At 60.4% G+C, this 57,671-nt stretch carries 55 protein-coding genes (2 of these 55 cut by a window edge); 25 read left to right on the top strand and 30 right to left on the bottom strand.

The features are described from left to right. The 5 genes in view from HKN06_02595 to HKN06_02575 are tightly spaced (at most 10 nt apart) and all read left to right on the top strand, a layout consistent with a single transcriptional unit that may run on beyond the window. On the top strand, positions 1–580 hold the 3' portion of the coding sequence (locus tag HKN06_02595) for a response regulator transcription factor (protein NNF60201.1). 158 nt of this gene lie to the left of the window's left edge; 580 of the gene's 738 nt are visible here — the last part of the coding sequence; the start codon falls outside the window, past its left edge; the stop codon is at positions 578–580. Beyond that, positions 580–1,485 (top strand): hydroxymethylbilane synthase, encoded by a 906-nt coding sequence (gene hemC, locus HKN06_02590; GenBank protein NNF60200.1) that lies wholly within the window; start codon positions 580–582, stop codon positions 1,483–1,485. The genes HKN06_02595 and hemC overlap by 1 nt, the downstream gene beginning before the upstream one ends. After that, positions 1,478–3,586, top strand: a complete 2,109-nt coding sequence (locus tag HKN06_02585) for a hypothetical protein (GenBank protein NNF60199.1) — start codon at positions 1,478–1,480, stop codon at positions 3,584–3,586. The genes hemC and HKN06_02585 overlap by 8 nt, the downstream gene beginning before the upstream one ends. Continuing rightward, positions 3,583–4,833, top strand: a complete 1,251-nt coding sequence (locus HKN06_02580) for a tetratricopeptide repeat protein (protein NNF60198.1) — start codon at positions 3,583–3,585, stop codon at positions 4,831–4,833. Before HKN06_02585 ends, HKN06_02580 begins: the two co-directional genes overlap by 4 nt. A 10-nt stretch (positions 4,834–4,843) precedes the next feature. Then, complete coding sequence (locus HKN06_02575) at positions 4,844–5,704, top strand: NAD-dependent epimerase/dehydratase family protein (protein ID NNF60197.1); 861 nt, start codon at positions 4,844–4,846, stop codon at positions 5,702–5,704. A gap of 202 nt (positions 5,705–5,906) precedes the next feature. Here HKN06_02575 and HKN06_02570 read toward each other — a convergent pair whose 3' ends face one another. Continuing rightward, positions 5,907–7,397: a hypothetical protein gene (locus HKN06_02570; GenBank protein ID NNF60196.1), complete on the bottom strand. Its 1,491-nt coding sequence runs from the start codon at positions 7,395–7,397 to the stop codon at positions 5,907–5,909. A 199-nt stretch (positions 7,398–7,596) separates the two neighbouring features. On the opposite strand from HKN06_02570, the gene HKN06_02565 reads away from it, so the two are divergent. The 3 genes from HKN06_02565 to HKN06_02555 are packed head-to-tail and all read left to right on the top strand — an operon-like array spanning position 7,597 to position 9,679. Further along, complete coding sequence (locus tag HKN06_02565) at positions 7,597–8,352, top strand: methyltransferase domain-containing protein (protein NNF60195.1); 756 nt, start codon at positions 7,597–7,599, stop codon at positions 8,350–8,352. After that, a complete protein-coding gene (locus tag HKN06_02560; protein ID NNF60194.1) occupies positions 8,349–8,696 on the top strand; it encodes an EamA family transporter in 348 nt (115 codons plus the stop codon). The genes HKN06_02565 and HKN06_02560 overlap by 4 nt, the downstream gene beginning before the upstream one ends. Next, entirely contained in the window at positions 8,696–9,679 is a 984-nt protein-coding gene (locus HKN06_02555; GenBank protein NNF60193.1) for a glycosyltransferase family 2 protein, read from the top strand. The genes HKN06_02560 and HKN06_02555 overlap by 1 nt, the downstream gene beginning before the upstream one ends. Before the next feature lie 79 nt (positions 9,680–9,758). Here the strand turns inward: HKN06_02555 and HKN06_02550 are convergent, their stop codons facing one another. Together HKN06_02550 and ubiD are read right to left on the bottom strand one after the other, a co-directional pair. After that, complete coding sequence (locus tag HKN06_02550) at positions 9,759–10,415, bottom strand: ParA family protein (GenBank protein NNF60192.1); 657 nt, start codon at positions 10,413–10,415, stop codon at positions 9,759–9,761. Between the two features lie 94 nt (positions 10,416–10,509). Next, the gene (ubiD, locus tag HKN06_02545) at positions 10,510–11,976 is read right to left on the bottom strand and encodes a 4-hydroxy-3-polyprenylbenzoate decarboxylase (protein NNF60191.1); all 1,467 of its coding nucleotides are present in this window, start codon (positions 11,974–11,976) and stop codon (positions 10,510–10,512) included. Between the two features lie 56 nt (positions 11,977–12,032). Between ubiD and dapF the strand changes: the two genes are divergently transcribed. The 3 genes from dapF to xerC are packed head-to-tail and all read left to right on the top strand — an operon-like array spanning position 12,033 to position 14,475. Next, positions 12,033–12,854, top strand: coding sequence for a diaminopimelate epimerase (dapF, locus tag HKN06_02540; GenBank protein ID NNF60190.1), 822 nt, complete (start codon positions 12,033–12,035; stop codon positions 12,852–12,854). Continuing rightward, positions 12,851–13,564, top strand: coding sequence for a DUF484 family protein (locus HKN06_02535; protein ID NNF60189.1), 714 nt, complete (start codon positions 12,851–12,853; stop codon positions 13,562–13,564). Before dapF ends, HKN06_02535 begins: the two co-directional genes overlap by 4 nt. Then, positions 13,564–14,475 carry a tyrosine recombinase XerC gene (gene xerC / locus HKN06_02530; GenBank protein NNF60188.1) on the top strand — a complete coding sequence of 304 codons (912 nt, stop codon included), beginning with the start codon at positions 13,564–13,566 and terminating at the stop codon, positions 14,473–14,475. Before HKN06_02535 ends, xerC begins: the two co-directional genes overlap by 1 nt. 58 nt (positions 14,476–14,533) lie before the next feature. Here xerC and HKN06_02525 read toward each other — a convergent pair whose 3' ends face one another. Both HKN06_02525 and HKN06_02520 read right to left on the bottom strand, forming a co-directional pair. After that, complete coding sequence (locus HKN06_02525) at positions 14,534–15,697, bottom strand: hypothetical protein (protein NNF60187.1); 1,164 nt, start codon at positions 15,695–15,697, stop codon at positions 14,534–14,536. Between the two features lie 33 nt (positions 15,698–15,730). Beyond that, on the bottom strand, positions 15,731–16,276 hold the full coding sequence (locus HKN06_02520) for a hypothetical protein (GenBank protein ID NNF60186.1): 546 nt from the start codon (positions 16,274–16,276) through the stop codon (positions 15,731–15,733). A 216-nt stretch (positions 16,277–16,492) separates the two neighbouring features. Between HKN06_02520 and HKN06_02515 the strand changes: the two genes are divergently transcribed. The 7 genes from HKN06_02515 (at position 16,493) to ubiB (ending at position 22,174) form a co-directional block, all read left to right on the top strand. Further along, positions 16,493–16,762 carry a hypothetical protein gene (locus HKN06_02515; GenBank protein NNF60185.1) on the top strand — a complete coding sequence of 90 codons (270 nt, stop codon included), beginning with the start codon at positions 16,493–16,495 and terminating at the stop codon, positions 16,760–16,762. Positions 16,763–16,946: 184 nt separating this feature from the next. Further along, a complete protein-coding gene (hslV, locus tag HKN06_02510; protein ID NNF60184.1) occupies positions 16,947–17,486 on the top strand; it encodes an ATP-dependent protease subunit HslV in 540 nt (179 codons plus the stop codon). Between the two features lie 3 nt (positions 17,487–17,489). Then, a complete protein-coding gene (gene hslU, locus HKN06_02505; GenBank protein ID NNF60183.1) occupies positions 17,490–18,824 on the top strand; it encodes an ATP-dependent protease ATPase subunit HslU in 1,335 nt (444 codons plus the stop codon). Then, positions 18,824–19,189 (top strand): DUF971 domain-containing protein, encoded by a 366-nt coding sequence (locus tag HKN06_02500; protein NNF60182.1) that lies wholly within the window; start codon positions 18,824–18,826, stop codon positions 19,187–19,189. Before hslU ends, HKN06_02500 begins: the two co-directional genes overlap by 1 nt. Next, positions 19,186–19,929: a bifunctional demethylmenaquinone methyltransferase/2-methoxy-6-polyprenyl-1,4-benzoquinol methylase UbiE gene (gene ubiE, locus HKN06_02495; GenBank protein NNF60181.1), complete on the top strand. Its 744-nt coding sequence runs from the start codon at positions 19,186–19,188 to the stop codon at positions 19,927–19,929. Before HKN06_02500 ends, ubiE begins: the two co-directional genes overlap by 4 nt. Further along, positions 19,926–20,522, top strand: a complete 597-nt coding sequence (locus HKN06_02490) for a hypothetical protein (GenBank protein NNF60180.1) — start codon at positions 19,926–19,928, stop codon at positions 20,520–20,522. Before ubiE ends, HKN06_02490 begins: the two co-directional genes overlap by 4 nt. Beyond that, entirely contained in the window at positions 20,522–22,174 is a 1,653-nt protein-coding gene (ubiB, locus tag HKN06_02485; protein NNF60179.1) for a ubiquinone biosynthesis regulatory protein kinase UbiB, read from the top strand. Before HKN06_02490 ends, ubiB begins: the two co-directional genes overlap by 1 nt. A 234-nt stretch (positions 22,175–22,408) precedes the next feature. Here the strand turns inward: ubiB and HKN06_02480 are convergent, their stop codons facing one another. Continuing rightward, the gene (locus HKN06_02480; GenBank protein NNF60178.1) at positions 22,409–22,858 is read right to left on the bottom strand and encodes a DUF1203 domain-containing protein; all 450 of its coding nucleotides are present in this window, start codon (positions 22,856–22,858) and stop codon (positions 22,409–22,411) included. A 122-nt stretch (positions 22,859–22,980) separates the two neighbouring features. Here HKN06_02480 and HKN06_02475 point away from each other — a divergent pair, with 122 nt between their 5' ends. Next, positions 22,981–23,916: a M23 family metallopeptidase gene (locus tag HKN06_02475; GenBank protein NNF60177.1), complete on the top strand. Its 936-nt coding sequence runs from the start codon at positions 22,981–22,983 to the stop codon at positions 23,914–23,916. Between the two features lie 26 nt (positions 23,917–23,942). On the opposite strand, the gene HKN06_02470 is transcribed toward HKN06_02475, so the two are convergent. The 10 genes from HKN06_02470 to HKN06_02425 all read right to left on the bottom strand — a co-directional run bounded on the left by HKN06_02470 (position 23,943) and on the right by HKN06_02425 (position 33,352). Then, positions 23,943–24,809: a universal stress protein gene (locus HKN06_02470; protein ID NNF60176.1), complete on the bottom strand. Its 867-nt coding sequence runs from the start codon at positions 24,807–24,809 to the stop codon at positions 23,943–23,945. Positions 24,810–24,863: 54 nt separating this feature from the next. Continuing rightward, the gene (locus tag HKN06_02465; protein ID NNF60175.1) at positions 24,864–26,165 is read right to left on the bottom strand and encodes a homogentisate 1,2-dioxygenase; all 1,302 of its coding nucleotides are present in this window, start codon (positions 26,163–26,165) and stop codon (positions 24,864–24,866) included. A 70-nt stretch (positions 26,166–26,235) separates the two neighbouring features. Further along, a complete protein-coding gene (locus HKN06_02460) occupies positions 26,236–26,904 on the bottom strand; it encodes a glutathione S-transferase family protein (protein ID NNF60174.1) in 669 nt (222 codons plus the stop codon). Beyond that, a complete protein-coding gene (locus tag HKN06_02455; protein NNF60173.1) occupies positions 26,897–27,682 on the bottom strand; it encodes a tryptophan synthase subunit alpha in 786 nt (261 codons plus the stop codon). Before HKN06_02455 ends, HKN06_02460 begins: the two co-directional genes overlap by 8 nt. Beyond that, complete coding sequence (trpB, locus tag HKN06_02450; GenBank protein NNF60172.1) at positions 27,679–28,905, bottom strand: tryptophan synthase subunit beta; 1,227 nt, start codon at positions 28,903–28,905, stop codon at positions 27,679–27,681. The genes HKN06_02455 and trpB overlap by 4 nt, the downstream gene beginning before the upstream one ends. A gap of 2 nt (positions 28,906–28,907) precedes the next feature. Then, positions 28,908–29,474 (bottom strand): phosphoribosylanthranilate isomerase, encoded by a 567-nt coding sequence (locus HKN06_02445; GenBank protein NNF60171.1) that lies wholly within the window; start codon positions 29,472–29,474, stop codon positions 28,908–28,910. Between the two features lie 26 nt (positions 29,475–29,500). Then, positions 29,501–30,322, bottom strand: a complete 822-nt coding sequence (locus HKN06_02440) for an indole-3-glycerol-phosphate synthase TrpC (protein ID NNF60170.1) — start codon at positions 30,320–30,322, stop codon at positions 29,501–29,503. Continuing rightward, a complete protein-coding gene (gene trpD / locus HKN06_02435; GenBank protein NNF60169.1) occupies positions 30,319–31,392 on the bottom strand; it encodes an anthranilate phosphoribosyltransferase in 1,074 nt (357 codons plus the stop codon). The genes HKN06_02440 and trpD overlap by 4 nt, the downstream gene beginning before the upstream one ends. Beyond that, complete coding sequence (locus tag HKN06_02430) at positions 31,392–31,964, bottom strand: aminodeoxychorismate/anthranilate synthase component II (protein NNF60168.1); 573 nt, start codon at positions 31,962–31,964, stop codon at positions 31,392–31,394. The genes trpD and HKN06_02430 overlap by 1 nt, the downstream gene beginning before the upstream one ends. Then, complete coding sequence (locus tag HKN06_02425) at positions 31,964–33,352, bottom strand: anthranilate synthase component I family protein (protein NNF60167.1); 1,389 nt, start codon at positions 33,350–33,352, stop codon at positions 31,964–31,966. Before HKN06_02425 ends, HKN06_02430 begins: the two co-directional genes overlap by 1 nt. 381 nt (positions 33,353–33,733) lie before the next feature. Here HKN06_02425 and HKN06_02420 point away from each other — a divergent pair, with 381 nt between their 5' ends. Further along, positions 33,734–35,809, top strand: a complete 2,076-nt coding sequence (locus HKN06_02420) for a hypothetical protein (GenBank protein ID NNF60166.1) — start codon at positions 33,734–33,736, stop codon at positions 35,807–35,809. Here the strand turns inward: HKN06_02420 and HKN06_02415 are convergent. Then, positions 35,803–37,641 (bottom strand): SLC13 family permease, encoded by a 1,839-nt coding sequence (locus tag HKN06_02415; protein ID NNF60165.1) that lies wholly within the window; start codon positions 37,639–37,641, stop codon positions 35,803–35,805. The two genes, HKN06_02420 and HKN06_02415, sit on opposite strands and share 7 nt — an antisense overlap. Before the next feature lie 176 nt (positions 37,642–37,817). Then, positions 37,818–38,399, bottom strand: coding sequence for a hypothetical protein (locus HKN06_02410; protein NNF60164.1), 582 nt, complete (start codon positions 38,397–38,399; stop codon positions 37,818–37,820). 293 nt (positions 38,400–38,692) lie between these two features. Here HKN06_02410 and HKN06_02405 point away from each other — a divergent pair, with 293 nt between their 5' ends. Continuing rightward, positions 38,693–39,307: a hypothetical protein gene (locus tag HKN06_02405; protein ID NNF60163.1), complete on the top strand. Its 615-nt coding sequence runs from the start codon at positions 38,693–38,695 to the stop codon at positions 39,305–39,307. Here HKN06_02405 and HKN06_02400 read toward each other — a convergent pair. Together HKN06_02400 and HKN06_02395 are read right to left on the bottom strand one after the other, a co-directional pair. Beyond that, positions 39,290–40,309, bottom strand: coding sequence for a threo-3-hydroxy-L-aspartate ammonia-lyase (locus HKN06_02400; protein NNF60162.1), 1,020 nt, complete (start codon positions 40,307–40,309; stop codon positions 39,290–39,292). The two genes, HKN06_02405 and HKN06_02400, sit on opposite strands and share 18 nt — an antisense overlap. Beyond that, positions 40,260–40,637, bottom strand: a complete 378-nt coding sequence (locus HKN06_02395; GenBank protein NNF60161.1) for a VOC family protein — start codon at positions 40,635–40,637, stop codon at positions 40,260–40,262. Before HKN06_02395 ends, HKN06_02400 begins: the two co-directional genes overlap by 50 nt. A 126-nt stretch (positions 40,638–40,763) precedes the next feature. Here HKN06_02395 and HKN06_02390 point away from each other — a divergent pair, with 126 nt between their 5' ends. Beyond that, on the top strand, positions 40,764–41,144 hold the full coding sequence (locus HKN06_02390) for a hypothetical protein (protein ID NNF60160.1): 381 nt from the start codon (positions 40,764–40,766) through the stop codon (positions 41,142–41,144). A gap of 362 nt (positions 41,145–41,506) precedes the next feature. Further along, on the top strand, positions 41,507–42,844 hold the full coding sequence (locus HKN06_02385; protein NNF60159.1) for a hypothetical protein: 1,338 nt from the start codon (positions 41,507–41,509) through the stop codon (positions 42,842–42,844). Between the two features lie 30 nt (positions 42,845–42,874). Here HKN06_02385 and HKN06_02380 read toward each other — a convergent pair whose 3' ends face one another. The 3 genes from HKN06_02380 to HKN06_02370 are packed head-to-tail and all read right to left on the bottom strand — an operon-like array spanning position 42,875 to position 47,575. Continuing rightward, the gene (locus HKN06_02380) at positions 42,875–43,348 is read right to left on the bottom strand and encodes a hypothetical protein (protein ID NNF60158.1); all 474 of its coding nucleotides are present in this window, start codon (positions 43,346–43,348) and stop codon (positions 42,875–42,877) included. 14 nt (positions 43,349–43,362) lie between these two features. Then, complete coding sequence (locus HKN06_02375) at positions 43,363–45,600, bottom strand: CHAT domain-containing protein (GenBank protein ID NNF60157.1); 2,238 nt, start codon at positions 45,598–45,600, stop codon at positions 43,363–43,365. Between the two features lie 4 nt (positions 45,601–45,604). Continuing rightward, complete coding sequence (locus tag HKN06_02370; GenBank protein NNF60156.1) at positions 45,605–47,575, bottom strand: DUF4384 domain-containing protein; 1,971 nt, start codon at positions 47,573–47,575, stop codon at positions 45,605–45,607. Positions 47,576–48,074: 499 nt separating this feature from the next. Between HKN06_02370 and HKN06_02365 the strand changes: the two genes are divergently transcribed. Beyond that, entirely contained in the window at positions 48,075–50,045 is a 1,971-nt protein-coding gene (locus HKN06_02365; GenBank protein ID NNF60155.1) for a tetratricopeptide repeat protein, read from the top strand. On the opposite strand, the gene HKN06_02360 is transcribed toward HKN06_02365, so the two are convergent. Both HKN06_02360 and HKN06_02355 read right to left on the bottom strand, forming a co-directional pair. After that, positions 50,042–50,683: a lysoplasmalogenase gene (locus HKN06_02360; protein ID NNF60154.1), complete on the bottom strand. Its 642-nt coding sequence runs from the start codon at positions 50,681–50,683 to the stop codon at positions 50,042–50,044. The two genes, HKN06_02365 and HKN06_02360, sit on opposite strands and share 4 nt — an antisense overlap. A gap of 12 nt (positions 50,684–50,695) precedes the next feature. After that, a complete protein-coding gene (locus tag HKN06_02355) occupies positions 50,696–52,330 on the bottom strand; it encodes a Zn-dependent hydrolase (protein NNF60153.1) in 1,635 nt (544 codons plus the stop codon). A gap of 537 nt (positions 52,331–52,867) precedes the next feature. Between HKN06_02355 and HKN06_02350 the strand changes: the two genes are divergently transcribed. Next, the gene (locus HKN06_02350; GenBank protein NNF60152.1) at positions 52,868–53,644 is read left to right on the top strand and encodes a class I SAM-dependent methyltransferase; all 777 of its coding nucleotides are present in this window, start codon (positions 52,868–52,870) and stop codon (positions 53,642–53,644) included. A gap of 153 nt (positions 53,645–53,797) precedes the next feature. On the opposite strand, the gene HKN06_02345 is transcribed toward HKN06_02350, so the two are convergent. From HKN06_02345 to HKN06_02325, 5 genes are all read right to left on the bottom strand, one after another. Further along, the gene (locus HKN06_02345; protein ID NNF60151.1) at positions 53,798–54,370 is read right to left on the bottom strand and encodes an MFS transporter; all 573 of its coding nucleotides are present in this window, start codon (positions 54,368–54,370) and stop codon (positions 53,798–53,800) included. After that, positions 54,370–55,026: a hypothetical protein gene (locus tag HKN06_02340; GenBank protein ID NNF60150.1), complete on the bottom strand. Its 657-nt coding sequence runs from the start codon at positions 55,024–55,026 to the stop codon at positions 54,370–54,372. Before HKN06_02340 ends, HKN06_02345 begins: the two co-directional genes overlap by 1 nt. A gap of 76 nt (positions 55,027–55,102) precedes the next feature. After that, positions 55,103–55,891: a divergent polysaccharide deacetylase family protein gene (locus tag HKN06_02335; GenBank protein NNF60149.1), complete on the bottom strand. Its 789-nt coding sequence runs from the start codon at positions 55,889–55,891 to the stop codon at positions 55,103–55,105. Further along, positions 55,888–57,123, bottom strand: coding sequence for a S41 family peptidase (locus tag HKN06_02330; protein ID NNF60148.1), 1,236 nt, complete (start codon positions 57,121–57,123; stop codon positions 55,888–55,890). The genes HKN06_02335 and HKN06_02330 overlap by 4 nt, the downstream gene beginning before the upstream one ends. A 108-nt stretch (positions 57,124–57,231) precedes the next feature. Then, positions 57,232–57,671: the end of a hypothetical protein gene (locus HKN06_02325; protein NNF60147.1), read on the bottom strand. The gene runs 1,594 nt beyond the window's last position; only the last 440 of its 2,034 coding nucleotides appear in the window; its start codon lies off the right edge, out of view; its stop codon occupies positions 57,232–57,234.

Here is a 57,671-nt window from a genome sequence, read left to right as displayed (position 1 = left end):
CATCCGCATGCCCGGAATCGACGGCGTCGAAACCGCCCGCCATCTGGCAACCCTGGAAAAACCGCCAGCGGTGATTTTCACGACGGCATACGATGAATACGCAATAGACGCGTTTGATGCACAGGCTGTGGGATACCTGATGAAGCCGGTTCGACTTGAGCGGCTGGCCCGCGCCATGCGTCACGCTTCCCGGCTGACACGCGCACAGCTGTCCGCCCTTTCAGGTGAGGACGAGGACACGGCAGAGCGCCGCACCCACATTTGCGCGCGTACCGCCGGCCGGCTGGAGCTCATACCGGTTGCGGATATCTATTATTTCCAGGCCGACCAGAAGTACACTACAGTTCGCCATCAGGATGGCGAAGTGCTGATCGACGAATCACTGAAAAACCTCGAATATGAATTTGCCCCTGACTTTGTTCGCATTCACCGCGGCACGCTCGTTGCGGTCGCACATCTGCAGTCGATCGAGCGCGACGCGGATGGCAAGCAGTTTGTGGTGTTCCGTGACAGCGACGACCGGCTCGCGGTCAGCCGCCGGCATGCGGCGGCGCTGAAGCGCAGACTCAGGGGCAGCTGATGAATATTCGCATTGCTACTCGCCGCAGTCGCCTGGCACTGTGGCAGGCAGAGCATGTTGCCGAACAACTGCGCGCAAGCAACAACCAGCTGCAGATCGAGCTTGTGCCCCTGAGCACCCGTGGCGACGAAATACTGGATCGCTCCCTGGCGAAAATCGGCGGCAAAGGTCTGTTTATCAAAGAGCTGGAGCAGGCAATGCTCGACGACACGGCCGACATAGCGGTGCACTCGATGAAAGACGTGCCGGCAGAACTACCCGATGGCCTGGTAATCGGTGCGGTTATCGAGCGCCATGATCCGCGCGATGCGCTTGTTGGCAGCACGCTGGCCGGGTTGCCCGAACATGCCGTTGTCGGCACATCGAGCCTGCGGCGCATGGCACAGCTGGCCCACAACCGGCCCGACCTGACTATCCGGCCGCTGCGCGGCAACGTCGAAACACGTCTCGGCAAGCTCGATGACGGTAAATTTGACGCGATCGTCCTGGCGGCAGCCGGGCTGGAGCGGCTGGGGCTGGCCGAACGCATTGCCGAAGTTCTCGACCCGGCCACATGTCTGCCCGCCATCGGCCAGGGCGCAATCGGCGTAGAATGTCGGGCAGACGATAGCGCTATCAGGGAAACGTTGCGTGCAATCGAACACGAAGCAACGCGGCAGACAGTAGATGCAGAACGCGCGATGAACAAGTTCCTCGGTGGCAGTTGTGTCTCACCGATTGCCGGGCATGCAGTTATCGAAGCAGGCGAGATCACCCTGCGCGGCGTAGTTGCGAATCCGGATGGCACCGACCTGGTTGCCGCAATCGCTGCCGGCAGCGTTGCCGATGACGTCGGCCGGGAAGCGGCCAATCTGCTGTTGCGTCATGGCGCCCGCCAGATCCTCGACGAGGTGGCGGATGTCTGAGCAGCTGGCGGGGGTAAAAGTGCTGGTGACGCGTCCCAGTCACCAGGCCAACAGGCTGGTCGGCCTGATCGAGTCACACGGCGGCACTGCGCTGCGCTTTCCCACGCTGGAAATCGAAGCGCACGAGGATCATGACGCTGTTGCCGCCGCGATCGGCGACATTGCCGACTACGATATCGCGATATTCATCAGCTTCAATGCCGTGAACCACGGCGCTCAGTACCTGCCGGTTGAAGGCAGGCGGCCGTTGCTCGCTGCAATAGGCCCTTCCACGGCACGCGCCCTGAAGGATTCCGGGTTTACAACCGACATAAAAGCAACGCGTGGTTTTACCAGCGAGGCGCTGTTGCGCGAACCGCAGCTGCAGGATGTCGCCGGCAAGAAGATTATTATTTTTCGCGGCAGCGGCGGTCGTGCGCTGCTCGGTCGCGAGCTGGAGCAGCGTGGCGCAACCGTAACCTATGCCGAGGTCTACCGTCGCGACCGCCCCGAAGTTCTCGATCCGGCAATCGAGTCCGCGCTGGCCGACGGCAGCATCGATATCGTTACTGCTACCAGCGCCGAAACACTTGTTAACCTCTACGAGCTGGCCGGGGAACCAACTGTTACAGGTTTGCTCGACACACAGCTGGTGACCACGAGTGAACGTGTGGTAAAAAAAGCGGCTGCTTTGGGCTTTAATAATGAAGCCCTGCTCGCCACCGGACCTGATGATCAGGCACTCGTCGACGCCATCATGGAATGGCGCGCGACGAACGAAGCGCCCGCACCAGGGGCAGGAGCCACGATGACCGAACCGCTTAAACAAGACTCTGCAGAATCGACCGGGGCCGACGGTGATGCCGTTGTCGAACTCGTCGAGGAAGTGGAAGAAGAAACAGTCACCGTCGATGCGGCACCCGACACCGTTGTGGCGGCCGCGCCGACGGCCAGACGCGGCGGCGGAACGCTGGGACTGCTTGCCATGCTGCTGTCGCTGGCAGCGCTGGCGGCTGCGGGCTACGTGTGGTGGGAACAGCAGCAAAACCTGAATGCCAGCGCACAGAGCCAGTCGGAGACAACCGGCGTTCTGACGTCCACCCAGCAGAATATCGCTTCACTGGATGGCAGGATCGATGAGGGACTGAACCGCGTGTCGGGCCTGGACGCCGCCCGCAATCGGATTGAATCAAACATGGATGAGCTGCGCCGCAGCATCGAGATGCTCAGTTCACGAGTACAGGCGGCGGAACAATCTATAGACGACGTACGTGGGGTGTCGGCAACGGCGCGAACAAACTGGGTTCGTGCAGAAGCGGAGTATTTCATGCAGGTCGCGAACAGCCGGCTGCAGCTGGCACGCGATCCGGACGCAGCCCTGGCGGCAATGCTGGCCGCCGATGACCGGCTCAAGGCGCTGGGCGACCCGACGCTTTATCGCGTGCGCCAGGAGATAGCCGGCGAAATTGCCGCTCTGAAGGCGGTACCACGACCCGATGTCGAGGGTATTGCCCTCACGCTGAACGGGCTGGCAGCGCGCGTTGAAGAGCTGCCGCTGAACAACGCCGCCCCCGGAAGCTACGAATCGACAGCGCCGGCCGCGGCAGAAGAGCAAAAACCACTGGACCGGGCCATTTCCACGCTGAGCGGCGTCTTTACCAGCATGGTAAGTGTGAAGCGCACCGATGAAGCCGCCACGCCACTGCTGTCACGCGACGAAGAGTTTTTCCTGAAACGCAACCTGGAACTGCAGCTGCAGTCAGCACGCCTTGCCCTGCTCGACGGCGATACTGCCATCTACACCGAAAGCCTGCGTACCGCGCGCAACTGGCTGCAGACGCATTTCAAGGAAGACTCGTCGGCAGTACTGGGCGCGATTGATACCCTGGCCGAACTGGAAGCGCAGGAGATTGCGCCTGCCATGCCTGATGTTTCCGGCTCACTGCGGCTGCTGCGCGTTGCAGTGCCGGCAGCTGAAACCAGCACCGTGCCTCCGGGACAGGATGCGCCCGCTGAGTCCGGCGCTGTTTTGCCCGCAGACGGCGCCCCTGCCGAAGCCGCGCAGACGGAACCCGCCGATGCTGCGCCGCCAGCCGCTGAGCAAACCGGGGAAACCGCTTGAAACGTGGCCTCCTGATCATGATCGCGCTGGTCGCCTCGACCTTCCTGGCGCATTTCTTCATGAAAGACACCGGCTATGCGCTGGTGCATTTCCGTGGTTATGCCATCGAGACGTCGTTGCTGGGCCTGTTGTTGTTCGGAATACTCGCGTACGTTGCCGTGCGCCTGGTGACGCGCTCGCTGACTTCCGTTTCCGATCTCGGTCGCGCAGCAGGCCGTTACCAGAAAAAGCGTTCACGCAGCAAACTGACTCGCGGCCTGATTGAACTGGCAGAAGGCAATTACGCCCGCAGCGAACGGATGCTGGCGGAAAGCGCGCACAAGAGCGACACACCGGTTCTGAATTACCTCCACGCTGCGCGTGCTGCGCAGGAGCAGGGTGCCACCGACCGGCGCGATAACTGGCTGATGATGGCCTACGAGAACGATGTCGATTCGAGTCGCGCCGTGTTGCTGACACAGGCCGAGCTGCAAAGTCGCGATGGCGATTACGAGCGGGCGCTGGCCACGCTGCGCAAACTGGAAGAGCAATCACCCGGTCATCCGCAGGGTCTTGCGCTGCTGGCGCGGATATACGAGAGGCTCGGCGACTGGGACAACCTGCAGGAACTGCTGCCGCAGCTGCGCAAGCGCAAGGCGCTGCCGGTGGATGACATCGACCAGCTTGCGCAACGCACATGGGCAACGCTGCTGACCCATGACGGCGAAACCGGCGATGTTACCGGCCTGCAGCGCCAGTGGCAGAAGGTGCCGAAAAAACTCAAGAGCGATCCAATCGTACTGCGTGACTATGTCGAGGCGCTGCACCGCGCCGGCGAACATGCGCTGGTGGAACAGACAATACGCAAGGCGCTGAAGAAAAATTGGGACCCAGCCCTGCTGAATATTTATAGCGAGCTGGAAAATGTCGATACCGCCAGGTCACTCGCCTTTGTACAGGGGTTGCTGAAAAGCCGTGGCGATGAACCGCAGCTGCTACTGGCGGCGGGACAGCTGGCGCTGCGCGCCGGACAGGCAGGCGAAGCACGCACCTATCTTGAGAAAAGCATCCGGCTCGACCCTTCACCGGATGCCTACCAGACGCTGGGCGCGGTACTCGCCGAGACCGGGGATGCCGAAGATTCAGCCAGCGCCTTTCGCAAGGGGCTGGCCCTGGCGACCGGCCGTGTCGAGTCCACCCTTCCAGCCCTCCGCAACAAAGATGAGCCGCAACCGGAACAGGACTCCAGCGCTGCCAGCCCGGGCTAGCAAGGGCTGAATGTCGCGCCGGTTCATCATTGCGGGTTGCGGCTACACCGGGCGCCGCCTGGCCGACAGGCTCTCGCCGCAAAACCATGTTCTTTGCCTCACCCGTTCCTCGCGACGGCGTGACCAGCTGGCTCAACACGGCCTCAACACGATAGCCACCGACCTTGGCGCGCCAGCCGACATCGACACCAGTGGTGCGGTTGTGGTTTACCTTGCACCACCACCACCCGATGGCGACAGGGATACAACGCTTGAAGGCTTCCTGCGGTCGATCGATGTCCCTGCCCGGTTTGTTTATGCCAGCACTTCCGGTGTTTACGGTGACTGTGGCGGTGCCATCGTCAATGAGTCGCAGCCGGTCGCGCCGGCAACGGCTCGTGCGGCACGCCGCGTTGCGGCGGAGCAGGCGCTGCTGGAGTGGGGCCTGCAGGCCGGTGTCGAAACCGTCGTGCTGCGGGTGGCCGGTATCTATGGTCCAGGCAGACTGCCGCTCGAGCGCATCCGGCGGCGCGACCCGGTGCTGCGGGCAGAAGATGCCGGACCGGGAAACCGGATCCATGTGAGTGACCTGGCAGCAGCCTGCGAACGTGCCGCGCTCATCGAAGCGCCACCAACGCCCGTGAATATCTGCGATGGCAATCACATGAGCAGCACCGAATTCACCAATCTTGTCGCCACGATCAGCGGTGCGCCCAAACCACCGGCAATTGACCGCGACCAGGCGCAGAAAATCTTCAGCCCGATGCGCTGGTCGTTCCTTGCTGAATCGCGCCGCCTCGACAATACCCGCATGCGCGAACATCTCGGAGTGGAGTTGCGCTACGCCGACCCGGCAGACGGCATTCGCCAGGCGCTGCAGTTCGATTACTAAGTCGTCGAACCGGCCCGGCCGGTTCCACTTCTTTTACCCTGCCTGTCCGCCACCAGCCGCGACGCAAATCAGAATATCGCCACGTCTCAAACGGTTCGCGGCTAAAGCCGCTCCTACAGAGGTTACACCCGGGTAGTCGCGGCTGGAAGCCGCTCCCACAGGTCGCAGGTGGTCGCGGCTGGTCGCTCCATCGCGTAGATAGTCAGTTCGGGTCGTCGCCGCGATACAACCACCATGGGCCCTGCTGCGCCACGAGATCGATACCGGCACCATGCTCGCCAAACAGCCGGTATCCTTCATCCTCGTCAGCCAGAAAAATAAAGTAGTCGTAGGCTGCACCGTTTATCTGCTCGAAGCTGCGCGAGTAGGGTAGTGAGACAAACCGCTCATCGACCGGTACCTGCCGACCCGGGCGATAACGCACCAGCTGCGGATAGAAGTAAGCGAAGTTGAAATCAACGATGCCGCCACGCAACGGCTGGTACCAGGTAGCATGGTGCAATAACACCGGGTACTGAAAATTTTCTACGTATCGCTTGCGCACTACAGACAGTACGCGCTTGCCTTCGGGTATTTGCTGAACGATAGCGGTGAAGTCGTGCGACTGGCTTTGCAGCCCTCTGAAGCGCCATGCATTGAAAATGCTGATCGAAACGATGACAGAAACCACTGTGATGGCTGCCAGTCTGTATGACGCGCGTGGCGTCGATTGCTCCGCTGGAGCATTCCAGGCAAGCAGCCACAATGGCAGCAGGAAAATGCTGAAGCGGTGGTAGAGAAAAGCCGTGCCGAAGGCCAGGGCCGGAAACCTGAAATAGATTATCGCGGCACAGGCAAACGGCAAATAGCGGGAGTAGTCTGTCGTCAGGCGGCAGCCCAGCAAGGCTGGCGCAACAAACATCAGAAAGCCAATGAGGTTGACCGGCCAGGACTGGAACAAGTCGATGCCGGTCGCGTGTCCGAATAACAGCTGTAATTGCTCACCGGTGCCCGAATACCTGACTGCGGTGTCGCGCACAACATGCTCGCCGCCATAGGTGACAAAGCCCCACACCAGGATCAGCGGAGCAGCAGCTGCCAGTGGCGCCAGTTGCCGCCACCAGGTGCGTGGCTGATCGAACCGTGCCGCTATGACGTAGGCAGCGCTCGCCAGCGTCATGATTCCAAGCACCAGCAGATGGGAAAAAAACAGCGCTACCGACACCGCCGCAAGCGAGAGGCCACGCCCGAATGTGGGGCTGCGCTCGTAGCGAATTGTCAGCAACAACAGGAACAGACCCAGCGGCACGGCACAAAGAAAGGACAGCAAGCCGAAGTAGAAGGCAAAACCCAGCGCCCCGGGTATGGCTAACCAGCGCAGACGCCGTTCACCGCCGGTTTCTGCCAACAAGGCGTCGGTCAGCACCGGCACGGCTGCAACAGAGATCGTGACCACCAGCTTTGCCGCCATGGTGTAGGACAGCACGCTGCTGAAGGCGAAATACAGCACATAGCCAAGGAGGTACGGGGTAAACCAGTTCGTTTCGAACTCACGCCGGTACAGGTCGTTACCGGCCAGCAACTCCCGCCAGGCCGCTACCTGGGCGGCATGTTGCGGCAGATCCACCATTGGCAGGTAAGTAACCAGCCAAAGCGGCAAAATGCTGAGCACCACTGCAGCATAGAAAAGTCGTGTGTCTGCCAGCACCTTCACCGGCCGGACAATTCCTCGGCGCCGGAAGCCGGATTGAACAAGTCCATTATCAGTTTCCGTATGGTTCTGTCTCGCGTTCGCATTACACACCGAATGTTCCAGGAAAACCAACCGGGTATCTTCCTGTCACGGATTTAAGCTGCTACATTGTCGCTCGGCGGAATACGGCACACGGTATTGGCATAAAAGAACCGGCGCGATGACGAACTACGACAAGCAGTTCTTCGACTACGTCAATTCCGGTGCAATCTCTTCAGCGCGCGTGCTACTGCCAAAATTGCAGCATGAACTGGGCATTCACAGCGTACTCGACGTCGGCTGCGGCCTGGGCGCCTGGTTGTCAATCTGGCGCGAGCTTGGCGTGCAGGATATCGCTGGTCTCGATGGTGAGTATGTCGATCGGGCACAGCTGTTAATTGAAGCATCGCGATTTCAGCCGCACGATCTCAGCAAAGCCTTCGACCTCAGTCGGCGTTTTGATCTCGTTCAATCGCTGGAGGTCGCCGAACATCTGCCGGCCGCCAATGCCGCCGACTTTGTTGCCTCACTGGTGCGCCATGGTTCACTTGTGCTGTTCTCAGCCGCGCCACCCGGCCAGGGAGGCGATCAGCACATCAACGAGCAGCCCTACGATTACTGGAAAGCGCTGTTCGAGGTGCATGGTTTCCGGGCGCTTGACTGCGTGCGCCCGCTTGTTGCAGACAACACCGCTGTAGAGCCCTGGTATCGTTACAACACCGTTTTGTATGCTGCCGGGGACCAGCTGGATAGTCTGCCAACGCATTGGCGCGACTGTCTGCTTGGCAACGATGAAAGTCTCGACGATATCTCGCCGCTCGGTTACCGCATTCGTAAACAACTTGTCCGGATCCTGCCGGTACCGGTGGCAACGGGTGTTGCCAGGCTCAAGGAGCGCGCCGTAGTCCGGGCACGACGCCGGGGTACTGAATCGTGAGTAAAGCCACTGTCATGCTCTTGCTGCTTGCCTCGCTGTCAGCGGCGGCCGGCCAGGTGTTGTTCAAGCTCGGCGCACATGAACAAGAGCGGCTTGCAGACTTCCTGAACTTCCCCATAGCGTTTGGCCTGGTTCTTTATGCCGTCGGCGCAGTACTGTGGATCTTCGTGCTTTCGAGCGAACGTCTTACCGACGTTTACGCCTTCACGGCGCTGACCTTCGTATTTGTTTATGCTGCCGGCATGCTGTTGCTTGGTGAAACACTGGCCTGGTCGACGGTGCTTGGCGTGTTCCTTGTACTCGCTGGCTTGTATCTTGTTGTTACCCGACCGGGGGCTGCCTGATGCTGTCGCTGGCAATTGTCGTGCCGTGCTTCAATGAGGAGGCAGTCCTGCCATCGACCATGGAGCAGCTGCTGGCAGTACTGGAACAGATTCAAAGCGACGACAACGAGATTTCAGGCAAGCTTTACTTCGTCGATGATGGCAGTCGTGACCGCACCTGGGAGCTTGTCAGCACTGCCGCAGCACGCGACAAGCGTATCTGCGGTGTGCGTCTTTCGCGCAATCATGGACATCAGCGGGCACTGCTTGCCGGTTTGCTGAGCGTTGATGCCGATATCGTGATCAGTATCGATGCCGACCTGCAGGACGACCTTGATGTGATTGGTCGCATGGTCGCTGCATACCGTGAGGGAAATGACGTCGTCTATGGCGTGCGCTCCGAACGCGATTCCGACTCCTTTGCCAAGCGTGTCAGTGCGGTGGCGTACTATCGTTTGCTGAAACTAATGGGAATCGAGGTCGTTCATAACCATGCCGATTTCCGCCTGCTGAGTCGCCGTGCGCTCAATACATTGCGTGAGTATCGCGAGGTCAACCTGTTTCTGCGCGGCGTAATACCGACAATTGGTTTTCCGTCAACGCAAATTCAATACCGGCGTAAAACCCGCGATGCCGGCAGGTCCAAATATACGATGCGGCGGATGTTGTCGTTGGCGGTACACGGCGTAACCTCTTTCTCGGCTTTACCGTTGCGCATGATTGCGTTGCTCGGCATCGTTGTGAGTTTCGGCACCCTGTTGCTTTCGGGCTGGGTGTTATGGACCCGGCTGACCAACGATGCTGCCGTGCCGGGCTGGGCTTCATCGGTGTTGCCAATTTATCTGCTTGGCGGCATCCAGCTGCTCGGGATCGGGGTCGTGGGTGAGTATGTCGGCAAGATTTATCTTGAAACGAAGCGTCGCCCCCGGTTCATTATCCAGGCCACCGTTGGCGAGGGTATCCGCTACGACCGGCGTCACGCCGACCGGTATAGCCACTCCTGAGAATCGGCTTTAAAGCGAAGCGGCAGCAACGCAAGAAAAGCCCGGCAGCAAACGGTTCCGGTCCGCCTGCATACTCCGGCTAGTAGTAGCTGGTATTCCGGGGCCGGCTGCGGCGACTTTCCAGCCACTCGATCAGCGGCTCCCAGGTTTCGACGTCAGGCCAGGCAAGATATTCCGGCAACTCGAAGATACCCAACCCGCGGGTGTAGGCACGAATGTAGTTCTGTGCCTCGCGTAACACCGCGACATAGGGAACACGCTGGCTCTCGAGAAACTCGTCGAGCTCCTCGAAGATCATGGTGTTTTCCTTTACCCGGTTAGCAACGAGGGCAATCCTGACCTGGTGTCGCTCTACCTTGCCGACCTGCTTTATTTCGTCGACAAAGCGCGACACTGCATGCATGTCGATAGGCGAGGGCATAACCGGTATCACGATCGTGCCGGCATGCCGCACCAGGTTTGTCAGTTCCGGGCCATGCGAGCGGGCAGGTGCGTCCATGACCACGATATCGGCGTTACGCGGAACGCGCCGTAAACCATCCCGGTAACCATCGAGACCGGCGATGTGGGGGCGGTCTTCCGGCCGCAGCTCAAGCCAGTCAAGACTGCTGCCCTGAGGGTCGTAATCGGCAAGCGCGACTTTCTTGCCGCCATCGGCGAAATACGCCGCGATATTCGTTGCGATCGTGCTCTTGCCGCACCCCCCTTTGGGGTTCATTACCATGATGTGGCGCATGCGCTACCCCTTTCTTCTTTGCCACCGCCGCCGGTTACCGGAAAGATTATCTACATCAGGTCTGCTTGCTGTCTTGCTGCGGCGCAACAAGCACTCAGTCAAGACCGAGCTGGTCCCACAGGGTGTCGATGCGTGTTTTGACTTCATTGCTCATGACAATCGGACGACCCCACTCGCGCGCGGTCTCGCCCGGCCACTTATTTGTAGCGTCAAAGCCGATTTTCGAACCCAGGCCAGGGCGCGGCGATGCGAAATCGAGATAATCTATCGGCGTGTTGTCGATGATGACGGCGTCACGACGGGGGTCAACACGGGTGGTAAGTGCCCAGACAACATCGTGCCAGTTGCGCACATCGACGTCGTCATCGGTGACGATGACAAACTTTGTATACATGAACTGGCGCAGAAAAGACCACACACCCATCATGACGCGCGCGGCATGGCCGGCATATTCCTTGCGGATGCTGACCACGGCCAGACGATAAGAGCAGCCCTCCGGTGGCAGGTAAAAATCAACTATTTCCGGATACTGCTTGCGCAGCAGGGGCACAAACACCTCGTTGAGTGCGGCACCGAGTACCGCGGGCTCGTCGGGCGGCCGGCCGGTATAGGTGCTGTGATAGATCGGCTTTTTACGTGAAGTAATGCGCTCTACGGTAAACACCGGAAACGATTCGGTCTCATTGTAATAGCCGGTGTGATCGCCGAACGGGCCTTCCTCGGCCATTTCATCGGGATAAATGAAACCCTCGAGCACGATTTCGGCGCTGGCCGGTACGGGCAGCTCGTTGCCAATCGAATTGACCACTTCGGTGCGCGCACCTCGCAGCAGGCCGGCGAAGGCATATTCAGACAAGCGGTCCGGCACTGGCGTGACCGCGGCCAGGATTGTCGCCGGGTCGGCGCCAAGCGCCACGGACACCGGGAACGGTTCGCCGGGCCGGGCCTGTTGGAAGTCGCGAAAATCCAGCGCCCCGCCACGGTGTGACAGCCAGCGCATGATCACCTTGTTACGGCCGATTACCTGCTGCCGGTAAATACCCAGGTTGAGCCGCTTGCGGCGCGGCCCACGGGTGACGGTCAGTCCCCAGGTAATCAGCGGGGCTGCATCGCCAGGCCAGCAGGTCTGCACCGGCAGCATCGCAAGGTCAACATCACCGCCCTCGATGACCTGCTGCTGACAGGCGGCGTCGCGTCGCGTACGCGGCGCCATATCCAGCACCTTGCGATAGATCGGCAGCTGCTTCCACGCATCTTTTACGCCACCGGGCGGGTCGGGCTCTTTTAAAAAGGCCAGCAATTCGCCGACTTCGCGTAACTCGGCTACCGTCTCGCGCCCCATGCCCAGCGCGACCCGCTCCGGCGTGCCAAACAGGTTGGCCAGCACCGGTATCTGCGTACCACGCGGGTTTTCGAACAGCAGGGCCGGGCCACCGCGACGCAGCACCCGGTCGCTGATTTCGGTCATCTCCAGGTACGGGTCGATTTCGGTACCGATGCGGCGCAGCTGCCCGCGCGCCTCCAGCTGGTCAATGAAGTCTCTGAGGTCGCGGTATTTCATGGTTGCTGCAGCCTGCCCGGGGCGATTCACCATACGATTCAGTTATCCTAAGTGCAATGATTCTCCGGTTCACCAAGATGCACGGCGCGGGCAACGATTTCATTGTGATCGATGCCGGCGAACAGGACGATACTTTTGATATCGATAGCCTCGGCGCTGACGGTCGCAGCCGGCTGGCAGACCGCTATACCGGTATCGGTTGCGACCAGCTGCTGGTACTCAGTGCGCCGCGTGATGAATCTGCCGATGCCTTGCTGCGAATTTTTAACGCCGACGGCAGGGAAGCCGTCCAGTGCGGCAACGGGCTGCGCTGCGTGGCGCTGTTCCTGTCGCAAAAGCACCCGGGCAAGTCGCGCTGGCGGCTGGACGGCGCCGCCGGAATAGTCGGCGCGATCGTGGAATCCGACGGCAGCGTTACCGTCGACATGGGCCGACCCGTTCACGGCAGCGACCCGGTTGCTTGCACTGAGCCCCTGCCGCTCACAGTGGGCGGCCAGACGCTTGAACCGAGTCTGATATCCATGGGCAACCCGCACGCCGTAATTTTTGTCGACGCCGTCGCCGATGCCCCGGTGGCAACGCTCGGACCGGCATTGCAGGCGTTTTTTACCGACGGCGTAAATGTGGAGTTCGCGCAGGTGACGGGTAACAACCAGCTCCGATTGCGTGTCTGGGAGCGTGGCGTCGGTGAAACACAGGCCTGTGGTACCGGTGCCTGCGCTGCAGCGGTGGCCGGTATGCAGCACGGCCTGCAGCCCGGCTGGGTGAGCATTGACCTGCCAGGGGGTCAACTAATGGTAAAGTGTGCGGGGCCGGGGGAATCAGTCTGGTTGCGCGGTCCGGCACAGCGGGTTTTTGAAGGGCAGATCGAGCTATGAGTACCGAGCGAAAACGCAAGACCGATGTCCAGTTCCAGCAGGCAGACGAAGACCAGGTCGGCCGCTTCCTGCGATCGCACCCTGACTTTTTCGAGCGCCACCCCGGTTTGCTCGCGCACCTGCGGCTGCCGCACGAGCCGGGCGACAATACCGTCTCGCTGATCGAGCGCCAGGTTGCCATCCTGCGTGAACGTAATCGCAAGCTGGACCAGAAGCTGCGCGAGCTGGTCGGGCTGGCACGCGCGAACGATGTTCTGGCTAAAAAAATTCACCAGCTGGCGTTGCGCATGATCGGCACGGGAAACCGGGTCGAAATGCTGGAGATGATCCGCTCGGTGCTGCACTCCGAACTGGGCTGCGATCGCTCGGTGCTGGTCTTGTTTGCCGACGAACCTGCCGACGATCTGTTTGACGCTGAGTTTGTGCGCCGGCTCACCCGCAAGGAATCGGGCCTCGAACTGTTCCAGACATTTCTCAATGCGGGCCGGCCGCGATGCGGCCAGGTTGCCGGCGTAAAGCGCGACTTCCTGTTTGGCAAGGAAGGTAACGACATCGAATCGGCTGCGCTGATACCGCTGGGCAAGGAAGCAGCAACAGGCTTTCTGGCCATTGGCAGCCGTGAAGCTTCGCGCTTCCACCCGGGCATGAGTACCGACTTCCTGTCGCGTCTCGGCGAACTGGTCGAACAGGGGCTCACCAGCGTCGACTGATGGACGCCGCACAGGACCGCTGGCTCGAGCAGTTCACCGGTCACCTCACAAACGAACGCAGGCTGTCGGCTCACACTGTCAGCAACTACCGGCGCGATATCCTGGCGCTGGCGCGTTATTGCGAACGCGAGGGAGTCAGCGCATGGGCCGATGTCGACGCCCTGCACGTGCGTCGCTTTGCAGCCGCCGAGCACCGCAACGGGTTGTCACCGCGCAGTATCCAGCGGCGCCTTTCGGCAATCCGCACCTTTTACGACTATCTGCTGCGTGAAGGCGAGATTCGCAACAACCCGGCCACCGATGTCTCGGCGCCGCAGGCAAAAAAACGGCTGCCAAAAACGATGGACGCCGACAGCATGGCCGCGCTGCTCGATTTTGGTGGCGACGAGCCTCTGGCGGTGCGCGACCGCGCCATCATGGAAATGCTGTACTCCTGTGGATTGCGGCTGGCCGAGCTGATTGGTCTCGATCTGGCCGCTGTTGACCTGGACGATCGCACCGTGCGGGTCACCGGCAAGGGCGACAAGACCCGGGTGTTGCCGGTTGGCCGTACCGCGCTCGAGGCGCTACGTGCCTGGCTGCTGTTGCGTGTGCAGCTTGCCAGGGACGAGGAGACGGCCGTTTTTGTCAGTAAACGGGGCACGCGCATGAGCCCGCGCTCGGTGCAAAGCCGCGTGGCCTACTGGGCGAAACGCCAGGGCGTCGACGTCAATGTCTACCCACACCTGTTCCGGCATTCATTCGCAACGCACGTGCTCGAATCCAGCGGTGACCTGCGCGGGGTACAGGAACTGCTGGGTCACGCCAATATCAGCACCACCCAGGTTTACACCCATCTAGACTTCCAGCACCTGGCCAACACCTACGACAAGGCCCATCCCCGGGCGCGTCGCAAGAAGAGATCACGCTGACAAAAAGCGGCCGTGGCAAAGTTGCCACGGCCAGCATCGCATCCCTGCGTACGGTATGTCAGCAGCCACGCACCGGGAATCCATATCCCTGGTACAGCCCGGTCCATCCGCGGACGGACTGGATCACTTTGATCTCCAGTTGCCCGGGACCGGATAAACGGCCACCAAGCGCCATTCCGTGGCGCGATCCGCTGCGGCCAACAGCCTGGAAGGCGGTGGGATCGGTGGCGATTGTTGTGCCCGCAGCTATGCTCTCGTTGGCCCACACGAACGCGAGGCCGGAGGAGCTTGTGAGGGTGTTGTCTTCATTGAATTGCCAGCAGTCTTCCAGCATATCCGTGCCGACTTGTTCAGACTGCAGGATCACCCGATACGCCTGACCGGCGATCCGTGGCCGGTCGCCCTTACGCGGCTCAGGGAGCACGCCGCACGGGTTATAGTCACAAAACGAGGGGATCATTGTCAGGTCTGATATCTGACTGACCTGGTACCAGTCGGCGATGCGCGGCTGCGGTGGCAGCCCACAGTCAAAACCAAAACAGTCGCCCGGCAGATAGACTTCGGCACCGCTGTCGCCTGTTACCGTATTGCCTGCCGCAATTTTTGGTTGCGGCGGCGGGCCACAATCAAATCCAAAGCAGTCGCCCGGCAGATAGACTTCCGCACCGCTGTCGCCTGTTACCGTATTGCCTGCCGCAATTTTTGGTTGCGGCGGCGGGCCACAATCAAATCCAAAGCAGTCGCCTGGCAGGAATACGTTGATTCCGGCTGCGCCAGGCTTCGCGGTGTCCAGTCTTACAGCGGCCCGGACCGGTCGCGATCCATACGCGCTGCCACCAGCTACCTCAGCTGCATCGTCGACACTGCATTTATCGCTGGCGGTGCCGCTGAAATAGAAACGCAGACCGTAACCGTTGACTGCGTTGCCGGATATTACGCCGTCATCCTGCAACGCCAGGTGAAGCGCAAGCCGAACTGTCGTATCGGTACGATCACTGCCCACCGTGGTTGCCATGAGTTCTTCAGATCCGCTCATCCATGACAGCTCCACAGGATCACGCTCCAGATAAAGACGCCCGCCTTTGGCCAGGGTAATGCAGTCATCGAACGCGGGGATCCCGTCCGAGCTGACTACAACATGGTATGTCCCGGCATCCGCTACTGGCAGGCAGATGAGCATTCCGATCAGTGCTGGTGTGCTGAAGCTGTATTTCGTATTCATTCTGACTTCTCCCTGGCTGTTGCTGGACTAACCTCATGACAGGGGCATCAGCTGCTGCGGAGTCACAATGGCCGGCGCGCTGAATTGCCACTGCATCAGCAGCAGGAAACCGGTAACGAATGCCAGTGTCACAATGACCGCGATATCGAGCCGGGCACGTCGCGTACGCACCCTATGCGGGGCGCCGCTCACGGCAGACCCGCTGACCGTCAGGTCGTAAACCCACGCCAGCATGAGATAGGTGGGGAATCCCAGGATTGCGACAACAAGGAATGACTGCAGGAGCCATTCGGGCGCACCAAAGCCATCACTCAGCAGGTCGATCACCTGGGCGCTCAGCCAGGCTGCAACCACGTACGAGCCTGCCGCGCGAAATACCCGTCGCCGCTTGAGTTCTGCGAGGAGAACCTGAACTGTCGCTGTCAGGCCACCTTTCCCGCCGTTCTCATCATTAACAGCGCAATTCGCGCTTTTGCTGCCGGCAATAACCGCATCAAGCTTGACAACGTTTGATCGTCGGCCGGTGCTTCTGGTTGGTGCCGTGAAAGTCTTCCCGTTCATGGTCAGAGGATGGTTCACGGCCACGCCGCCAGCCATTAGTCAGGCGGCCAGATAAAAGCCTAGGCCGAAGGTTTAGCTGGTTGCGACGTCTTGCCGGCTGGCCGGAAAAATGTTGACTGGATTCAACGCGAAAGCAGCGTCACAAAAAGATTAGCCCGTAACTTAAGCCGACAGCCTGCGTGCCGGAATGCCCAGCGTGGCTGCCCGGTAGACCGCCTCGGTTATTGGCTGTCCATGCTGGCGTACTCGCCTACCGGTAATCCCTGGTTCGAGTGGATGCCGGGGCAGGAGAATGGCGGTGGAAATTCATCGTTGACCCAAAACCTTGGCACGGGACAGATCAGCGTCATCCAGGACAACCGCGCCTTCGTGCTCAGCGGCACCGTAATCCCGCTCCCCGCAACAGTCTGGTTGCTGACGTCAGCGCTTGCCAGTATCGGTCTGCTTCGGCGCAGCGAAAAAGGGCGGGGCAGCCCCGCCCTGGGCAGACCAATCAACAACTAAGACTGGCGTTCGATGCCAGAGATACCCAACTTGCAGCCGGCCTGATCGGCCCCCCTTCGCCGAAATGGCCGGTAGTCCCGGCCGGATAGCGGCGAAATCCACGGGGTTGCCGGCCAAACACGGCGTGACAGCATGCCGCTGTGGCGTAGAATGGTCGGCCCGGTTTACACAGGGTTTGGGCCCGATGAAGCAGTTCGAAGGTACAACAATAATTTCGGTGCGCCGCGATGGCGTGGTCGCGGTGGGTGGCGATGGCCAGGTCACGATGGGCGAGACCGTAGTGAAGGGCAACGCGCGCAAGGTGCGCCGGCTGTATAACGACAAGGTACTGGCTGGTTTTGCCGGTGGTACGGCCGATGCATTCACGCTGTTTGAGCGCTTTGAGGGAAAGCTGGAGCAGTACGGTAACCTGACCCGGGCGGCGATCGAGCTGGCCAAGGACTGGCGTACCGACCGCATGCTGCGGCGGCTCGAGGCTTTATTGTGTGTGGCCGATACCGAGCACTCCTTTATTATTTCTGGCAACGGCGATGTCATCGAGCCGGAAGACGACCTGATGGCGGTGGGCTCCGGCGGCGCCTACGCCCGCGCGGCAGCCCGCGCCCTGCTTGAAAACACCGAACTTGATGCCAGATCCATAGTGGAACGGGCGCTGGGTATCGCGGCAGATATCTGTGTCTATACCAACCATAGCCTCGTAATCGAAACGCTGAGCAAGAATTAAGCAATGACCGAAATGACACCCAGGGAAATTGTCCAGGAGCTGGACAAGCACATCATCGGCCAGGATGACGCCAAGCGTGCGGTTGCCATCGCGCTGCGCAATCGCTGGCGCCGCGTGCAGATCAGCGAACCGCTGCGCAGCGAGATCACGCCAAAAAACATACTGATGATTGGCCCGACCGGCGTTGGTAAAACGGAAATTTCGCGCCGCCTGGCGCGGCTCGCGAAAGCACCGTTCATCAAGGTGGAGGCAACCAAGTTTACCGAAGTGGGCTACGTCGGACGTGAGGTGGACTCGATCGTTCGCGACCTGGCTGACATCTCGGTGAAAATGTCACGCGAGCTCGAAATGGACAAGGTGCGCCATCGCGCCGAAGACTCGGCCGAGGATCGCGTGCTCGACGCACTGTTGCCGCAGCCCAAAGCCGCGGGTCTTACCAATGATGCGCCGGCCGACAGCGGCGAGACTCGCCAGAAGTTTCGCAAGATGCTGCGCGAGGGCAAGCTCGATGACCGCGAAATCGAGATCCAGGTTCAGGCTGTTCCGGTCGGCGTGGAGATCATGGCGCCGCCTGGCATGGAAGAAATGACCAGCCAGCTGCAGAACATGTTCCAGAATATCGGTGGCGGGCGCAGTCATTCGCGCAAGCTGCGTGTCAGGGACGCGCTCAAACTGCTGGTCGATGAAGAAGCCGGCAAGATGGTCAATGACGAAGACATCAAGTTGCGCGCAATCGAAGCGGTAGAACAGCACGGCATTGTATTTCTGGACGAACTCGACAAGGTCACCCGGCGTGGCGATGCCGGCGGTAGCGCAGACGTATCGCGCGAGGGCGTGCAGCGTGACCTGCTGCCGCTGGTCGAAGGCTGCGCCGTGCAAACCAAGTACGGCATGGTGCACACGGATCACATTTTGTTTATCGCTTCCGGTGCTTTTCACCTGACCAAGCCCTCGGACCTGATACCGGAGCTGCAGGGTCGTTTTCCCATCCGTGTCGAACTTGATGCGCTGACCACTGAAGATTTCGTGCGCATCCTGACCGAACCGGACGCCTCGCTTACCGAGCAATACACCTCGCTGCTGCAAACCGAGGGTTTCACGCTCGAGTTTGCCGACAGTGGTGTGCGCCGTATTGCCGAGGTCGCGTTTCATGTTAATGAACGTACCGAAAACATCGGCGCCCGGCGCCTGCACACCGTGCTGGAGCGACTGCTGGAGAGCATCTCGTTCGAAGCTGCCGATCGCGATGGCCACCAGGTCACAATTGACAGTGACTATGTGAATGAGCACCTGGGCCAGCTGGTGCAAAACGAAGACCTGACCCGCTACATACTGTAATGCGCCACCGACCAAGTGAAATCAGGCTGCGCCGCAAGGCACGAATACTGGAAGTTTCCTTCGTCAATGGCGAGCGTTACCAGCTGCCCTTCGAATACCTGCGGGTATATTCGCCCTCGGCTGAAGTAAAAGGGCACGGACCGGGACAGGAAGTGCTGCAGGTTGGCAAGGAAGATGTACAAATCGACGAGGTCGAGCCGGTTGGTAATTACGCGGTGCGCCTGGTGTTCGACGATGGCCACAACACCGGGTTGTACTCGTGGGATGTGCTGTACGACCTTGGTGCAAAGCAGAATCACAAGTGGCAGGACTACCTGGACCGGCTGCAGCAGGCTGGCGTACAGCGGGCCAACAAAACCGAATGAACGATAAAGTCGATTTCGGTTTCGAGAAAGTCAATCCGGATGAGAAGACCCGGCGGGTCGGCGGCGTGTTCGATTCGGTCGCCAGCCGCTATGACGTGATGAACGACGTGATGTCCTTGGGTATCCACCGGCTTTGGAAACGCTTCTTTGTGGAGCAGTCGGGCGTGCGCGCCGGGCAGTCCGTGCTCGACCTGGCCGGCGGTACTGGCGACATCGCGCGGCTGATGATGCCGCGTGTCGGTGACAGCGGTCGTGTGGTTATCGCCGATATCAACAACTCGATGCTCATCGAAGGGCGCAAGCGCCTGCTTGACAGCGGCGTAGCGGGAAACGTCAGCTACCTGCAGGTCAATGCCGAGCACCTGCCGTTTCGCGACGGTGAGTTTCACTGCATCACCATTGCGTTCGGGCTGCGCAATGTCACCGACAAGCAACGCGCGCTGGAAGAAATGTACCGCGTCCTGGGTATCGGCGGCCGCGTGATGATCCTCGAGTTTTCACATCCTGCGGTTCCGGTTTTGAAATCAGTCTATGATGCTTATTCATTCCGTGTGCTGCCGGCCATGGGCCGGTTGGTTGCCGGGGACGCCGAAAGCTACCGGTACCTCGCCGAATCGATACGTATGCACCCTGACCAGGAGTCTTTGCTGGCCATGCTGGAACAAGCCGGCTTCGAGCGCTGCAGCTATCACAATCTCACCGGCGGTATCGTCGCCGTGCACAGCGGTTATCGCCTGTGAGCGGTAACGACCCGCTGCTCGAGCCGCTGCGTGTACTGCTAAACCGGCAGCTGCATCGCTCGACACCGGCGCGTGAAGCAGCGCGATCGCTTGAGGGACGCACGCTGGCGTTGAGTCTGCGCAACACCGCACTGACCCTGTTCCTGACTATCCGTGAAGGCGAGTTCGAATTGCATCGCAATTACGCTGCCGATCCCGACGTATTTCTGGAGACCACGCCGCTCGGGCTGGTTGAAATGACGCGCGGCGGTGCCGGCAGCGGTCGCATGGCAATGACCGGCGACCCGGTGATCGCGCAACATTTCCAGCAGCTGCTGCAACACGCACGACCTGACTGGGAAGAAGAACTGTCGACAATCATTGGCGACGTCGCAGCGCACCAGGTTGGCAGCTTCGTGCGTAACATCATGGCATTTGGCGAGCGGGCGACCGATTCAATGGGCCGCAACACGGCGGAGTTTATCCAGGAGGAGCGTCGGGAAGTGCCGGCGCCGGGCGAGCTCGATGACTTCAGCCAGCAGGTCGCGGCGGTAGCCGAGAAAGTCGACAAACTGGCAAGGCGGATTGACGAGCTGACCAGGCGCACGCCGTGATCGTACGGCCACGACACCTGCTGCGGCTTCTCGGCATCTACCGCGTGCTGGTCAAGCACGATCTCGAGGAAATTGCGCTGGCCACCCACATGCTCGGCCCGTTGCGTTACCTCGGTTACCTGTCACCCAGCACATGGAGCTGGGCAAAGAGAACTTCGCGACCGCTCGGTGAGCGCATCCGGATGGCGCTGGAAGACCTGGGTCCCATCTTCGTCAAATTTGGCCAGGCTTTGTCAACGCGGCCGGACATTCTGCCGTCCGATATCGCACATGAACTGGCCCGGCTGCAGGACCGGGTGCCGCCCTTTGACGGCAGCGAAGCACGCCGCATCGTCGAAGCCGCCTATGGCGACTCCACCAGCAAGGTGTTTTCTCATTTCGACGAGCAACCGCTGGCGTCGGCGTCGATAGCGCAGGTGCACTCGGCAACCTTGCACGACGGTCGCGATGTCGTAGTGAAGGTGCTGCGGCCGCAGGTGCACAAGACCATCGAGCGGGACCTGGAAGTACTGCATGTCATTGCTCGCCTGGCGGAGAAATACTGGAGCGCCAGCCGCCGTTTACGCCCGGCCGAGGTTGTCGATGAGTACGACAAGACAATAAACGACGAGCTGGACCTGCTGCGTGAAGCTGCAAATGCGGCGCAGCTAAGACGCAACTTTCCGGATGGCAAGGTGCTGTACGTACCGGAGGTCCACTGGGACTATTGCCGCAAAGATGTAATGGTGATGGAGCGGATCAGCGGTGTTCCGGTCAGTGATATCGAGCAGCTGCGTGCCAACAACGTCGACTTTTCACTGCTGGCAGAACGTGGCGTCGAGATTTTTTTCACCCAGGTGTTCGTACATAACTTTTTCCATGCCGATATGCACCCCGGCAATATTTTTGTCGACGTTTCCAATCCCGCCGATCCACGCTACATCTCTGTTGATTTCGGAATTGTCGGAACGCTGACGCCGCGCGACCAGCACTACCTTGCCGGCAACCTGCTGGCGTTTTTCAAGCGTGACTACCACCGTGTCGCCGCCCTGCACATCGAGTCGGGCTGGGTGCCGGAAACGACACGCGTTGACGAGTTTGAAGCGGCCATTCGCACCGTCAGCGAACCTATATTCAACAAGCCGCTGGCGGAGATTTCTTTCGGTCACTTCCTGGTGCGGCTGTTCCAGGTAGCACGACGCTTCGACATGCCGGTGCAGCCACAGCTGGTGCTGCTGCAAAAGACGCTGCTGAATATCGAAGGCCTCGGCCGCCAGCTGTATCCCGAACTCGATCTGTGGGAGACCGCGAAGCCGTTCCTGGAAAACTGGATGGCCGGCCAGGCCAGTGGCCGGGAAGTTTTCAACCGGCTGCGGGAACACTGGCCGGAACTCGGCGAATCGCTGCAGCAGGTACCGGTATGGGCGGTAAATACCCTGCAACAGGCAGCGGAAGGACGGCTGAAGGTGCAGGTGGAGACACCAGGACTGGATGACATCCGCCGTGAAATCGGTGAAGCAGGCCGGCAACGCAATCTGCATATCGCCGGCGGTTCTTTGGTCGGCGGCGGCGCGCTGCTGCTTGGACTGGCCGTCGGTCCGGCCTGGTTCGGCTGGCTGACGCTGCTGACCGGCCCGGCACTGTGGCTCTATGCTTTTATGACCCGACCCTGACCGGAAATCATCCTGCACCAGCTTGCAAAGATCGGTACCCGGGTGCTCACAATTATTTGTTGATCCCACGGCTGGCGCCGAAAGCGGCAGGTGGTCAGATCGTGATCATCTTCGGTGCGATGTAGACGCACCTGACGGACGGCGAAGGTATCTGGTGGAACGTTGCTGGTCTTGTCAGCCTCGGCCTGTCGGCTGGTATGACCGGACACGCCGTGCGGCTGACTGAGGCGCCGGTCAGGCCCTTTTTACAGCACAATTAAAACAGCCCGGACCGGCATTGTGGACATGCAGGTAGTCGACGGCCGAATCTGCGAACATCTCCTGTATCGCTGAGCGTAATTCTGAGCCGTGGGTTACCGTTGCGGCAATCATCATTGCATTCGCGTCGTAGCCGCGTAGCGAAAGCTGCCGGTGTTCCAGCATCCGCGGTATTTCGTTTTTGTCGGTTACACGTGTCAACGCTTGCTCGCGTACAAAGATCGGTCCGGTTGCACGGTAAGGTGAATCGACATCATGGTGCAGGTAGCTCAGCGCCAGCACCCGTTCACCCACCCGGGCGTCCTGTAGCGACACGCGACAGGGATAACCGGGATCGGCATCAACGTCAAGCCAGGTAGCGGCGGCGCTGGCAAATTCTGCTTCAAACAGTTCGCGTGGCAACGCAAGGATCTGAAAATCTGTCATCGGTAATCTCCTCGTGCTTGCACGATAGTAGCCGGCACCATGTCGGTCCACCCGGATTTGATCATGACGACGCCATTTTGCGACTCGCACACTGGCATCAGCGGCGCTGACGGCGTATAGCTGTGATGGTGATTTTCCGCCTGACATTGCTGCTTCTTGCGCTGGCGCTCACGGCGAGTGCCGCGGCGCAATCGGTGTATCGATACCGCGGCGATGACGGTCGCTGGCATTACAGTGACAAACCGCCGCCAGACGGCCGCCAGGCACAGGTGAGCGTCATAGAGCGCATCAATCTCGACCCGCAGGTCGTAATAAGCCGCGAAACGAACAAACGTGGCGCAACAATATTCGCCGAGAACGAGTTTCACGGCCCGGTGGAATTTGAGATCAAGCTGATCGATACACGCAATGTCGGCGGCGGCCTCAGCGGCGTCCCGCAACGAGTGGTGTTGCCGCCGGCACAAAAGACGCCTGTGCTGGATGTGGTCGCTGCGCGACTCGGCGACCCGCTGGCTTTCCGCTACGAGTACAAGTACATGCTTGGCGAGCCCGACGTCAAACACAAGTCCGGGTATCTTTATGGCGTGCCGTACGCCGTGGGGCAGCGCTTCCTGGTCAGCCAGGCCTACCCCACCGCAATTACCCATACCGAACCGTACAGCCGCTACGCGATAGACTTTGCCATGCCGGAGGGCACCGCGGTGCATGCGGCACGCGCGGGTACGGTTGTTGCTATCGCTTTTCGTTCTTTCAGCGGCGGCGCTGAAGCTGCAAACGCGCCGAAGGCAAACATGGTTCGCATTGTGCACGACGACGGAACCATGGCTACTTATGCGCACCTGGCGCTGGACTCGGTACGGGTGCGTCCCGGTGACCAGGTCGAGCGTGGCGAGTTTATTGCCAGTTCCGGCAACACGGGCTTCAGCACCGGCCCACACCTGCACTTTGCGGTCGACCGCAATGTCGGCTTCAGTCTTGAATCGATCCCGGTGATTTTCCGTGGCGCCCGTGGCACGCCGGTGCGTGCCGAATCCGGAACCTGGCTGCAGTCATACTGAGCAGGCCGGCAGACCCGACCCTTCTGTCAGCCATACTGCATAAAGACCGGCATATTGCTGTGAAACAGCATGTGTTCGGTCATGCCGCCGAATACAACTTCGCGCAGCCGGTTGCGTGAATAGGCGCCCATGACAACAAGATCCGAGCCGCTCTCCTTGTAGGTCTCCCGTAGCTCATCTTTAACATCATGACCGCGGGTCGACACGCGCCTGGATTTTACGCCCCACATTTTCAGGTAGTTGACCAGCGCGGACGACTTTGGCCCGACGCTGTTCTCCGGGCCACAGCTGCAGATGGTTACTGACTCGGCCCTGACCAGCAGCGGCAGCGCTGCAGTGACAGCCCGTGCTGCTTCTATGCTCTGGTTCCAGGCAATCAGCACGTTGCTGCCAACGCTCCTGACCCCTTTTTGCGGCAGGATCATAACCGGCTTGCCGGAATGCAGAACCGCCGACAATACAAATTCAACCGCCTGCCCCGATGACTTGCGTTTTGGTCTGGACAGAATCGAGAAATCTGTCACCGGCCCGGCGATCCGAAACAAACGGTCGAGCGAACCGACCATTTCATACCACATGGCACAACGTGACTTGCCCAGTACCGGGCGTTCGACCAGCTGGAAGTCACGGGATTTCGCGATACCGGTGAACAGGCGGCGTGCCGCTGTCGAACGCAGGTCAACCTGTTTGCCCGACAGCTTCTTGCTCTCGCCGTTGTCGCGGCCGAACTGCAGCAGAAAGTGCCGTTCCCTGCTCCTGCGCGATTCTTCCCGCTGCGGCCGCAGGTGACAGCCGGTCACGCTAGCCGACAATTCGTCAGCAATCTTGAAGGCCTGCTTCAGCGCCGCCTGGCATTCCGGCCGGTCGGCCACTGGTACAAGTATCGATCGCATTGCGCATTCTCCTTGTCGCGGTACATGCCGCGCAGCGGCAGGTTCGATTATAAGTCAGCGGCGTCGGCCAGGCTCGAAGCGGCTGCGCAGACCGGACCATGCATCTGCATAGTCGCGCTGCAACTGCCGCGAACCGAGTGCCGCACGACTCGGCCTTATCAGGTAACGTGACTCGAACATGAAGGCCATGGTGTTGTCCAGATGCTGTGGCTTCAGTTTCAAATCACTGGCGCTTGCAAATGCATCAGCATCGGGGCCATGCGGCACCATGCAGTTGTGCAGACTACAGCCGCCGGGCACAAAACCGCCTCCCGTCTTGGCGTCGTATTCGCCGGTAATAAGCCCCATGAATTCAGACATGATATTTCGGTGATACCACGGCGGCCGGAAAGTGTCTGTCATCACCAGCCAGCGCGGTGCGAAAGCGACGAAATCAATATTGGCCGTGCCCGGTGTGTCGGACTGCGACGTGAGTACAGTAAAAATTGACGGGTCGGGATGGTCGTAAGAAATCGAGCCGATCACGTTGAAGCGCCTGAGGTCATAACGGTACGGCGCCAGGTTGCCGTGCCAGCCCACCACATCCAGCGGCGAAGCATCCAGCGTGCTGCTGTACAGGGCGCCATTCAGCTTGCAGACGAGTTCACAACTGCCGGCGCTGTCCTCGTAGGCCGCAACCGGGTATTCAAAATCGCGTGCATTGGCCAGGCCATCGGAGCCGATCGGGCCGCGCTCCGGCAGCTCGAGCAGGGCGCCATAGTTCTCACAAACATAACCGCGCGCCTCCGGCCCGGTGAGCTCGACGCGAAATTTCACGCCGCGCGGTACGACCACGATAGATTCCGGGCCAACTTCCAGCACGCCAAACTCTGTATGCAGAAGCAGGCCACCGAGCTGCGGCACGATCAGCAGCTCGCCATCACAGCTGTAGAAATAGCGCTGCCGCATCGACGCATTGGCGCAATAAATGTGAATGCCCGCGCCCTGCTGCGCCAGCGCGTCGCCGAAAGCGGCCATGGTCACCAGGCCGTCGATGAAATCGGTCTTGCCGTCCGGCACGGGCAGCGGTTCCCAGCGCAGCGGATCGGGCGGTGTCGGCAGCGTGTCCAGCGGTGCTGTCTGCAACAACTCATGCTGCAACGGCTTGAAGCCCTGGTGCACTACAGAAGGGCGAATGCGATAAAGCCAGGCGCGCGCGTTAGCAGCCTTTGGCGCAGTGAAAGCGGTAGCGCTGAACTTTTCAGCGTACAGCCCCAGTGGCGCGCGCTGTGGCGAGTTGCGGCCCTGCGGCAGCGCGCCGGACTCTGCTTCAGTCGCATGATGGTTGCCGAAACCGGTCAGATAATCGTGTGTCATCGCTGCATGTCCCGCGCTGGTCTGTAACCCTCGCGCATGATTATCACCCAAAACAAGACCGAGCAGGGTGTTACAGCCCGACCTCCTCGGCTGCAATGGTTTCGGTCTCGGCCGCGGCCATGTCGGCCCATTCCTGCATCAGCGGGTCAGCGGCCACGGTCGCAACATAGGTGCTGGCAAAACCGACCAGCCCTATGGCGTAAGTAATAAAACGCGATGCAACGGGGATGTAGAAGCAATCGGCAATCGTGAGCTCGCCAAAGAGCCAGGGCCCGCGCCGGGCCTGTGGACCGGCTGCGTCGCGACACTGCTCCCAGAGGTCGCTGATGCGCTGGATGTCGGCCACCACAGACTCGTCCAGTTCGACGTGACGGCCGCGCGCGCGCACGTTCATCGGTAAAGTCTGGCGCAGCCATGCAAAACCGGAGTGCATCTCGGCGCAGGCCGAGCGCGCCAGGGTGCGCAGCCGCTGCGCCTCCGGCCAGAGCCGGGCATGCGGATAACGCTCGGCCAGATATTCGCAGATGGCCAGGGTGTCCCATACCACCAGCCCTTCGTGCCGCAGCACCGGTACCTGCCGGGTCGGTGACAACTCGCCGATTTTTTCTGCGAACTCAGGTGTATCCAGCGGCAGGCGTATCAGCTCCGGTTGCAGGCCGGCAGCACGGCAGGCCAGCCAGGCGCGTAGCGACCAGGAAGAATAATTGGCATTGCCGATGACCAGTGTTGCGTCAGTCATGTTGTTTGCCGCCCAGCGACTGTAAGAATGCCCGCGCGTCGCCGCCTTGTTCCAGCACTTCTACCAGGGCTGAGCCGACGATGACGCCTTCCGCATGCAGACCGATCTGCTCAACCTGCGAGGCCTCGCGGATGCCGAAACCGGCGCAAACCGGAATAGGCGACACGCTGCGCACGCGATCGAGATAGTCGAGTATGGCTGACTCATTCACCGGCTTGTTGCCACCGGTAACACCGGTCACGGTAACCGCATAGACAAACCCGGCGCTGGCTTCACACAGCATTTTCATCCGGTCCGCTGTTGTCACTGGTGACACCAGCTGTACCAGCGCCAGCCCGCGCGGCTCCAGTGCCGCACGCAACGGCGCGCTTTCTTCCCACGGCAGGTCGGGCACGATAAAACCCGCCACGCCTGCAGCAATGCATCTTTCAGCCAGCTGTTCGTAGCCCATTGCCAGCAACGGGTTTAAATAACTCATCAATATCACCGGCGCCGCGCGGTCTGCTGCGCTTTGCTGCAGCGTAGTGAGTATCCAGTCCAGGCTGACGCCGGCTTTCAGCGCGGCCTCCGAGGATCGCTGGATGGTGACGCCATCGGCCAGCGGGTCAGTAAACGGCACGCCTACTTCAACTACATCACCGCATCCGGAAAGCACCTGCAGGTGCTGCGCAAACTCCTGCCGGTCCGGGTAGCCGGCAGTGATGAACGGTACCAGCGCGGGGCGACCGTCAGCGTTCGCCGCCTCGATCGCCGCAGTAATCGCCGCGGCGCCGGTCAAACCGAGTGCTCCAGCAGCGTACCCAGGTCCTTGTCGCCGCGACCCGAGACACCAACCAGGATCTTTGCGCCGGGATTGGCGCGGGCAAATTCGCGCGCGCCGGCAAACGCATGAGCGGTTTCCAGCGCCACCAGGATGCCTTCCAGCGCACAGACTTCGTTGAGTGCATCGAGCGCGGTCGCGTCATCTGCCACGGTGTAGCTAGCCCGGCCGGTTGCGGCGAGCAGCGCATGCTCCGGCCCGACACCAGGATAGTCGAGCCCGGCTGAAATCGAGTGTGTTTCCTGTATCTGGCCATCGGCATCGTGCAACAGCAGCGAGTAAGTGCCGTGCAATACACCGGGGCTGCCGTGTACCACGGTGGCGGAATGCTCGCCGAGGCCGCTACCGTGACCGCCCGCTTCGACTCCCAGCAGCTGCACCGACGCAGCATCGACAAACGGATGAAACAAACCGATAGCATTGGAACCGCCACCGACACAGGCAACCGCCACGTCGGGCAGGGTGCCTGCCTGGTCGATCATCTGCTGGCGTGCTTCGCGGCCGATCACCGACTGCAGTTCACGTACCAGGTAGGGATAGGGGTGGCCGCCGACGGCTGACCCGAGCAGATAATAGGTGTCTGACGGTGACGAGACCCACTCACGCATCGACTCATCGATGGCCGCACGCAAAGTGCGATCGCCACTGGTCACGGCAACGACGCGTGCGCCCAGCCGCTTCATGCGATCGACATTGGGCGCCTGCCGCGCCATGTCGATTTCCCCCATGTAAACCTCACACGGCAGGCCGACACGCGCGCATGCCGCGGCGGATGCCACGCCGTGCTGGCCGGCGCCGGTTTCGGCCACGATGCGTTTGACGCCGAGACGTCGCGCCAGCAGTGCCTGGCCAATGGCGTTATTGATCTTGTGGGCGCCGGTATGCGCCAGGTCCTCACGCTTCAGCCACACTTCGGCGCCCCATTCGCGACTCAGTCGCGGCGCATGCGACAAGGGCGTGGGCCGACCCACCCAGTGCCGCAGTTCCATTTGCAGCTCGGCGCGAAACTCTGCGTCATGCAGCCAGCGATTGACGCCGTCTTCCAGCCGGGAAAACGCATCGACAAGCGTCTCCGGCACATAGCGGCCGCCAAACGGGCCATAGCGGCCGTTACGGTCCGGCAACTCCCCCGCAACCAGCGCGGCGAGCAGTTGTTCCGCATTATCTATCGTTGCATTCACTGCTAAGCGATCTCCCGTTCGGCCTGGCGTACCGCGGCAACAAACTCCCTGATCAGCGTTGCGCACTTTCTACCCGGCGCGGTTTCGACACCACTGCTGACATCGACTGCCCACGGCCGTACGGTCCGGATAGCCGCAGCGACATTGGCCGCATTGAGTCCGCCTGCCAGAATCATGCGCCCGCGTTGCGCCAGTTGTGCCGCGCGTGACCAGTCGACGGTCGTTCCCCGGCCACTTTGCGCTCCCTCGTAGACAAACCAGGGTGGCAGATCCGCGGTATCTTCGCCCTCGCGAATCACCGGGATGCTGCGTACGCCGGGTGGCAGGATGACATTTTCCAGGTCGCGCCGGTCACTTTGCCACCATGCCGGTGCAAGTTGTGCCAGCACATCGCTGAAACCGGCCGGCGGATGGCGTGTCACAGCGACTGCCGCAACCCACGGTGGCAGTCGCTGCATGAGCCCGGCAGCGAGTGCCGTGTCTACCTGGCGTGGCGACTCAGCAAACACAAAGCCGATCGCATCGACACCTTCCGCGACCGCCGTATCGACAATTTCGGCCGAGGTCACACCACAGATTTTTATCCGCACCCGGCTCATCCGGCAATCGACCTGCGACCCGCAATGAGCAGGTCCTGCAGGAACTTCGCTGGCTGCCGCTGCTTCATCAGCGCGGTGCCCACCAGCGCCATGGCATACCCGGCTTGCGCGACTTCGCGTACCTGCTCATTGCTGGCCATGCCGCTTTCGGCAACACGCACACAGCCGGGCGGAAATTTGCCGGCCAGCTGTGGCAGACGCTCGAATTCCACCTCCAGTGTAGCGAGATTGCGCGCGTTGAGACCGACCAGTAATTGCGGGTGTCCCTGCACGAAATTCCGTGCCCGCCGCAGGTCGCTGCCATCAAACGCTTCCAGCAACACAAACATCTTTGCCCGCGCCGCGGCTTCGATCATGCTGTTGATCTGGAAATCGTCGAGCAGGCGCAGTATCAACAGAACGCCGCCGGCGCCGGCCGCAGCCGCCTCCCACACCTGGTAGACGTCGACAATGAAATCCTTGCGCATCGCCGGCACACCCAGCGGATGCAGCCCGTGAGCGATCTTTTCCAGGTGGGCAAGGTCGCCGCCAAAACGCTGCGGCTCCGTCAGAACTGACACCGCAACAGCACCGGCACGCGCATAGGCGCGGGCACGGTCGACCAGCGCATCAACACTTTCAGCGGAAAGCTCGCCGTGCGCCGGCGAGCTGCGTTTGACCTCGCCAATGATGTCAAAACCCTTTGCACTGGGCGTCAGCGCCGGTGCTGCCTGTCGCTGTAACGCCGCCTGGACGACAGTTTTCAGCGGGCGCTGTGCCATTGCATGACGCGCCCGCTGCAGGGAAGAGGCGCGCATGGTTTCGAGAAAATCACTCACAGGCTATCGCCAAAACCTTTCAGTTTTTTCAGCAGCGTCGCCGCGCGACCTGTGTTTATCGACTCACGCACATGCGCCAGCGACGCGCGACGCCCGCTGGCTGCGCCACTGACCTCGAGCAACAACGCGGCGCCAAGTGTCAGCGCGTCGTAGTGCGGCCCCAGCTCGCCATGAAAAACTGCGGTCATCTTTTCGGCGTTATGGGCGGCATCACCGCCTGCGAGCTGCTCGGGCGCGCAGCGTTCGATCTTGTAATCATGCGGGTCGCGGCGTTCCTGGTGTACGCGACCCGGGCGCACGTCGTAAAGCTGAAACGGGCCGACCGGTGTCGCCTCGTCCCAGCCCGGTTCGCCGTGCACCACGAACACACGCTGTATCTCCATGCCCGCCAGCGTGTCCGCCATCAGTCGGGCTGCTTCCGGGCTGTAAGCACCAATTACACCAAACGGTGGCCTGGCCGGATTCGACAATGGCCCCAGCAGGTTGAACACGGTGCGCACTGCCATCGCGCCGCGCACAGGTGCGATGCTTTTCATCGCCGGGTGATAGAACGGAGCAAACAGGAAAGTAAAGCTGGTGGCATCAAGACAGCGCACGGCATCCTGTTCGTTGAGCGGCAGTGGCAAACCGAGCGCTTCGAGCACATCGGCACTGCCGCTCTTGCTCGATACTGCCCGGTTACCATGCTTTATCACCCGCACGCCGGCAGCGGCGGCCAGCAGCGCCGCACCGGTCGAAATATTGAAGCTGCCGGAACCGTCGCCACCCGTGCCGACACAATCGACTGCGGGCGCGCCTGGTGGTATCTGCGGATCGACTGCCAGTTCGCGCATGGTGTTGGCAAACCCGCGAATCTCTGCGGCCGTTTCGCCTTTCTGCCGCAACGCCACCAGCACGCCTCCGGCCAGCGCCGGGTGCAGCGTGGGCTCTGTCAGCGCATGCATCAGCTCGGCCGCACGCGACTGTTCAAGATCAACGCCATCGAGCAGATCGGCAAGAGCCTGTTTTGCGACGCGATGAGCTTCGTCGCTGCGGGCGGTGCTGGCATCCAGGCGCTGGGTATCGGTCATCACGTAATCTCCATTTTCAGGAAATTTTCCAGAAGCCTGTCGCCCTGCGGCGTCAACACACTCTCCGGATGAAACTGCACACCCTCGATGCACAGTTCACGATGACGCACGGCCATGACCTCTTCATCGTCGGTGCGCGCGCTGACCTCGAGTACGCCAGGCAGTTCGACTGCGGCCAGCGAATGATAGCGACCGGCTTCCAGCGGCTGGTCGAGGCCCGCGAATACGCCCTTGCCGTCGTGGTGCACCGCCGAACTCTTGCCGTGCATTATGGTGCTGGCCGAATCCACCCGCCCGCCAAAAACCTCGACGATCGACTGGTGCCCCAGACACACGCCAAGCACCGGCACCTTGCCGGCGCAACGCTCGATCGCTGCCATCGATATGCCGGCATCGGCCGGTCGGCCCGGACCGGGTGAGATCACCAGGTGGGTCAGCCCGGTTGCCAGAACATCATTGACCCCGATCGCGTCATTGCGCTGCACTTCAACCCTGGCGCCCAGCACTGCAAATGCCTGTACCAGGTTGTAGGTGAACGAATCGTAGTTATCGATGAGCAGCAGCTTCGCCATCACAGGCCCTCGCCGGCGATCTTCAGTGCGCGTTGCAGTATGGCGCTTTTGGCCAGCACTTCCTCGTACTCTTTCTGCGGAATGCTGTCGGCGACAATACCGGCACCGGCCTGGAAACTGTAGTTGCCCTGGTCAAAGACCAGCGTACGGATGGCTATTGCCTGGTCCATGCTGCCGCCGTGGGCAAAATAGCCGACAGTGCCACCATAAAGACCGCGCCGTTGCGGTTCATTTTCGTCGATCAGCTCCATTGCCCGGACCTTTGGCGCACCGACCAGGGTGCCGGCGGGAAATGCGGCGGCGAACAGATCGAAGGCATCGCAATCAGCGTCGAGCTGCCCGCTCACGCCGCTGACGATGTGCATTACGTGGCTGTAGCGCTCGATATTGCGGTAAGGACTGACCTTTACCGTCCCCGGCCGGGCTACCCGGCCAAGATCGTTGCGCGCCAGGTCAACAAGCATGACGTGTTCGGCGCCTTCTTTCGGATCTGCCAACAGGTCAGCCTCGTTTTGTCGGTCCTGCTCATTGTCGTTGCCGCGTGGCCGGGTGCCGGCAATGGGCCGCAACGAAGCACGACCGCTCTCATCGAGCCGAACCAGTGCCTCGGGCGATGAGCCGGCTACCGCGGCGTCGCCGAAGCGGAAGAAATACATATAAGGAGACGGGTTCAGCAGGCGCAGGGCGCGATAGGCATCAAACGGATCGATGTCGGTCTGACCGGAGAAACACACGGACAACACTATCTGGTACACATCGCCGGCACCGATGTAATCCTGTGCTTTGCGCACCAGCGAGTTGAACTGTTCGCCGCTGAGGCTGGCCACCGCCGATTCGACGCTGGCAGGCCCGACCGCGGGCGGCAGCGGGCCACGCAGCGCCTCGATAACTTCTGTGCGCAAGGCTTTACGTTCCGCTTCGCTGCCGTCATGCAACAGCGCCACGCGACGGGTGAGGTGATCGAAAACCAGCAGCGATGAGGTTGCCGTGTAAGCAGCATCCGGGACACGTGGCAATGGTGTTGCCCTCTGCGGTAGTCGCTCAAAGTAGCGCACCAGGTCATAAGCCGCCACGCCAACCAGGCCGCCGTGGAACGGCAGGCCGTCTATGTGCGGCCCCGGGCGCGGCGCCTGTTCCAGCGCCTGCCGCAACGCATCGAGCACGCCCGCACGTCCCGGTTCCAGCGCCTGTGCCGCGCCGTTGATTTGCAGCTCGCCATTGCGCAAGCGCAGGTTTAGCGCATCGCCAAAGCCGATGAATGAGTAGCGCGCCAGGCTGACCCCGCCCTCCACGCTTTCCAGAAGAAAATGCGGCTGAAACGGCTCCAGCTTGCGAAACGCCGAAACCGGCGTGTCGAGGTCAGCGGCGATGTCGAATGGTGGCTGCATAGAATCTGCCGGTACGATAAAAAAAGCCCATCCCCGGTTGGCGGGGATGGGCTGTCAACGTTTTGCGAAGTACGTGTTGACCCGTCAGACAGGTACAGCCATCCCAGGTTGCTGGCGCCAGCGCCAGCTGGTGGCAAGGGATAACTTTCGCGACACAAACTTCACGCCCCGATTGTTAACCGCACGGCCGGCGCGGGTCAACCGGATTGATTTGACAGAACTCGCTCCACTGGTGGAAAAACAACCCGGGCAGCCAAAAAAGCAGGGTTTGTCGTCCCTGTCTGCAGCCACGACCAGCGCACGGCAGCCGCAGCGCTAATTTGCGAAAATGGGCTATAGACAGCGGACCCCGCGCACCCCGCCGGGGTGTATGAGGATGAAATGACCCGATCAATACTGACGAGCCTGGCGCTGGTGCTGCTGCTCGCGGGCTGCGGTTCCGGCAACTCCTCAGGTGACAGTCCGGCCGATCTGCCCAATGATTCGCCCAATGATCCGCCACCCACCGGCGGTGAGCCGGTACCAAACAGCAAGCGGGTCGACCGGCGGGCAGTGGTGCCGCAGTTTTTTGCGGACTGCGACGCTTACATCGCATACCTCACTGATGCTTTTTTTACCTCGGTCACCCAGGACCAGCCGTGCCCGTTCGGCTGGTGCCCGATCGACGTCGTGGCGTTTGAAACACCGGCCCCGGCCGCCGATGCCAGCGCATCCCCCGGTGATGTATCGCAGACCAACACCCAGGAACCCGGCGTCGATGAAGGTGACCTGGTCGAGGCTGATTCGTTTGGCAACGTGTATGTGCTGAACGCCGGACGGCTGGTGGTGGTCGACGGGTTCCCGCCGGAGCAGGCCAACATCATCGCCGAGCTGCAGCTGGACGGGCCGGGGTACCCGCAGGAGATGCTGCTGGATGAAACTGCGGAGCGGCTGGTAATCGTCGGCCAGGACTACCTGGGCCTGCCCGAACCGGGCAAGCCGGTAAGCAACGTCTGGATTGTCGATATAAGCGACCCGGCGGCGCCGGTAATCGCCGGCACGCTGCAGTTTGATGGCTACCCGCTGGCGTCACGCCGCAACGGCAGCCGGGTACACCTGTTTACCCACACCGCACTGTTCCTGCCCGGTGTGTTCTACGCAGATAATGGCTGGGAGTTGATCCGGCAATGGCATGCCGCGCAGGAGGCCGACGACGAAGACGAACTCACCGCAGCAACCGCGGCGCTGCGGCAGCGGATTTCCGCGTCAATTGCGGCACAAAGCGCTGCGTACCTGCCGCACGCCACCGGTTTGGACGGCAATGCCGCCCCGCTCGATTGCGCTGACCTTGCCGCACCGGAAATCGATATCGAACCGGCCTTTTCGATGATATCCAGTTTCGATAGCGACGGCGGCAACGTGAACAGTGCTGCGCTGGTAAATAATGTCAGCACGGTTTATGCCAGTGAAGGCGATGCCTACCTGGCGCAGAGCAGCCGCGGCTGGTGGTGGGACCCGCTGCAGGCCGACGAAACGGCCGTTTACAAATATTCCATCGGTGTAGGCGCACCGCAGTTTCGCGCGGCTGGCGTCGTTGCCGGCCAGGCCTATAACAATCTTCACTTCAGCGAACACGACGGCTTCCTGCGCGTGGCCACGAACGAAACGGTTTTTGATGACGCGACGGAAGACTTCGCGCTGACCAACCACCTGTTCGTGTTGCGTGATGACGACGCGGGTAACCTCGTCGTGGCCGGTGCGGTAGAGAACTTCGAAGCCGATGAGGACATATTTGCCGTGCGTTTCCTCGGCGAGCGCGGCTATGTCGTCACCTTCCGGCAGATCGACCCGCTGTTTAGCTTCGACCTGGCGGACCCGCTGAACCCGCGTCTGGCCGGTGAGCTGGAGTTGCCGGGTTTTTCCACCTACATGCAGCCAGTCGGAGAATCTCACCTCCTTACAATTGGCCGCGATGCGGACGCCGACGGCAACGTGGGGCCGCTGGCGCTGCGGATTTTCGACGTGGCTGACCTGGCGGCGCCGCGGCTCGCTCATACCTGGATACTGGAACAGAGCGACCTGCCGTGGGCGGGCTGGAGCCCGGCGGCCTATGACTATCGGGCTTTCAACTTCTATGCGCCACGCGGGTTGCTGTCGCTGCCCTACTCATTCTATGAGTTTGACTGGCAGAGCAGCTTTAACGGCTTTGTCTATTTCGCTATCGATGTCGTCGGTGGCATTAGCGAAATCGGCCGCATCAATCACAACGACCTGGTCAGCCAGGCGTATTGCCCGGATGCGCCGGAAAATTGCGACTACCCCGGCCTGTGGTTTTCTGCCAATCCGCTGCGCTCGATCATCATGACCGACGGCACGGACAGCTACATCCACACTGTTTCAGATGCCGGCCTGAAAGTGACGCCGGCCGATGACCCGGCAAGCGTGCTGCGAAGTATTGTTCTTGCGCCGGGTTATTGAGCGGGCGTCAGCTCGTACAGGAACGGCATGAGCAGTGAGAAGGCCAGCCACATGATAATTGTCAGCGGGATGCCGACGCGCAGGAAATCGGAGAATTTGTAGCCGCCGGCGCTGAAAACCAGCAGGTTTGTCTGGTAACCCATCGGCGTGGCAAAGCTCATGTTGGCACCAAACAGAACTGCCAGCACGAAAGCCTCGGGCGAGGCACCGATCTCTGTTGCCACGCTTACAGCAATGGGCGTGCCGATCACCGCAGCCGCGTTGTTTGACACCACGTTTGTCAGCACCGCGACCAGCAGCATCAAGCCACTGAGCACAACCGGCACCGGCAGCCCCCACGTCATCGCCACGAACAGGTGGGCGACAAATTCCGCGCCGCCGGTGCGCATTAGCGCTATGCCCAGCCCGAGACTGGCAACAATGATCAATATGACCGGCGTACTCAGCGCGCCGGCCGCGTTGCGCCAGTCGATGCAGCGCGTCAGGATCATCAGCGCCACGCCGGTTAACGCGCTGACCGAAATGGGCAGCAACCCGGTTGCGGCCGATATCACGACAAACGCAATTATTCCCAGCGCGGTATTGGCACGTTTCGTGTGCGGCAGGTTGGTGGTGCCGTCGAGCACCAGCATCTGGCCGCCGCGCTTGAGGCCGTTAATATGGTCCGGCGAGCCCTGCACCAGCAGCACGTCGCCGGCACGCAGCCGGATTTCGTCAATACCGCGACCGGTGTCGACAACATGAGTGCGCGCCCGGTGAATGGCCAGCGGCACCAGCCGGAAACGGGTAGTGAAACGGGTTGATTTAAGCGTCCGGTGATGCAGCAGCGAGCCACGCGTCACAACCACCTCGGCGAGTTGCTGGTCCTGCTCGGTTGGCAGGTGTTCCGGATCGATGCTCAGCTTCTCGCCGCTGGGCTGGTGCAGCGTCGCCCCCAGCAGCTGCTCGAATTCCTTCAGCATCTCCGGGGTATCGTTGATATAGAGCCGGTCGCCTGGCTGAATCGTTACCGACGGCAGCTTGGCAACAAACAGACCCTCGCCACGCTGGATGCGCGACACCGCCATGCGGTTTTCAGTGCGGCCTAGCACTTCAGAGAGCGTTTTACCGTTGGCGAAGCTGTCTTCATTGATGTACAGCACGGCGTTAAAAATACGCGGCGAGGTATCGCCCATGGGCGCGCGACGCTCCGGCAGCAGGCGCGGCGCTATCAGCCACAGGAACAGGATGCCCACAGAACCGGCCAGCAGCACCGGCAGCGTAAAGTAGAACATTCCCATCCGCGGCAGCCCGAGGTCTGCTGCAATACCGACTACGAGCAGATTGGTCGAGGTGCCGATGGTGGTGGCCATGCCGCCGACCAGCGTGGCCAGGCCCATCGGCATGAGTATTTCCGACGGGGCCGTGGCATTGCGAATCGCGACGCTGACCAGTATTGGCAGCAGCATCACGACAATCGGGGTGTTGTTGAGAAAGGCGCTGAGCGCTGCGGCGACGACCAGTGTGGCCAGGAAGGAAAAAACCGGCCGGGTTTTCCAGCCCTTTGACATGAACAGCGCCACCGGTCGCAGTGCGCCGGTTGTTTCCAGCCCGCGACCCACGACCATCAGCGCCGCAATCGTTACCAGTGCCTCGTGACCAAAGCCGGCAAAAAAATCGGTGACCGCGACGGGAACGCCGTTGCGCTCGTACGGAAAGATCTGGAATACGAGCACCAGCACTACCAGCACGAACAGGCAGGAGCTTTCCAGTGGTATGCGGTCCCGGGTAAACAGGAACAGCGCACCCACGGTGAGGAGCAACGCAAAGATTGCGTGCGCGTCAGGTGTGATTGCTTGCAAAGCTGTATTGCGACTTGCGCGGCATCCCCGTGGGCCGGATAGAATCCTGCCGGCCCTGCCGCTAACAGCGCCTCGTTACCCTCTGAAGGGCCTGTTTATCACGGCAGCCGCCGTGGCAGCAAGGACGCCGTGCTGATAGCGAAGCCCGGTTTTTTAAGTCTTTGGTGCTACGCCGTTTTCTGCCGGCCGGATTTCTTCGACGTCCGGCTGCTGCAGCCCGGGCACAGGCTCTGCCTGAGAGACAGCGAGTCGTGAATATAGATGTTCTGGCACAACTCACAGCGGGTGAACTGCAGCTCGTCGCCCCGCGCCAGCGCTTCGATCAGGAACCATGCACGCTCGAAACAGATCCTGCGTCCAGGGTGTAGCAGGCAGTACATGTCGTAGGCCAGGCAGAAACGCTGGCCGTATTCTACGGTGCCTTGTGGCAGCAACAGTTCGGCGCGGCGGTCCGGACGCACCAGGATCAGGCCGGCATCGGCGTACAGCAGCCCCAGCGTTGTCGCTTCAGCCTGGTGGAGCCGGCTTTTTACATACACCGAAATACGGGTGGGCGGCTTGCCGCGTTGCCGGCGCACTTTGATTTTTGGTTCGGCTTTGAAGTAAGTGGTATAGATTTTTCGTATGCGGTCGTCAGACAGCCCGGTGCAGGTTCGTATCGTGCAGGTACGCGCCTCGTAGGCGATCATGCGCATGGCCAGTTCGAATTGATTGCGTTCGCGGGCATAGCGGCTGTCGCTGATTCTCATCCTGTTCCCTCCTCCTGGGTGACCAGTGATACTCCCGCGCCTCCATGCTGTCCCGATTACATTTGTTCCAAAATGCTCAGATATGCTAGGTTCAGGCGAAAATTTGTTCCAAATTGACCGGCTGCAGACGCTGTATTTGGGGATGTTTTATCACCCCTGTTGCGCTAATTAGTATAAAAAACTCTTTGGTTCATAGAGTTATCGAGCGTGTGCGCTAAGAGGGTCAATGGCACAATGCACAAAAATCGTGCCAGTGTGACTGGCACAAAATTGACAGCTGCGGAGGGTATTTTATGGGAAGCGTCGATCTGACTGGCGATGTCATCGAGCCGGAACTGGGCCGGCATATCCTGGCGGAGCTGGCCAGCCTGAACGCCGGATTTCTCGACCTGGCTACCAGCCGCGTGAACGGCCATGCGTTGTTGCCGGCCGACCAGCAATCTGCCCTGGCCGGTCTCAGCGATGCTGCGAAGCGGCGCCTGGCGGATTGTGCCTTTGCGCTGTTCGACCTCAAGCTTTGCAACGTGCAGTGCTGGCGGCAACTAAGGGCTGGCGGTGCAGGCGACGAGCTGAGGATATCCGGCCACACCGACAATCACGAGATCGGCCTGTTTACTCTGTCGGCACTGATGTACCTGCGGCACCTGGCCGACGTAAATCGCTTTTTCGCCCGGCTAAGTTTTGGCGCGCCGCTGGACGTACTGCGGATCATCAGCACGCTGCCGATCAGCAGGCTTCGTGTGATTGCCCACGACTACCCCGGCCTGCTGCACACCCGCTTTTGCAGCCAGCCCGGCGCCTGGGCCGGCCTGTTGCGTCTGGCCAGCCGCAGCGATACCGACACGTTACTGCCGGCCACGATTCTCGGCTATCAGCACCTGGGGCAGCAGTCAGCTGCCCGCGAGTAGATCGGCAAAAACCCTTTCATCGACATTGCCGCCGCTGAGGATTACACCAATCCGGCCGCCGCCGTCGCACGCGCCCGAAAGCAGGGCGGCAACACCCAGCGCACCGGACGGCTCGACCACAAGTTTTGTCCGCTGGAACAGGAAGCGGACCGCCTCGCGGATTGCGGTTTCGCTTACTGTCACCATGTCAGCAACGTAGTCGCGCACGATCGGGAATGTCCATTCACCCAGGCAGGGCGTACGCACACCGTCGGCAATGGTGGGCGGGTTATGAACGGTTTGCAGTTGCCCGGTACGGAACGAGCGCGTGGCATCGTCGGCTACTTCAGGTTCGACACCAATCACCTTGCACGTCGGTGCCCGTGCCGACGTGATCAGCGCAGTGCCGCTGAGCAACCCGCCACCGCCGGTTGGTACCAGGATGGAATCCAGCACCGGTACCTGCTGCAGCAACTCAAGCGCCGTGGTGCCCTGCCCCGCAATCACGTCGGGATGGTCATAAGGTGGTATCAGTGTGAGCCCGCGCTCGCTGGCAAGTTTGCGCCCAATCTTCTCGCGTGACTCCCTGTTGGGATCGTACGCGATTATTTCTGCGCCATAACCAGCAGTCGCCTCACGTTTTACCGCCGGTGCATTGACTGGCATGACCACTGTGACCGGCGAGCCGAGCAGACCGCCGGCACAAGCCAGCGCCTGGGCATGATTACCGGATGAATAGGTCACGACGCCGCGGCGGCGTTGTGCATCGTCAAGCTTGCACAGCGCGTTGCAGGCACCGCGAAACTTGAATGCACCAACGCGCTGGAAGTTTTCACATTTCAGGAAGATTTCGGCACCGGTCAATTCATCGAGCGTGCGTGAAGTGATGACCGGCGTTAGCCTGGCCATATCCGCCAGCCGTCCGGCAGCGGCTTCTATCTCTATGCAGAAGGCTTCAACGTCTATGTGTTGCTCAGTCACTGCCGATACGCCACGGTGGATGCCTGCGATTCTTGCCCGCATGGTAAAGGCAAAGACGGTTACCGTCAGGGTCGCGCAGGCGGGCCTCCCGCCACAACCAGCGCTGGTCCTGCGGTGGGGTATCAAACTCTATTCCAGCGACAATCAGCTCCTTTACACGTTGGTCCAGTTGTTCACACTCGAAATAGATTATTGCCTGCGAAGGCTCGCTCTTTTCAACCACGTGCAGGGACAGGGTTGCATCACCATCGGGCAATTCGAATCGGGCGTAGTGCTCCGTCGCCACGATCTGCTTAAGCCCCAGCCGGCTATAGAAATCGACAGCCCGTGGCAGATCGACAGTCGGCAGCGTGACCTGGTTTAGTTGCAACGCACCACCTCGACCATTGGGCACTTAAGTAAATGTAGCACGCGCCACTTGCGCTGCGTGGCGAGGCGCCGGGGCTTGAGCTACGCTCAGACAACACTCATTTGCGCTTTCCCGGAGGGAATAACCATGAAACTATCGATTGCAACCTCACTGCTGACAGGCATTTTGTGGTGTGGAGCAGCCTCGGCTGACCTGTTTCTTGTAAAGACCAGCGAAGGGCCGGGTTTCACTGATCCCAAAGAAGTATTGATGGTTCTGGAAAACGGCATCCTGCCGACGTTCGCCGCAATGCAGGCGGAAAAAAGAATCATCACCGGCGGCTTGCCCGCAGGTTCACGCACGTTTTACCTGATTGTTGAAGCCGGCAGTCACGACGAAGTCGACCGCATGTTGCGTGACCTGCCGGCATGGGGCGTTTTCTCGTGGAAAGTGATTCCGCTGCAATCAATAGCCGGGCGAGCAAAGATGGAAAAAGAAATCGTTAAACAGCTGAAGTCGCGAAAATAAAGTGTAAGCAAGCTGTCGGAATCGTTCAGACGCAGCCAGGCAGCCGGCCGGCTACACCGCCAGCTGCCTGGCTTTTCATTGGTGCGGGCCGGGCGGTGATTTGACTTTCATTCGCAATTCCGGCATTAATCGACTCTATGAAGCTTTCCACCCGGAAACCTGCTGCTTCCACGCTGGCCGCCCGGCCGGCGATGTGCTGTGACTGCTGTTGCGCCTGTATCCAGGCGGCGCACCGGTCCAGCTGACTTTCCCGATTTACTGAACCTGTTCGCGTCGCCCTAAGCCCACGCGAGGCGGCGGCGTCCGTCTGTTCGTTTTTTACTTGCAGGTTCAACACGATGAAAATCACTTCAATGCTTTCTGTGGCGCTGGTATCCATGCTTCTGGCACTGCCAGCGGCGGCAACCAACGGCTATTTCACTCACGGCAAAGGAACCAGGAACAAGGGGATGGCCGGTGCCGGCAGCGCGCAGCCGGCAAGCGCGATCGAGCTGGCCAATAACCCGGCCAGCGCGGTGCTGGTCAGATCCGGCTTCGAGGCCGGCGCCGGGCTGTTCAGCCCGCGTCGCAGTTACACCACTTCCGCCAGCCAGGCCGGCGGCAACGGTGGCGCCTTTACCATCGGACCCAACGCAATTGACAGCGCCCGTGAGGGGTTCGTCATCCCGCACCTTGCGCGCACCTGGAATCATGACCGGCACGCTTTCGGGCTGGCCTTTTATGGCCGCGGTGGCATGAACACTTCCTGGCAGGGTGGCAACGCCAGCTTCGATCCGGACGGGCCGGGCCCGGCACCGGTTGGCAGTTTTGCCGGCACCTATGGTGCGGGGGCGGCCGGTGTAGACCTGGCACAGGCATTTGTCGAACTGGCTTACGCACGCAGGAAAAACGACCGCTTTGCCTGGGGCCTGGCAACGGTACTCGCCGTACAGCGATTCGAGGCAAGCGGTGTGGCCAGCTTCGCACCCTTCACGCGCTCCTTTGCGGCCAGCGGTGGAACAGCACTACCGGAAAACCTGTCAGACCGTGGCCATGACCTGTCCTGGGGTGCCGGGCTGAGAGCCGGCATCAATGCGCTGATAACACCAACGGTCCGCGTGGGCCTGAGTTACCAGAGCAGGGTTTATATGACCGAGTTCGACAACTATGCCGATCTGTTCGCAGAATCGGGTGATTTCGATATCCCTGCAAGCGCGGGGGTTGCCCTGAGCTGGTCACCGGACAACGCATTCAGCCTGCACCTGGATGTCGAGCACACCTGGTACAGCGACGTTGCTGCTGTGGGTAATCCGATCAGTGCAATTTTCAACTGCCCGACTGCAGGGGCGGGCGGCAGCGATATCGAGTCGTGCCTGGGCGGTCGGCGCGGTGCCGGTTTTGGCTGGCGCGACGTGACGACCATCAAACTGGGTGGCGAATGGCGAGCCAGCGACGCGTTGACCCTGCGCGCCGGCGTCAGCCACGGTCGTCAACCGATTCCGGAAACCGAAGTAGTATTTAATATTCTCGCGCCAGGGGTGATCGAAGAGCATTTTACGGCCGGGTTCAGTCGGCGGATTGGCCGAGGCGCAATAAGCGGGGCGGTTCTCTATGCGCCGAAGGAGAGGGTCGCCGGATTAAACAGTTTTGATCCGACTCAGCGTGTCGAGTTTGAAATGCACCAGTTCGAGCTGGAACTGAGTTACGGCTGGCAGTTCTGAACATACGCCTGCCGGCCGGGTTTTGCAGGCTCAGCCGGCAGGCGCAGCGTCAGTTTTGTTGGTGATTCGGATTTGTGGAGCGATGAAAGTGTAGGCCGCAAGTAACAGGCCGGCATAGGTGCCGCCGGCCTCGCGGTACCAGTCCAGCGACTCGAAAGGGCCGCCGATGGTGAAGGCCCAGACAATGAATGCCAGCGAAGTTAACAGCAGCTGGCGTGTCTCGGTTACCTTCAGCGTGAAGCGCAGGTAAAACCAGGTTGCGAAGATACCGAAGAGGAATACCAGCCAGGGCACCGGCGGATGCACACTGGTGGCGCCATCAAGAATAGATGTCATTGCCAGGTATACGCCTATAACTTCCGCCGGGATGAGCTTCAACAGCTTGTCGGCATAGGTGTCGACTTCCTCCGCGGTCGGCGCTGTAAATTCGGCATCGGGAACGCCACGCATACCGCTGCTGGCGGCAGCCCGCGGCGCCGTCCTGTCGACTATGGATCTGGACATGACTCGACCTTGTGCTAGTTGACCTTCAAAGCCTGCTGCCGGAGCAGGTCACCGTTTGAATTATAGAGTCTCGCCGTGTAGCTCCCCGGCTGCGACAGTATGGTCCAGTCGCTGGTGCGTGTGTTGCCCTGCAGGCTGAACTTTCGTTCCTTCACCATCTTCGGCGGATCGGACTCGAGAAAGAACAGAACCGCCACACCGCTGCCTTGTTCGGCTTCGGTGTGTTCTACCACCGAGTAAACCCGGCTGCCGGCGCCAAAACTTGTCTCGCCGGAACAAGGTGCCGCAGCCTGGCAAACCGAAAAACCTGCCACGTTCATTCGACCCTGCAGTTGTTCCAGCCGGCCCAGCGCTTCAGTTACATAGGGAAGCTCGGGCGCCGGCTCAAAGTTCCGCGCCGCCGAGAAATCGCTTATCCATGCCTCGTAGGCCGAGATCTTGTCGGTCAGCGTGGCGGAGCCGCTATCGAAAGCCGCGTCGGCCGCCTGGCGCGACTCACTCAAGGCAGTCAATGGCTGTTTCAGCGCCAGCAGCTGTTCACGCATCTGTGCCGAAAGGCCGAGCGCCTCTACCCCGGTCAGCGCTTCGATCGCTGCGGCGGTGCTGGTCTGCTCATTCTCGACCCCGTTGACCGCTTCACTGAACGCCGACTCGACTGTCGGACTGACTATTACATTAACCTTCGCCGCCTTGTTGCGTGGCTCTGCCTCCGGCTTGTTTGTGTCGGTTACGGTCGCCATGACCTCAAACTCACCGGCTGCCGATGCTGTCAGCTCGGCGCGCCAGAAGCCATCCACTTCCTGAGTTTCCCCGACGCTCAGGTCGTTCGCATTGGGTGCGCTGACCACGACGTCGTAGCGATCCAGGTGACTGCTGTCTTCCGGCGGACTGGTCGGTCCGAAACGCAGCGTCAGCGGTTCATTGATGTATGCCTCGACCTCCCTGCTCTCGAAATCGAGCGGCGCGGCCCTTGTGCCGAGGAGGAAATACACTGCCGCAGCAGCTATCAGCGCAAGTACACCTGCACCGCCGGCAATTGCGGTGATATTACTTTTCGGGATGCCGTCGGTTCCGGCAACCGCCCCCGTCGCCGGGGCGGGCGTAACGGCGACAGGCTCCGCGTCGGCCGGGTCCTCGCCCTTGTCAAACAGCCGGCCGTCCGGGGTGCGCATATAAAGAACCGGGGTGCCCCATTCCATCGAGCCGGGCTGGTCAGCGAGAATCGCGTTGCGCCCGTGAGCAACTGCCTCGTCGACAGCAACGCCGCGTTCCAGGCGTGAATAAAAAGTCCGCGCGAACGCAATTGCGGCTTCGTCCGAAATCGGGAACTGCATTGCGACCACTGCCGGCAGGCCGGCCATGACCAGCCGGTTGGCCACGCCGGAAAACGGCGAGTCCTCGTCGGTCTTGGCCAGGTCACAGGCGTTGAGGAAAGCCAGCCGCACCGTCGGCGCATTACGCAGGAATGTGCCCAGCGTTTCCGCATCCAGCAGTTTGGCATTCTGTTCTTCGTCCTCCAGCACCAGGGCGCCAACGCCAGTGCTTTCATCATGGGTGCCGTGCCCCATGTAGTGCAGCACGTGGTAGTCGTCGCTGGTAAGCCATTGGCGCAACGCATTTGGCGTGGGGTGTTCCTTTACCGTCAGCTCGACGTCGTCATCATCACCCCAGATGCTCTCGATCAGCTGGCGCTCCTTGGCCAGGTCGAGCTGGTGCTCACCTTTCGGGCTGGACATCACCACAAGCACTTTCAGTTTGCCGGCCAGCGGCTGCAGCGTATTGGGACGCTGCACGTCGAGATAACGCACGATGGGTGTCTGCTTGCTCAGGTTGAGATAGTCCATGGTGTCCGCGTCATAGACGTATTCCCATGGCACCCCGGCGAGCTTGCCGACACCGGCGTCGTTGAGATTGAGATGCAGGTTGATACGCAAACCGACCGAAGGATCCTGCAGGTCACGCGACATGGCGTTGTACAGCTTGCCAACACGACCGGTAAACAGCGCATTGAACAGCTGTGCGCCAAACTCGGACGGCTTCACCGGCTCCGGCCCTTCCATGACTACTTTGCGCTGCGTCGCGCCTGAACCGCGCACCGCACGCCCCATATTGTGCAGCTGGTTTATGGCTTCTTCCACATCGAATGGCAGCACGATGTGTTCGTCCGCGCTCCCGGCCGGTGATTCCACGCTGACGTCGTAACCATCGTCGCGCTTTGCCTCTATGCGAATGCGAAAATCATGATATTTCATAGCGTCATACCAACTTGCGTTTCAATTGGAATGTCCGGTTAACTGCCTTCCAGTCATCGTCCGGATCGTCCTTTGTCTCCATTATTACCGCGCGGGTTGTCGGTCCGTCGTACGCCGCTTCAAATTGCTGCTTCAGCCGCGACCGGCCCACCGAGCGCGTCTTGCCCTGCTCGAGCCAGCGAAAATCGGATTCGTCACTGGTGACGATGGCCTTGAGCGTCTCCTGCCCGGTTTCGCCGCGCACGCTGTCGTCCAGCGCCAGACGCAACACCTGGTCACCGCGACCGACGCGCAGGGTCTTGCCTGGTTCGATCAGTTCGCTGGTGCCGCGTGGCGGATATAGCAACGAGATAGCGCCGGTCGCTTCCAGATCGAGAACGCTGACATAAACCGGCTCCTTCTCATTGTTTATTACCTCGAATGAGATTCGTCCGCCATCATCCAGAATCGCCTCGCCACCGTTAATCATTTCCCACTCGTCGTCTGTTATATGCCGGTACAGGTTGAATTCGACATCCAGGTTGCTGTCGGGGTTGTCGAGCCCGAGCGCGTTGCGGAATCGTGCCCGCGTCTCGAGATTCTTTATCAGCAGCCTGATAATGCCGTCTTCATCGGTGGTGTGTGGCGGCATGGACAGCTCGCCTGCAGCGTCGACCATGGCCCAGGTCGGTTGGTTAACTGACACCAGCTGCGGCACCGGGTCATCAGGCGCTGCCGACTGACGTGGCGCGATTACATAGGCACGCATATCGGCGGTTGCAGGATTGTTGCTCAGGGTCAGCAGCGCTGACTCCTCGATGCCCGGCGCCAGCGCCGCGCGCTGGTCATCGTTCAGCGCGCCAAGATCAATCTTCAGCTGGAACTGCGATGTCGCCGGCACCCTTTCGATGCAGCGCGCGCCTGGCTCTATCGCGCCATTTGTTTCGCGCAGCACGCCATCGGTGGTCAGCGCATCGACCTTCGTGATCTCTACCATCCCGAGACTAGCGGTATCCGTTGTGCTTTTGGTGCCCGGCGGGTAAACCGCCCATATCGAGCCGGTATGCAGCCCATGTGCGGCACCGCCAGCCAGCGTAATGTTGTCGCCATCGACCTTGTCGACCGGAATGAAACGGATCGGTTCGATATCGCGCACACCGAAAATCTCGCGGTCCTGACGACCCTCGATTTGCGGCGTCTGTTCGCCCTTATAGCGATCCAGCACCTTCAGGCGGGCCGGTTCGAAAATATCGCGATAGGTTGTACCGGGCTTTGCCTGCAACAGTTCCTGCGTCAGGAAATAGGTCAGCGCGCCATTACGAAATTCCGGGCCCTTGTCTTCCAGCGAAAATTCGCGCGACAGCTGATTATCACGGCAACCGGACATCACCACATAGGATTCGCTGACGGCGAGAAAGCCGCTGGGACCGAGATGGCTGCGATCAAGCGGCGCAGCATCAGCTGACTCCAGCCCCATGGCTTCTACCGCCCGGTCATCGTCAACTACCAGCCGCGCCGTATCGGCGAATGCATCACGCGTCATCGTGCCGGAATGGCAGCAGTCGAATGTCAGCGTAATGTAGCGCGTTTTCTGCACCAGCCGGCCGAGCCAGTCGTTAATCTCGATATCGGAAATATCGCGATTCGGCCTGGGGTCGCGGCCACTGTCGTTTGGCATGATGGTGCTGTCCTTGGCCTCATCGTCACCACCGGTGCGGCTGCGGCGCCGCGAGCCATGACCGCTGAAATGGAATACGACAACCTCGTCCTTATCGACTTCGTCAACCAGCCGGTTCATCTGCCCGACGATGGCCTCGCGGGTTGCCTGCTCATCGTGCAGTTCAACAATATCTCCGGCATCGAAGTGAAACTTCTCTACCAGGATCTGCTTTATCAGCTTTGCGTCATTGACGCAGCCATGCAGATCGTAGTTACCGATATGGGCGAGATTGGGGTACTTGTTGACACCAATCAGCACAGCGTGTCGCCTGGCCATGCGTTCTGTCTCCTAACAAATAGCTGACTGCCCCGCCGGGCTTGCCCCGGCAAGGCCTGTCGATCAGCAGTTGGCCGTTGTCCGGCTAGGTTTCGTCGGGTGGCCCCGGTCGTTCATCGGGCGGGCCCGGGCGCTCATCCGGCGGACCCGGTCTTTCGTCAGGCGGACCCGGTCTTTCATCGGGTGGGCCGGGCCTCTCATCGGGTGGCCCCGGTCGCTCATCCGGCGGACCTGGTGGCATCATCATCGACATCGTCACAACCCCCTTTGTTGATTTGTTCTTTGAGATTAGTTCGGTCACAGTCTAAATGCGAGAATGCTGATGCCTGATTCAATATGCATAAAGGTTTTATGATATTGAATGCCCTGACTTTTCACCGAGCGTGGTGCCGAGGGGCTCGGCTATACTCATAAATTTGATGAAGCATCGATCACTACGGCGCGGGGATATGCCATCAACCTGATCAAAGCCATCATTGCCGAGATTCGCCGACGCGAAGTGCTGCGGGTCGTTGCGCTGTATGCGGTTGGCGCCTGGCTGGTGTTGCAGATTGCCGAGGTGACGCTGCCGCCGCTGGGCTTCCCGGAATGGACCATGCGCGCGCTGATCGTTACGGCGGTGGTCGGCTTCCCGCTGGTTTTCTTTATCGCCTGGATCATTCGCATCGAACCGGAAGGGCTGATGTTTGACCTGCCGCTGTGGCGTGGTGGCGCAAGCGATCGCAGTGAACAGAATACCGACTACGTCGTCGTTGCCGCAGTTGGCGCCCTGCTGCTGATAGGCGCCTACACAATCGGCGTGAAAATATTCCATGACATGCCGAGCGCGACCCAGGCGTTGCTGGAGGACATCGAACCCGGCGCGGACGCTCCGGCAAACTCTATCGCGGTACTGGCTTTCGACAATTTCGGTAACGCGGAGGACCCGGAGTTTTTCGCCGGTGGCCTCGCGGAAGAAATACTCAACCTGCTCGCTGCGTTACGCGAACTGAATGTAGCGGCACGCACCTCATCATTCCAGTTTCGCGGCCAGAACGTCGACATCCGCGACGTGGCGCGCAAGCTGGCGGTCAAGTATGTACTCGAGGGCAGCGTACGGCGTACCGGCAAGCGGATACGCGTTACGGCGCAGTTGATCGATGGTCAGAACGGGTATCACGCATTCAGTAAGACCTACGACCGCGACCTGGAAGACATCTTTGCCATCCAGGAGGAAATTGCAGCCGCCGTAGTCGACGAGCTGAAAATAGTGCTGTCAATCGATTCGGAGGAGCGGCTGCAGTCGAAGCCGACCGAGGACCTCGACGCTTATGTCTTTTATCTGCAGGGCATGGAGCGGTTGCGCAGCCCGCGCGATGTTGATGTGCTGAACGCTGCCAGCAAGCTGTTCAGCGATGCGGTAGCGATAGACCCCGGCTTTGCGCGTGCTTATGCCGGCTTGTGTGAAACCCACCTGCAGCTGTATCAACAATCAAATGGCACCAGCGATTTCGAGCGCGCCCAGGCAGCCTGCGACGAGGCCGCCGCGCTGGAACCGGAACTTGGCAGCGAAACGCTCATTGCATTGGGCGCGCTGTATCGCATCCGCAGCTGGCACGAGCGTGCGGCTGAAAAGCTGCATGAAGCAATCAGCATCGCGCCAACCGCGGTCGATGCCTATATAGAGCTTGGCAAAATTCATATGGCCAAAGGCCGCCGCATTGAGGCCGAGGCTGATTTCCGCCGTGCTGTAGATCTCAAGAAAAACTACTGGCGCGCGCATTCAGCCCTTGGCAATTTTTACTACAACACCGACCGCTACGAGGATGCAGCCACTTACTACGGCATTGCCAGCAGACTGACGCCGGAAAGCGCCGCGGGTTACGGGTCCCTGGGGGCCGCTTACTGGATGATGGGCGACGCTGAGCGGGCCCGCGCGGCCTGGGACCGTTCGCTCGAACTGAAACCGACCCGGCAGGGTTACACCAACATGGGGCTGCGTTATTACTACGCTGGAAATTTTTCAGATGCAGTCGACATGCAGCTGCAAGCGCTGAAGCTGGCGCCCGACGACCATCGGCTGTGGGGACGGCTGGCCGAGTCGTATCGTTTCGTGCCGGGCAGCGAGCAGCAGGCAGCAGATGCCTACCAACGCGCTGCCGGTCTGGCTGCGGCGAACCTCGAAATAAACGAATCTGACTGGACCACGATGGGTCTGCTCGGCCTGTACCACGCTCATCTCGGCAATGAGCGGCAGGCGGCACGACTGGCCGCTCGTTCGGTCGACATTTCTCAACGCGCTCCCGAATCGCTTTACTACCATGCGCTGGTGCAGCTGAAGCTGGGCAACCAGGACAATGCCATCGATGCGCTGACCGAGGCAGTAAGCAGCGATGAACAGTACCGCCAGTTCCTCGCCTCGGATCCGGACCTCAGGGCGATCAGGAATGTCGAGCGTTTTGCCCGCCTGCTACCGCAGGAAAGCAGCTAGTGAACTGTTCCTGAAAAACCCATCGAGTGGGTGATCAGCAGCTGTGCCGGAAAGTAGGTGCCGAGCGTCAGCGCGCGTTCCGCGGGCCAGCTGCCACGAAAGCGTCGCAGCCCGATAAGAAAATCCGAGCACACAAACAGCACGGCGCCAGCCGCGGCGAGCATCGCGCCTGCCAGTCGCCAGTTCTCGAAAGCCAGCCAGGCCATTGCGACAATGCTGCCGACGTAGACGGCCACCGCGTAACGCATGCTGCCGGGCGGGCGCAATACGAACAGCACGGCCGCAGCAGCTGCAAGCCACGGCAGCAACAGCATCACGTTGGGATCCGGAGTGCGTTGCAGGAATGCGGCCATGTAGCACCAGTGCGCCAGCAGGAAAGCGGTTAGCCCGGCGAGGAAACGATCACGCGGAAGCATCAGGAAGATGTCGCCAGCAAGTGAGCACAGCAGGCCGGCCACGATCAGCCAGCCATACAATGGTGGTGTCGATGGCAACAACAGCAGCGCCAGTATGACAATCAGCAGCGTTGCGAGCGGCTTGAACACATAGTGCAACGCCGTGCGCTGCGCGTAATGCGACACAATCGCTGCGCCAGCGGCAAGTAATGCTGCCGCGGTCAGCATGAAAATCAGCCCCACGACAGCTACGCTTTATAAACCGAGTACGTCAGCACCCTGTTCAAACACGATATCAACCGGGATACCCGCAGTGTTCAGCCGTCCGAGGTCGACCTGCAGCGACGGCGGCACGATTCCGATCCTGTCCATCAGCTCTTTTGTGCCCTGGTAGTCGCCGTCACCCTGCAGCGTCAGGATACGCAGCGACAAGGCATCAACGGCTTTACGCATGGCGGGAAAGTTGACGCTGTACTGGCCCGCCTCGTTGCGACTGAAGGCACCGGCCTGTTCGAAGAAGTTGAAGCGCACCATGTTGGCCCGGCCATGCGCGCTGGATGCCCCGAACCGCACCGAGCGAAAAATACCGGCGAGGAATGTCGTGTAGTGGTCCATCAGCTTTTCCTGTGGCAGTTCGCCGTTGTCCGTCAGCCAGGTGATCATCCACAAACCCAGCACGTCCGCCTTGCCTTCCTCCGTGGCGGATGCCAGCTCCTGCAGTGCCTTGCGCACGGTGCCTCTGTCATTGATGGTGTTCTTGATGCCCAGGCCATGCGCCACCTCGTGAAACATGGTGTTGGAGAAAAACGCATCGAAAGTAATGTGCCGGCGTTGTTCCGGGACGATGAGCAGTTCGCTGATTGGCACCAGGATTTCGTCGAACTTTGCCCGCATGGCGTTTTTCAGCTGCAACCGGCGCGTGCCCTTGGCAAGCTGCACTTCTTCGTCGTTCGGCAGGTTGATGGCGATGGTCTTGCTGCCGGCATTGCTGTGACCGGCGTAGTAGATGACATCATAGGCGTTCAGATCGGAGTCGCTGCCCGGGCTTTCGGTCTTGTATTGGTCAGGCACCGGCAGCGCCCGCTGCAGGTCCGGCAGGAACGCGGCAAAACGCTGCAGCCGCTGGCTCCAGCTGAGATCTTTCAGCAGCACATATGATTCGTAGGCAGCACGATAACTGAACAGCTGGTCTTCGTAGTTCTCGATGGCGCCGATCACGACGTCGATGCGGTTGTTCTTCATGTCCAGCCAGGCCATATCGCTGGGTTGATAGTCATCGGTAACCAGCGCACGCGCGCGCAGACGCAGATAGTTGCGAAATCCTTCGTCTTCGGCGAAATCAGAAGCTTCCAGCAGCAGCGCCGCAGCGGCTTCGAGCCGGTCAGCATATGCCTTGTGATATGGCAGCGTGTACAGGCTGCCGTCGTCGCGGCGTCGCACCAGCGAGTACAAGCCGTCCTTGTCTTCCATCTGTGCCGCAGAAAACTCTTCACGACTCATGTCGGCGGGGTAGAAGTTGGCACCCGCAGGCTTTGGGCCAAAACCGGTCAGGAAGGGCTTGTCGCCGTCGAGCCGGTCCCACGGCCCATAGTTGATGGCGGCAAAGTCGCGCGCTGACTCTTCCACTGCAGCCAGGAACGGCCGCGGCTCGCCGAATGCCTGCAGCCAGAACAGCTCGTCCATGATCTTTGATGCGCCGATCAGCAGCCTGATCATGATGCGCTGGTTATCGCTCAGATCGGAAAGGTCAGCAGTGAGTCGAACCGGCGCGTAAATACCAAAACGCGACGACGCGTCCGGGACCGCACGATAGCTGTCCCCGGCGACCGGAGTCGTTTCTGTCGTCGGAGTGCCGGGCGGCACCTGCGCACACGATGCGGCCAGGACCATTGCTGCCGCCAAAGCGGTCTTGCGGATAATCTGCACTTCTCTGCTCCCCTGAGTATTCATCAGTTGCCGAAGGCTATGCTGACGTCTGAAATTGACACGACGGCGCTGCAACCGGCCAGCCACCGCCTTGCCGTCAAAACCCCTGGCCCTGGCCGACAAACTGCAAGCCTCACCGTCATGGACTGTTCGCAGGCTCGCAACCAGGCTGGCACCGGGCGCCGGGTTGTGATTCTACGCAGTAAGCGTAAAAAATACACGCCGCGGCAGCGCCGCCATCACAGGCGGTACTGGCATTACAGGAGCAGTTTCCCTGGACCCGGAAAGTTTACGAGAGCTGTTGTCTCATGCTGTGAAAGTCATGCGCCTGCATCTTTTGCCGCAGCAGGTTTAACCTTGCTTCGCACGGCAAGTCAGCATAAATTCAGTTTTGGATAAAGCAGCGCCTGAACGCCCGGAAAGGGATCAAGAGAATAATTACAGATGAGTTCTTTAAAACGCAATATCGCAAAAATTCCTGTACTCGGCCGGCTGTTGCTCATGGGCTACCGGGCGAAAATTGCGCTGGCTTATTCGCTTGGTCCCCTGGCTTCTGCGTTCAAGTGGTTATGGACGTCAAGAGAAACGACAAACTTTACCTATGACCTTGAGGAGAAAAACAAGCGCTATCTGGCATCACTGCTGGCGGAGCTTCTCGATGTTGATTATTCCGAAGCGCTGGGTTACATCCGCGAGCTTGAAGATGATGCCTTTCTGACCCGTCATCTGCGCAGTGCAACAGCCGCCAGTGATTTTGCGTTTATGGCAGATGACCAGGTGCATTACGGCCGGCGTCTCGGCTGGTATGTTATTACAAGGGTTATCAAGCCACGGACAATTGTTGAGACCGGAGTCGATAAAGGCCTTGGTGCATGCGTTCTTGCTGCAGCTCTGATGAAGAACCGTGAGGAGGGCCATGAGGGTCGGTATTACGGTACAGACATCAATCCAAAAGCCGGCTATCTTCTTTCGGGTCGCTATGCGGAGTACGGAGAAGTTCTCTACGGCGATTCCATCCAGTCATTAACAGCGTTTGATAAAAAAATAGATCTATTTATCAATGACAGCGATCACTCTGCCGATTATGAGGCACGTGAGTACCAGATCATCGCCGGAAAATTATCTGAGCAAGCGATTGTGCTTGGGGATAATTCTCACTTGACAGATAAACTGCTGGAATTTTCCTTGCAGAGCAACAGGCGTTTTGTCTATTTTCAGGAGCAGCCCGAGAACCACTGGTATCGTGGAGCGGGTATCGGCATTTCATTCAAAGCTTGACCGGCCTCCGGTTTCAGTTGTCCTCTGACTTGATTTGCGAGGCTGACGAGCAGGAGTGGAGGGTGAGTGGCCGGCATTGCGGTGGCAATGCAGAGCCATAAGAAAGCGTAACGACTGCAGCGACCACACGCGCTGCGCGGCCGCGTTACCTGATCAGTTTGCCAGTTCGATGGAGTAGCTGGTCGCCGGAAGCGCACAGCCGTCATCAAACTCACACGCCGCTTCAACACCGGCGCGGGCAATTTCCGCGGCGGTGTCGAGACGCTCGTAAAGTGCGTGCATCGCGCCCAGCGCCAGCGCACGTCCGGAGCCCAGAGCGAAGTAGCGGCCGTACTCACACACGGTGCGATAGCTGTCTACTTCGAAAATTCCCGCCGGGTTGGCGATCAGCATTGACAGCTGGCTCGACTCGACCGGCTGGTCTTTTTCCTCGCTGGTGTCGATGTGGTAGTCGCTCTTGATGATCGAATGCACCCGCCGCATGGTTTCAAAAATCTTGCTGCGACCGGAAAAGTCCAGCTGTGCCGCGTGATTCCTGACCAGGCTTTCCATGATGTCCTGGGCGGCAGCCCACCCGGCCAGTCCCAGGTAGCAGTCATTGAAGGCAATGATCTTTTCGTGATTGCGCACGTAGCCAGCACGCAGCAGCAATGAATCATCACTCTGAACGGTATCGGCCGCGATGGCGGCGCTGCCGCCTTTTCGCACAACAACGATAATCGACATTATTCAGCCGCTGCCGGAGCTTTCATCGCCGTCAGCTTGCCGATATCGATCTTGTCCATTGACTCGAGCAATTCGTCGAACCCGATATTCTGCCCGTCCAGATGCACAGTAAACCTGTCGCTGACGAAAACCATGATCTCGGCAATACTCTGGTCACCGCTGCGTTGCAGGCGCTGGAAGGACTTGTGCCCCTTGTACTCGGTAGTGCGCTCGAAACCGTTCTCGTCTTCACTGTCGAGCTCCGTCTCGAACAACTCCATGCCCATCCTTGCCAGCCCGCTGACCGCGCCGAGGTCGGTAATCATCAGGCTGGCACGGCGGTCGCCGTCTGCATATTCAGCGTGCGCCTTTGACACCTTGATGCCGATGCCTGCACGTTCAGCCTCATAACTGGTGCGCTTCATCCCGGCGATTTCCTCCGGCAGCAGCGTTTTCAGGTCAGCTGCGGACACGGATTGCTCGCCATCACCCAAAGCGTCGCCAACCCGCTTCAGCGCTTCCTCGAGGTTTTTCGGCGGCTCTTCAGAGATAACATCGCCGACCTTTTCCTTCGCATCATGCGCCATCCTGGCAGCAGCGTCCTCAAGGTCTTCGTCTTTCTTGCTACACGCCGTGATGACAAGCGTGAACAGGACTACAAAAAGAAGATTCTTCATACCATCAACCCCAACCGGCCCTCAGGCCCATTCATCGTCCAAACCGCGCCGGCCAGCGGCGCGGGCCATACATTTGCTACTGTGTTTTTTCCACGGCGATAGTCAATCGCTCCGCTTGCTGCGCCTGCGAACGTAATGCAATGAGCTCGCGCACCGAAACCAGTTTTACGCCGTCGAGTCGCGGCAGTTCGCGTTCCAGCACCGTCATCGTCGCCGGAAACGGATGGGCTATACCCAGCGCGTGTCCGCGTCGTTGTGCCAGTTCCACCAGCCGTTGCAGCCGCTGATGGATCTCCTGCTCATCGGCCTGTTCTGAATCGAGAAACATGTCGCGCCGGGTAGCGCTCACCCCGGCCTCGCGTGCCATGCTCAACGCGACGCTGGATTCGGTAGTTACGCTGTCGACAAAAAACAGTCCGCTCTCACGCAGATCCTGCATAAGCCAGCTCATGTGTCCCGGATGACGGGTAATGAGACTGCCCATGTGATTGTTTACGCCGCTGACGTGCGGCACCGCTTCGATGCCTGCCTGCAGCGTACTGGTAATGCCATCCCGGGTGGTTTGCAAATCGATACCGTGGGCACCAACCGGACGGGAACGATCTACAGGCTCCATCGGCAGGTGCAGCATCACTTCCTTGCCGCTGGCATGCGCGGCGCGAGCCATTTTTTCGCCATGCGGTGTGCCGGGTATTACCGCGCAGGCGACCGGGCCCGGCAGCGCCGTTGCCCGCCGGCTTTCGCTGTAGCGAAAACCCAGGTCATCGACGATCAGCGCGATAACCGGTTCGGCTTGTGCGCCATTAAGCGCAAGGATTCCGGTTAGCAGCAGCCACCGGGGCAGGTTGGAATTACGGCTAGTCACTGTGCGGCGCTTTGTCGAATCTCGCCGCCTTTCAGGTGGGTCAGCGCCTGGCGCAACTGGTAGTCGTCAGCCAGCATTGTGGTGGCTTCCTGCAGCCACCGGCTCGCGTCCACTGCATCACTGCCGGAGGTCTCCAGCTCGACGTCGGGCATGATGCCGCTTTCATGTATCGAGCGGCCGGATGGCGTGAAATAGCGCGACGTAGTCAGTTTTATTGCGCGCCCGTCGGACAGCGGCATGACTGTTTGCACTGAACCCTTGCCGAAACTGCGCGAGCCCAGCAGCACCGCGCGATCGTGGTCCTGCAACGCGCCCGCCACAATTTCCGAAGCCGATGCCGTACCTGAATTAATCAGGACAGCAAGACGGGCACCACGGGAAATATCCCCGGGGTTGGCCGTCATGGAAAAATCGGCTTCGACAGCGCGGCCGCTGGCCGAGACAATTTCGCCATCGTCGAGAAACGCATCGGACACGTCGACCGCGGCCTCGAGCACGCCACCCGGGTTGTTACGCAGGTCGATAACTATTCCCGAAAGGGTGTCATCACTGCGTTCCACCAGGTCCAGCACAGCGCGCGCCAGGTCACGCGAGGTCGATTCGCTGAACTGGCTGATACGTATGTAGCCGTAACCGGGCTCGAGCATCGCCGAACGCACGCTGGTCATCTGTATGCGGGCGCGGGTTAGATTGAAGTGCAGCAGGTCGTCGGCGCCTTCGCGTGCCACGGTCAGGCGCACCGGGGTACCCGGTTCACCGCGCATGCGGGCAACCGTGTCTTCGAGATCCTGCTCGATCGGATAACCATCAACCATCATCAGGATATCGCCCGGTTGCATACCGGCGCGGTGTGCAGGTGTGTTGTCGATGGGCGAGACCACCACAACCTGGCCGTCCTCAATATTCACTTCGAGGCCGACGCCGGTGTAGTTGCCTGAGGTATTAATACGAATCTCGCGGTATTCCTGCGAGTTGAGAAACGCCGAGTGTGGATCCAGATCGGCAACCATGCCGCGTATTGCAGCCTGGATGAGATCGGCATCATCTACAGAGTCGACGTATTCGCGCTTGACCCGTTCCAGCACCTCGGCGAACAGGCGCGCCTCGGCTATCGGCAAGGCCTCGGTTTCACGGGCTTCCAGCTCGGCCAGCACGATACTGCCGGCACTGAGTGAAACACCGAGTACGACTCCTATTAATACAGCAAGCAGACCGCGGGAAATTACTGACATCCTGGCTCCTCGGACAGCCGGACCGGCTGACGGGGAAAATCAAGATATCACAAGACCCCGGAAACGTCGTAGCCTTTTGTTTCGCGACGTAAAAACACCAGCGCCCTGCTAGTTGCAACCGGTTGCGCTGGGGCCCGGCGGCAGCAGGAACATCCCGCGCATGATGGCCAGGTCCTGCAGATCGATGCTATCGCTGCTGTTGAAGTCGAGCTGCGGGTCATAGCCCGGTGACCCTGCTGTTGTCAGGAATGCCCCGCGCATTGCGCTCAGGTCAAGCAGATTGACCAGGCAGTCTGCGGAGCCGTCGCTACCGGTAACGTCACCATCGCAGATGTTGCCGATTCCGTCGCCGTTGCTGTCAGTCTGGTCAGCGTTAGCTACCGCGATACAGTTATCGGTGTCGTCGCCAACGCCGTCGCCGTCGCTATCGGCAACCGCTGCCTGACCAAACACGATGTAGGTTTCACCGGCCAGGTCACGGGCATTCGGGTCGGCGAAGGCGGCCCCGATGAGCATATCTGCAATGCCATCACCGTTCATGTCGCCGC

The sequence above is a fragment of the Gammaproteobacteria bacterium genome, from assembly GCA_013003425.1.
Taxonomy (GTDB): domain Bacteria; phylum Pseudomonadota; class Gammaproteobacteria; order Steroidobacterales; family JABDKV01; genus JABDJB01.
This window is presented reverse-complemented; position numbering and strand designations above follow the sequence as displayed.

Bases quoted from the DNA above. Each gene is read 5' to 3' on its own strand.
- HKN06_02345 (NNF60151.1), bottom strand. From the start codon at position 54,370: ATGTCGATTATCGTTGTTGTGCGAAAAGGCGGCAGCGCCGCCATCGCG.
- HKN06_02355 (NNF60153.1), bottom strand. From the start codon at position 52,330: ATGGTCCTGGCCGCATCGTGTGCGCAGGTGCCGCCCGGCACTCCGACG.
- HKN06_02330 (NNF60148.1), bottom strand. From the start codon at position 57,123: ATGTCAGTAATTTCCCGCGGTCTGCTTGCTGTATTAATAGGAGTCGTA.
- HKN06_02405 (NNF60163.1), top strand. From the start codon at position 38,693: ATGGGAAGCGTCGATCTGACTGGCGATGTCATCGAGCCGGAACTGGGC.
- hemC (NNF60200.1), top strand. From the start codon at position 580: ATGAATATTCGCATTGCTACTCGCCGCAGTCGCCTGGCACTGTGGCAG.
- HKN06_02515 (NNF60185.1), top strand. From the start codon at position 16,493: ATGCTGGCGTACTCGCCTACCGGTAATCCCTGGTTCGAGTGGATGCCG.
- HKN06_02410 (NNF60164.1), bottom strand. From the start codon at position 38,399: ATGAGAATCAGCGACAGCCGCTATGCCCGCGAACGCAATCAATTCGAA.
- HKN06_02425 (NNF60167.1), bottom strand. From the start codon at position 33,352: ATGCAGCCACCATTCGACATCGCCGCTGACCTCGACACGCCGGTTTCG.
- HKN06_02370 (NNF60156.1), bottom strand. From the start codon at position 47,575: ATGGCCAGGCGACACGCTGTGCTGATTGGTGTCAACAAGTACCCCAAT.
- HKN06_02400 (NNF60162.1), bottom strand. From the start codon at position 40,309: ATGCGGGCAAGAATCGCAGGCATCCACCGTGGCGTATCGGCAGTGACT.
- HKN06_02500 (NNF60182.1), top strand. From the start codon at position 18,824: ATGCGCCACCGACCAAGTGAAATCAGGCTGCGCCGCAAGGCACGAATA.
- HKN06_02550 (NNF60192.1), bottom strand. From the start codon at position 10,415: ATGCGCCACATCATGGTAATGAACCCCAAAGGGGGGTGCGGCAAGAGC.
- HKN06_02350 (NNF60152.1), top strand. From the start codon at position 52,868: ATGGGCTACCGGGCGAAAATTGCGCTGGCTTATTCGCTTGGTCCCCTG.
- HKN06_02390 (NNF60160.1), top strand. From the start codon at position 40,764: ATGAAACTATCGATTGCAACCTCACTGCTGACAGGCATTTTGTGGTGT.
- hslU (NNF60183.1), top strand. From the start codon at position 17,490: ATGACCGAAATGACACCCAGGGAAATTGTCCAGGAGCTGGACAAGCAC.
- dapF (NNF60190.1), top strand. From the start codon at position 12,033: ATGATTCTCCGGTTCACCAAGATGCACGGCGCGGGCAACGATTTCATT.
- ubiD (NNF60191.1), bottom strand. From the start codon at position 11,976: ATGAAATACCGCGACCTCAGAGACTTCATTGACCAGCTGGAGGCGCGC.
- trpD (NNF60169.1), bottom strand. From the start codon at position 31,392: ATGACCGATACCCAGCGCCTGGATGCCAGCACCGCCCGCAGCGACGAA.
- HKN06_02575 (NNF60197.1), top strand. From the start codon at position 4,844: ATGTCGCGCCGGTTCATCATTGCGGGTTGCGGCTACACCGGGCGCCGC.
- HKN06_02375 (NNF60157.1), bottom strand. From the start codon at position 45,600: ATGAAATATCATGATTTTCGCATTCGCATAGAGGCAAAGCGCGACGAT.
- HKN06_02460 (NNF60174.1), bottom strand. From the start codon at position 26,904: ATGACTGACGCAACACTGGTCATCGGCAATGCCAATTATTCTTCCTGG.
- ubiE (NNF60181.1), top strand. From the start codon at position 19,186: ATGAACGATAAAGTCGATTTCGGTTTCGAGAAAGTCAATCCGGATGAG.
- HKN06_02525 (NNF60187.1), bottom strand. From the start codon at position 15,697: ATGAATACGAAATACAGCTTCAGCACACCAGCACTGATCGGAATGCTC.
- HKN06_02340 (NNF60150.1), bottom strand. From the start codon at position 55,026: ATGAAGAATCTTCTTTTTGTAGTCCTGTTCACGCTTGTCATCACGGCG.
- xerC (NNF60188.1), top strand. From the start codon at position 13,564: ATGGACGCCGCACAGGACCGCTGGCTCGAGCAGTTCACCGGTCACCTC.
- HKN06_02565 (NNF60195.1), top strand. From the start codon at position 7,597: ATGACGAACTACGACAAGCAGTTCTTCGACTACGTCAATTCCGGTGCA.
- HKN06_02380 (NNF60158.1), bottom strand. From the start codon at position 43,348: ATGTCCAGATCCATAGTCGACAGGACGGCGCCGCGGGCTGCCGCCAGC.
- hslV (NNF60184.1), top strand. From the start codon at position 16,947: ATGAAGCAGTTCGAAGGTACAACAATAATTTCGGTGCGCCGCGATGGC.
- HKN06_02430 (NNF60168.1), bottom strand. From the start codon at position 31,964: ATGGCGAAGCTGCTGCTCATCGATAACTACGATTCGTTCACCTACAAC.
- HKN06_02535 (NNF60189.1), top strand. From the start codon at position 12,851: ATGAGTACCGAGCGAAAACGCAAGACCGATGTCCAGTTCCAGCAGGCA.
- HKN06_02480 (NNF60178.1), bottom strand. From the start codon at position 22,858: ATGACAGATTTTCAGATCCTTGCGTTGCCACGCGAACTGTTTGAAGCA.
- HKN06_02555 (NNF60193.1), top strand. From the start codon at position 8,696: ATGCTGTCGCTGGCAATTGTCGTGCCGTGCTTCAATGAGGAGGCAGTC.
- HKN06_02465 (NNF60175.1), bottom strand. From the start codon at position 26,165: ATGACACACGATTATCTGACCGGTTTCGGCAACCATCATGCGACTGAA.
- HKN06_02585 (NNF60199.1), top strand. From the start codon at position 1,478: ATGTCTGAGCAGCTGGCGGGGGTAAAAGTGCTGGTGACGCGTCCCAGT.
- HKN06_02420 (NNF60166.1), top strand. From the start codon at position 33,734: ATGACCCGATCAATACTGACGAGCCTGGCGCTGGTGCTGCTGCTCGCG.
- HKN06_02470 (NNF60176.1), bottom strand. From the start codon at position 24,809: ATGCGATCGATACTTGTACCAGTGGCCGACCGGCCGGAATGCCAGGCG.